Origin of the sequence: Umezawaea beigongshangensis, assembly GCF_016464305.1 — a bacterium.
GTDB classification, from domain to species: Bacteria; Actinomycetota; Actinomycetes; order Mycobacteriales; family Pseudonocardiaceae; genus Umezawaea_A; species Umezawaea_A beigongshangensis.
The window spans coordinates 29073-86451 of sequence record NZ_JAEIOJ010000013.1; the positions used below are offsets into that span (position 1 = coordinate 29073).

General features: G+C 73.2%; 50 protein-coding genes and 1 pseudogene (1 of these 51 running past the window's edge). 27 read left to right on the forward strand and 24 right to left on the reverse strand.

What is annotated here, in order from left to right; all coding sequences use genetic code 11:
- Window positions 1-105: 105 nt before the first annotated feature.
- The 3 genes from IMZ35_RS25515 to IMZ35_RS25525 all read right to left on the reverse strand — a co-directional run bounded on the left by IMZ35_RS25515 (window position 106) and on the right by IMZ35_RS25525 (window position 3241).
- The gene (locus tag IMZ35_RS25515) at window positions 106-891 is read right to left on the reverse strand and encodes an NPP1 family protein (protein WP_199443819.1); all 786 of its coding nucleotides are present in this window, start codon (window positions 889-891) and stop codon (window positions 106-108) included.
- 658 nt (window positions 892-1549) lie between these two features.
- Complete coding sequence (locus IMZ35_RS25520) at window positions 1550-2767, reverse strand: hypothetical protein (RefSeq protein WP_199443737.1); 1218 nt, start codon at window positions 2765-2767, stop codon at window positions 1550-1552.
- Window positions 2768-3025: 258 nt separating this feature from the next.
- The gene (locus IMZ35_RS25525; protein ID WP_199443738.1) at window positions 3026-3241 is read right to left on the reverse strand and encodes a hypothetical protein; all 216 of its coding nucleotides are present in this window, start codon (window positions 3239-3241) and stop codon (window positions 3026-3028) included.
- Between the two features lie 8 nt (window positions 3242-3249).
- Here IMZ35_RS25525 and IMZ35_RS25530 point away from each other — a divergent pair, with 8 nt between their 5' ends.
- The 4 genes from IMZ35_RS25530 (at window position 3250) to IMZ35_RS25545 (ending at window position 7137) form a co-directional block, all read left to right on the forward strand.
- Window positions 3250-3498 carry an MBL fold metallo-hydrolase gene (locus tag IMZ35_RS25530; protein WP_199443739.1) on the forward strand — a complete coding sequence of 83 codons (249 nt, stop codon included), beginning with the start codon at window positions 3250-3252 and terminating at the stop codon, window positions 3496-3498.
- 372 nt (window positions 3499-3870) lie between these two features.
- Window positions 3871-4773 carry an AurF N-oxygenase family protein gene (locus tag IMZ35_RS25535; RefSeq protein WP_199443740.1) on the forward strand — a complete coding sequence of 301 codons (903 nt, stop codon included), beginning with the start codon at window positions 3871-3873 and terminating at the stop codon, window positions 4771-4773.
- A 3-nt stretch (window positions 4774-4776) separates the two neighbouring features.
- Window positions 4777-6297 carry an FAD-dependent oxidoreductase gene (locus IMZ35_RS25540; protein ID WP_199443741.1) on the forward strand — a complete coding sequence of 507 codons (1521 nt, stop codon included), beginning with the start codon at window positions 4777-4779 and terminating at the stop codon, window positions 6295-6297.
- Window positions 6298-6345: 48 nt separating this feature from the next.
- Window positions 6346-7137, forward strand: coding sequence for an alpha/beta fold hydrolase (locus IMZ35_RS25545; RefSeq protein WP_307868770.1), 792 nt, complete (start codon window positions 6346-6348; stop codon window positions 7135-7137).
- A gap of 1 nt (window position 7138) precedes the next feature.
- Here IMZ35_RS25545 and IMZ35_RS25550 read toward each other — a convergent pair whose 3' ends face one another.
- Window positions 7139-7558 (reverse strand): MarR family winged helix-turn-helix transcriptional regulator, encoded by a 420-nt coding sequence (locus IMZ35_RS25550; RefSeq protein ID WP_199443742.1) that lies wholly within the window; start codon window positions 7556-7558, stop codon window positions 7139-7141.
- A gap of 81 nt (window positions 7559-7639) precedes the next feature.
- On the opposite strand from IMZ35_RS25550, the gene IMZ35_RS25555 reads away from it, so the two are divergent.
- Together IMZ35_RS25555 and IMZ35_RS25560 are read left to right on the forward strand one after the other, a co-directional pair.
- The gene (locus IMZ35_RS25555; protein WP_199443743.1) at window positions 7640-8458 is read left to right on the forward strand and encodes an SDR family NAD(P)-dependent oxidoreductase; all 819 of its coding nucleotides are present in this window, start codon (window positions 7640-7642) and stop codon (window positions 8456-8458) included.
- Window positions 8459-8566: 108 nt separating this feature from the next.
- Window positions 8567-9571: an esterase/lipase family protein gene (locus IMZ35_RS25560; protein ID WP_199443744.1), complete on the forward strand. Its 1005-nt coding sequence runs from the start codon at window positions 8567-8569 to the stop codon at window positions 9569-9571.
- A gap of 95 nt (window positions 9572-9666) precedes the next feature.
- Here IMZ35_RS25560 and IMZ35_RS25565 read toward each other — a convergent pair whose 3' ends face one another.
- From IMZ35_RS25565 to IMZ35_RS31065, 6 genes are all read right to left on the reverse strand, one after another.
- Window positions 9667-10812, reverse strand: coding sequence for an AI-2E family transporter (locus IMZ35_RS25565; RefSeq protein WP_199443745.1), 1146 nt, complete (start codon window positions 10810-10812; stop codon window positions 9667-9669).
- A gap of 522 nt (window positions 10813-11334) precedes the next feature.
- The gene (locus IMZ35_RS25570; RefSeq protein ID WP_199443746.1) at window positions 11335-13257 is read right to left on the reverse strand and encodes a family 43 glycosylhydrolase; all 1923 of its coding nucleotides are present in this window, start codon (window positions 13255-13257) and stop codon (window positions 11335-11337) included.
- Between the two features lie 356 nt (window positions 13258-13613).
- Window positions 13614-14381, reverse strand: coding sequence for an SDR family NAD(P)-dependent oxidoreductase (locus tag IMZ35_RS25575; protein ID WP_307868772.1), 768 nt, complete (start codon window positions 14379-14381; stop codon window positions 13614-13616).
- Complete coding sequence (locus IMZ35_RS25580; protein ID WP_307868773.1) at window positions 14378-15586, reverse strand: kynureninase; 1209 nt, start codon at window positions 15584-15586, stop codon at window positions 14378-14380. Before IMZ35_RS25580 ends, IMZ35_RS25575 begins: the two co-directional genes overlap by 4 nt.
- Complete coding sequence (locus tag IMZ35_RS25585) at window positions 15583-16467, reverse strand: tryptophan 2,3-dioxygenase (RefSeq protein ID WP_307868776.1); 885 nt, start codon at window positions 16465-16467, stop codon at window positions 15583-15585. Before IMZ35_RS25585 ends, IMZ35_RS25580 begins: the two co-directional genes overlap by 4 nt.
- Window positions 16464-17078: a DUF6875 domain-containing protein gene (locus IMZ35_RS31065; RefSeq protein WP_368857027.1), complete on the reverse strand. Its 615-nt coding sequence runs from the start codon at window positions 17076-17078 to the stop codon at window positions 16464-16466. Before IMZ35_RS31065 ends, IMZ35_RS25585 begins: the two co-directional genes overlap by 4 nt.
- Before the next feature lie 200 nt (window positions 17079-17278).
- On the opposite strand from IMZ35_RS31065, the gene IMZ35_RS25590 reads away from it, so the two are divergent.
- Window positions 17279-18187 (forward strand): NAD(P)H-binding protein, encoded by a 909-nt coding sequence (locus tag IMZ35_RS25590; protein ID WP_199443749.1) that lies wholly within the window; start codon window positions 17279-17281, stop codon window positions 18185-18187.
- 5 nt (window positions 18188-18192) lie between these two features.
- Here IMZ35_RS25590 and IMZ35_RS25595 read toward each other — a convergent pair whose 3' ends face one another.
- A complete protein-coding gene (locus tag IMZ35_RS25595) occupies window positions 18193-19050 on the reverse strand; it encodes a DUF4253 domain-containing protein (protein WP_199443750.1) in 858 nt (285 codons plus the stop codon).
- A 170-nt stretch (window positions 19051-19220) separates the two neighbouring features.
- Here IMZ35_RS25595 and IMZ35_RS25600 point away from each other — a divergent pair, with 170 nt between their 5' ends.
- The gene (locus tag IMZ35_RS25600; RefSeq protein WP_199443751.1) at window positions 19221-19451 is read left to right on the forward strand and encodes a hypothetical protein; all 231 of its coding nucleotides are present in this window, start codon (window positions 19221-19223) and stop codon (window positions 19449-19451) included.
- Window positions 19452-19505: 54 nt separating this feature from the next.
- Here IMZ35_RS25600 and IMZ35_RS25605 read toward each other — a convergent pair whose 3' ends face one another.
- Window positions 19506-21131: a glucuronyl esterase domain-containing protein gene (locus tag IMZ35_RS25605; protein ID WP_307868778.1), complete on the reverse strand. Its 1626-nt coding sequence runs from the start codon at window positions 21129-21131 to the stop codon at window positions 19506-19508.
- A gap of 161 nt (window positions 21132-21292) precedes the next feature.
- Window positions 21293-22162, reverse strand: coding sequence for a GDSL-type esterase/lipase family protein (locus tag IMZ35_RS25610; protein WP_199443752.1), 870 nt, complete (start codon window positions 22160-22162; stop codon window positions 21293-21295).
- Between the two features lie 273 nt (window positions 22163-22435).
- On the opposite strand from IMZ35_RS25610, the gene IMZ35_RS25615 reads away from it, so the two are divergent.
- The 6 genes from IMZ35_RS25615 (at window position 22436) to IMZ35_RS25640 (ending at window position 27748) form a co-directional block, all read left to right on the forward strand.
- A complete protein-coding gene (locus IMZ35_RS25615; RefSeq protein WP_199443753.1) occupies window positions 22436-23251 on the forward strand; it encodes an ABC transporter permease in 816 nt (271 codons plus the stop codon).
- Window positions 23252-23274: 23 nt separating this feature from the next.
- Window positions 23275-24294: a taurine ABC transporter substrate-binding protein gene (locus IMZ35_RS25620; protein ID WP_199443754.1), complete on the forward strand. Its 1020-nt coding sequence runs from the start codon at window positions 23275-23277 to the stop codon at window positions 24292-24294.
- A complete protein-coding gene (locus tag IMZ35_RS25625; protein ID WP_199443755.1) occupies window positions 24287-25054 on the forward strand; it encodes an ABC transporter ATP-binding protein in 768 nt (255 codons plus the stop codon). Before IMZ35_RS25620 ends, IMZ35_RS25625 begins: the two co-directional genes overlap by 8 nt.
- A gap of 16 nt (window positions 25055-25070) precedes the next feature.
- Window positions 25071-25910, forward strand: coding sequence for a TauD/TfdA dioxygenase family protein (locus IMZ35_RS25630; protein ID WP_199443756.1), 840 nt, complete (start codon window positions 25071-25073; stop codon window positions 25908-25910).
- Window positions 25911-25979: 69 nt separating this feature from the next.
- A complete protein-coding gene (locus tag IMZ35_RS25635; RefSeq protein ID WP_199443757.1) occupies window positions 25980-26810 on the forward strand; it encodes a DUF1963 domain-containing protein in 831 nt (276 codons plus the stop codon).
- A gap of 83 nt (window positions 26811-26893) precedes the next feature.
- On the forward strand, window positions 26894-27748 hold the full coding sequence (locus tag IMZ35_RS25640) for a DUF1963 domain-containing protein (protein ID WP_199443758.1): 855 nt from the start codon (window positions 26894-26896) through the stop codon (window positions 27746-27748).
- A gap of 51 nt (window positions 27749-27799) precedes the next feature.
- Here the strand turns inward: IMZ35_RS25640 and IMZ35_RS25645 are convergent, their stop codons facing one another.
- Window positions 27800-28918 carry an endo-1,4-beta-xylanase gene (locus IMZ35_RS25645; protein WP_199443759.1) on the reverse strand — a complete coding sequence of 373 codons (1119 nt, stop codon included), beginning with the start codon at window positions 28916-28918 and terminating at the stop codon, window positions 27800-27802.
- A gap of 787 nt (window positions 28919-29705) precedes the next feature.
- Between IMZ35_RS25645 and IMZ35_RS25650 the strand changes: the two genes are divergently transcribed.
- The gene (locus IMZ35_RS25650; RefSeq protein ID WP_199443760.1) at window positions 29706-32930 is read left to right on the forward strand and encodes a LamG-like jellyroll fold domain-containing protein; all 3225 of its coding nucleotides are present in this window, start codon (window positions 29706-29708) and stop codon (window positions 32928-32930) included.
- Between the two features lie 42 nt (window positions 32931-32972).
- Here IMZ35_RS25650 and IMZ35_RS25655 read toward each other — a convergent pair whose 3' ends face one another.
- Window positions 32973-33851, reverse strand: coding sequence for an NAD(P)-dependent oxidoreductase (locus IMZ35_RS25655; protein WP_199443761.1), 879 nt, complete (start codon window positions 33849-33851; stop codon window positions 32973-32975).
- Between the two features lie 114 nt (window positions 33852-33965).
- Here IMZ35_RS25655 and IMZ35_RS25660 point away from each other — a divergent pair, with 114 nt between their 5' ends.
- The gene (locus IMZ35_RS25660) at window positions 33966-34328 is read left to right on the forward strand and encodes a winged helix-turn-helix transcriptional regulator (RefSeq protein WP_199443762.1); all 363 of its coding nucleotides are present in this window, start codon (window positions 33966-33968) and stop codon (window positions 34326-34328) included.
- Window positions 34329-34374: 46 nt separating this feature from the next.
- Here the strand turns inward: IMZ35_RS25660 and IMZ35_RS25665 are convergent, their stop codons facing one another.
- A complete protein-coding gene (locus tag IMZ35_RS25665) occupies window positions 34375-35046 on the reverse strand; it encodes an AIM24 family protein (RefSeq protein ID WP_199443763.1) in 672 nt (223 codons plus the stop codon).
- 128 nt (window positions 35047-35174) lie between these two features.
- Here IMZ35_RS25665 and IMZ35_RS25670 point away from each other — a divergent pair, with 128 nt between their 5' ends.
- From IMZ35_RS25670 to IMZ35_RS25680, 3 genes are read left to right on the forward strand one after another with little or no spacing between them, the layout of a single operon-like run.
- The gene (locus IMZ35_RS25670) at window positions 35175-35621 is read left to right on the forward strand and encodes a hypothetical protein (protein ID WP_199443764.1); all 447 of its coding nucleotides are present in this window, start codon (window positions 35175-35177) and stop codon (window positions 35619-35621) included.
- A 32-nt stretch (window positions 35622-35653) separates the two neighbouring features.
- Window positions 35654-36841, forward strand: a complete 1188-nt coding sequence (locus IMZ35_RS25675; RefSeq protein WP_199443765.1) for a sensor histidine kinase — start codon at window positions 35654-35656, stop codon at window positions 36839-36841.
- A complete protein-coding gene (locus tag IMZ35_RS25680; RefSeq protein WP_199443766.1) occupies window positions 36841-37485 on the forward strand; it encodes a response regulator in 645 nt (214 codons plus the stop codon). The genes IMZ35_RS25675 and IMZ35_RS25680 overlap by 1 nt, the downstream gene beginning before the upstream one ends.
- Here IMZ35_RS25680 and IMZ35_RS25685 read toward each other — a convergent pair.
- Genes IMZ35_RS25685 through IMZ35_RS25700 form a run of 4 tightly spaced genes read right to left on the reverse strand, consistent with a single transcriptional unit; the run spans window position 37478 to window position 41334 of the window.
- Window positions 37478-37936, reverse strand: coding sequence for an RDD family protein (locus IMZ35_RS25685; protein WP_199443767.1), 459 nt, complete (start codon window positions 37934-37936; stop codon window positions 37478-37480). The genes IMZ35_RS25680 and IMZ35_RS25685 overlap by 8 nt on opposite strands.
- 58 nt (window positions 37937-37994) lie before the next feature.
- Window positions 37995-38759: an O-methyltransferase gene (locus tag IMZ35_RS25690; protein ID WP_229373226.1), complete on the reverse strand. Its 765-nt coding sequence runs from the start codon at window positions 38757-38759 to the stop codon at window positions 37995-37997.
- A complete protein-coding gene (locus IMZ35_RS25695; RefSeq protein ID WP_199443768.1) occupies window positions 38759-40033 on the reverse strand; it encodes a 3-dehydroquinate synthase family protein in 1275 nt (424 codons plus the stop codon). The genes IMZ35_RS25690 and IMZ35_RS25695 overlap by 1 nt, the downstream gene beginning before the upstream one ends.
- A 17-nt stretch (window positions 40034-40050) precedes the next feature.
- Window positions 40051-41334, reverse strand: a complete 1284-nt coding sequence (locus IMZ35_RS25700; protein ID WP_199443769.1) for an ATP-grasp domain-containing protein — start codon at window positions 41332-41334, stop codon at window positions 40051-40053.
- A 377-nt stretch (window positions 41335-41711) separates the two neighbouring features.
- On the opposite strand from IMZ35_RS25700, the gene IMZ35_RS25705 reads away from it, so the two are divergent.
- The 4 genes from IMZ35_RS25705 (at window position 41712) to IMZ35_RS25720 (ending at window position 49776) form a co-directional block, all read left to right on the forward strand.
- Window positions 41712-42581, forward strand: a complete 870-nt coding sequence (locus IMZ35_RS25705) for an AraC family transcriptional regulator (RefSeq protein ID WP_199443770.1) — start codon at window positions 41712-41714, stop codon at window positions 42579-42581.
- A gap of 937 nt (window positions 42582-43518) precedes the next feature.
- Entirely contained in the window at window positions 43519-44559 is a 1041-nt protein-coding gene (locus IMZ35_RS25710; protein WP_199443771.1) for a zinc-dependent alcohol dehydrogenase family protein, read from the forward strand.
- A gap of 401 nt (window positions 44560-44960) precedes the next feature.
- Window positions 44961-48545, forward strand: a complete 3585-nt coding sequence (locus tag IMZ35_RS25715) for a S8 family serine peptidase (RefSeq protein WP_199443772.1) — start codon at window positions 44961-44963, stop codon at window positions 48543-48545.
- Window positions 48546-48693: 148 nt separating this feature from the next.
- Window positions 48694-49776 (forward strand): alkene reductase, encoded by a 1083-nt coding sequence (locus IMZ35_RS25720; RefSeq protein ID WP_199443773.1) that lies wholly within the window; start codon window positions 48694-48696, stop codon window positions 49774-49776.
- 79 nt (window positions 49777-49855) lie between these two features.
- On the opposite strand, the gene IMZ35_RS25725 is transcribed toward IMZ35_RS25720, so the two are convergent.
- Complete coding sequence (locus tag IMZ35_RS25725) at window positions 49856-50587, reverse strand: SDR family oxidoreductase (RefSeq protein WP_199443774.1); 732 nt, start codon at window positions 50585-50587, stop codon at window positions 49856-49858.
- A 93-nt stretch (window positions 50588-50680) separates the two neighbouring features.
- Here IMZ35_RS25725 and IMZ35_RS25730 point away from each other — a divergent pair, with 93 nt between their 5' ends.
- Complete coding sequence (locus IMZ35_RS25730; protein ID WP_199443775.1) at window positions 50681-51529, forward strand: LysR family transcriptional regulator; 849 nt, start codon at window positions 50681-50683, stop codon at window positions 51527-51529.
- Window positions 51530-51673: 144 nt separating this feature from the next.
- Here the strand turns inward: IMZ35_RS25730 and IMZ35_RS25735 are convergent, their stop codons facing one another.
- Window positions 51674-52690, reverse strand: coding sequence for an NAD(P)-dependent alcohol dehydrogenase (locus IMZ35_RS25735; RefSeq protein ID WP_199443776.1), 1017 nt, complete (start codon window positions 52688-52690; stop codon window positions 51674-51676).
- Window positions 52691-52844: 154 nt separating this feature from the next.
- Here IMZ35_RS25735 and IMZ35_RS25740 point away from each other — a divergent pair, with 154 nt between their 5' ends.
- The 3 genes from IMZ35_RS25740 to IMZ35_RS25750 all read left to right on the forward strand — a co-directional run bounded on the left by IMZ35_RS25740 (window position 52845) and on the right by IMZ35_RS25750 (window position 55762).
- Window positions 52845-53420: a TetR/AcrR family transcriptional regulator gene (locus IMZ35_RS25740; RefSeq protein WP_199443777.1), complete on the forward strand. Its 576-nt coding sequence runs from the start codon at window positions 52845-52847 to the stop codon at window positions 53418-53420.
- A gap of 212 nt (window positions 53421-53632) precedes the next feature.
- Window positions 53633-54028 carry a bacteriophage spanin2 family protein gene (locus IMZ35_RS25745; protein ID WP_199443778.1) on the forward strand — a complete coding sequence of 132 codons (396 nt, stop codon included), beginning with the start codon at window positions 53633-53635 and terminating at the stop codon, window positions 54026-54028.
- A 69-nt stretch (window positions 54029-54097) separates the two neighbouring features.
- Window positions 54098-55762, forward strand: coding sequence for an ArnT family glycosyltransferase (locus IMZ35_RS25750; RefSeq protein ID WP_307868781.1), 1665 nt, complete (start codon window positions 54098-54100; stop codon window positions 55760-55762).
- Here the strand turns inward: IMZ35_RS25750 and bla are convergent.
- Window positions 55755-56675 (reverse strand): class A beta-lactamase, encoded by a 921-nt coding sequence (bla, locus tag IMZ35_RS32325; protein WP_199443825.1) that lies wholly within the window; start codon window positions 56673-56675, stop codon window positions 55755-55757. The genes IMZ35_RS25750 and bla overlap by 8 nt on opposite strands.
- 189 nt (window positions 56676-56864) lie before the next feature.
- Window positions 56865-57379 (reverse strand): annotated as a pseudogene (locus tag IMZ35_RS32330) (mannitol dehydrogenase family protein); its annotated part runs 184 nt beyond the window's last position; the annotation flags it as partial.

The window sequence follows — 57379 nt, forward strand, 5'->3', positions numbered from 1 at the left end:
CCCCCCCGGCGCCCCCCCGGGCCCAGCCCGGGGGCCCCCCCCGCGGCCCCCGGGCGGGCCCCCCCGGGGGGCCCCCCCCCGGGGGGGGGGGGGGCCACCGCCGGGTCAGGCGAACGGGTCGAACGGGATGCCGCTCGGCTTGGCCTTGGCGAGGTTGCTCGCGAAGGCCGAGTCCTTGACGGCCAGGCTCGCGCTGCCGAAGTTCGCGTTCACCAGGACGTCGCGGACACCGGGCGGGAAGTTGTTCCAGCTGACCAGGTCCGGGTACTGCCACGTGCCGTAGTGGTTCTCCGGTTGCTCGGTCGCCCCGGCGAGGCGGAAGCAGTGCGTGCTCGCGCCGTCCTTGTGGTAGACGATCTTCGGGTGCGTGCCCTCCCAGGCGACCCGGGAGCGCGGGTGCGTCGAGTAGCTGCCGTGCGCCGACGTCGACACGTACTGCGCCTGGTCGCCGCTCACCCACACCACGACGTGCTCGATGTCGTGCCGGTGCCCGCAGCAGTCGATGCCGGGCACGGCCTGGTCCTTCTCGAAGTACAGGTCGTACAGGTGGGCGCACCAGTTGTTGTTGCACTTGGAGCGCGCGTAGGAGTTGGTGTTGTCCAGGTCGGAGCGGTCGCGGCAGCTGCCGTTCAACGCGCCGGAGTTCTTGAGCCCGGTGGCCACCACGCCCGTCGGGGAGATCGCGGGCGTCGGGTAGCAGCCGTCGCCGTCGTAGTCGAACGCGGGCTGCCACTTGTCGTCGGGGGCGGTGACGCTGGACGGCAGCGCGGCGGGCGGGTCGGCCCACGCCGCTCCGGGCACGAGAACGGCGAGCAGAACGGCGCCGAGCACTGCGTGCCACAGCCTTCTCGCGGTGCCGGAACTCCGTCGTTTCCGGTGTGTTTTCTCCATGCTCACGAGAACGATCCCCTTCGTTCCAGGAGGTGCTTGCAGGGCTGGTGACGAACGGTGATGCAGGGGTGAAACCCGTGGTGAGGGTGTCGGATGCGAGGTTTCAGCACCTGTCCGGGCATCGTCAACCCGCCGATGGTCGTAATTCCGACCGGTGGTCACGAGGTGCACGCGGGGATTTCTCGTAATTCATGTCCCGGTGTCGGCAGAAAGAACTCCTGGCGATTTCCGGGTGGCGTTTCCGTCCCGCGCTCGCGGCGAAGACCGTGCTCCTCCGGCCCGATCCCCTCCTAGACCGGATCGCCAGCGGGCCCCAGACCGGCGGCGCGCACTCGCCGAACCGGGACGACCTCCGACCTCGTGGTCGCCTCGGACGTCCTGGAGTCGGGCTCCGAGGGCGAGAGGCTCGTCGGCGGGGCCGCTGCTGGATCGCGCGCACGTGCAGTTCGTGGACAGGCGGCCGTGCCCCGCGATCGTGCGTGCGGTGGCGCGTCGGTGGACTCCAGGGCGGACGCGCGCGACGGGGCGATCGTCGCGCTCCAGCGCCCGCACGTCGTCGGCGTGCGGCGCGGGCAGGACGACGCTCACCCCCGTGACGCGGAGCGAACTCGCTGAAAGCGCCAGGACGCGTCACGTAACCACGATGTACGTAGTGGTTTCAGTGTGTACCGAAAGAAACCCTTCCCCGGTACACGTTGACGCGGTGCCACGCGAAGTACGCCGCAGACGACGATCGATGAGCGCTGCACGGCCGCCCGTGCAGGCGCTTCAGGTGGTCGAGCAGCCGCTCGTGCAGCACGTCCTCGGTCGACGAGAGGACGTGTCCGCTGTCGTCCACCGCGACGTGGCCGGTCTCGAACAGGCTGTCGCAACCGAACTTGCACGCCAGCATCGCAACGTTGGCCAGGTCGTTGCGCTCCTCGTCGGTGCAGATCGCCCGCCGCTTGACGTGAGCGGCGACCAGGAACTCGCCGGGGTACTCGTCCCCGCACAGGTCGCAGGGCGCCGAGGCCCGGCCGTTCAGCAGCGACCTCCGCAGTTCGGCCTGCTCCTTGCGGATCTTCACGTGTGCGCTGCCGTCGAGCACGGGGAACTGCCGGACGGATGGCGGAGACTCCGGGGCGTGCAACGTCACGGTGGCGGGGTTCTCGGAGAGGGTCGTGCCGGGAAGGGTGGCGAGAACGGCTCCGACGAACGCGGACCGGTGCCCCAGTTCGGCGACGTTCACCTGCACGGACCCGCGGCCGTACAGCTTCGCCAGACCGTTCTCGACGAACGCGATGTCGACGTGCTGTCCGCGTGGTGACCTCTTCGTCGCCACGAGCGCCCGCTTCTCGTCGACTGCGAGGACGACGTTCTCCTGGCCGCTCACGGTCGAGAGCGGGTCGCCGATCAGTGAGCGGATCAGCGGAAGCGCCTCGGGCACGCGGTCGTGGTTCGCCGGTTCGGCCAGGTCCGCGGCCAAGCGACGGGCGTCGGCCGCGGAGCAGCCCGGCACGCTCAGTCGGAGCCGGATCCGCTTGGTCGCGTTGCCGTCCGGGCTCTCGCCCACCCCGCCCTGTGCGCGTCCGAGCTTCAACCTGAACGCCGGGATGTCGTGCACCTCTGCCAGGACCACCGGTGACGTGAGGATCGTGCGCTGCTCCTCGGACAGCAGCCTGGCCGGCCTGGAGTCGACGACACCGCTCTCCAGCACCGCGCCGCGCTCCCGGAGCCGGATCAGGAGCAGTTCGAGGGCGTCGTTGTACTGGTGGTTGCGGCCGTACCGACTTCCCCCGACCCTGCCGCCCGCGCTCTGCAGGAGCAGGGCGAGGTGATCACCGTCCGCCTCGATCTCGAACTCGGCGTTGAGCTCCGTGCCGTCATCGGTCTTCACGCGCATGTCCTGATCATCGGAGCGCCGTTGACGGTGGTTACGGAGACAGCTCGTTCGGCGAGCCGGCGGGTTCGGCCGGGTAGTGGAGGTGTCCTCGTGGACACGGCCGCCGCCGTGGTCGCGCTCGCACGAGTGCGGTTTCGCCGTCCACGGAGGACTGGTCCGCTCGGGAAGCTGGCGCTGTTTCCGTTCGTCCGGCGTCCGCGAGTGGAGAAGCGCTGGTCCGGTGCGGTGGGGTCGGTCCGCTGCGTCTGGAGGTCATCCCGGCCGGTGCAGTTCGAGCGCGGTGATCACGAGGTCGAGTCCGAACTCGAACTCGTCGCGGTGGTCGCGGACGGCGAGGTGCGGGGCGGCTTCGGCCACGTGCGCGAGCCCGGAGGACTCCGGTTCGGTGCGGCGGTGCTCGACACCGGCCGGGTCGTCCCCGCTGAACGCCGGGCTCGCGGAGACCTCGCGGAGCAGGGTGCCGACCACGTACGCCAGTGCGGCCCGCAGGGCGTCACGCCGGTGACGCGTTCTACGACCGCGGCGTCCTCGACGGCCGGGGGCGGCAGCCGCTCGTCCTCACCCTCCAGGAGGCGCTGGTCGCCGCCGACCGCGAGCGCGTGCGGGACAACCACGCCCGGCTCGCCGAGCTGCGCCGGCGGGGCGATCCAGACCCGGTGATCGTCAACTCCCACGACCCCTCGCTGCTGGAGGACGCGCGACGGAGGAGTCGGCCGCGGACGTGAGGGGGAGTCACCCGTGGAGCAGGCCGAGGACGTCGCGGGCGGACGAGGTCGGTGCTGCCCGACACCGGATCACGACCGCCGCCGCACGCCGTCCCCGCGCGCCGCGCGGGCCTCGCCGGGCCGCCACCGACCTGTTCCACGGCGGGGACCGGGAGTGCGCCCGGCGGCTGCTCGCGGTGCGCTCCGGCCTCGCCCGCGACCACGTGGCCGCAGCGAGGGTGTGGCTGCGCCAGGTCCTGGTGGGGGAGCCGGACCGCTCTCGACCCCGCCGTCCGGCCCGGTCGCCGTCGTGGGGTCCACTTCGGCACAGTTCGTGTTACCTTTGGTAACAGTAACGACCGGTAACAGGCACATCGTCATCAGGGAGCCCTCATGACCAGCGTCGACACCGATGACCAGTCCGCCCGCAGGGCGGTCGCGCGCAGGTTGCTGGACTCGTCGCGGGCGCTGTCCTACGACCCCGTGCGGGAGGTCGACTGGGAGACGCCGCTGGACACCGCCTACCACGGCGCGAGCCCGGAGTGGAGCACGCTGTACGGGACGTCCTACTGGGACGAGATGACCCCCGAGCAGCAGCGCGAGCTGACCCGCCAGGAGGCGGCGTCCGTGGCCAGCACCGGGATCTGGTTCGAGATGATCCTCCAGCAGATGGTGCTCCGCGACTTCTACGCGAAGGACCCGACCGACCCGGCCTTCCAGTGGGCGCTGACCGAGATCGCCGACGAGTGCCGCCACTCGATCATGTTCGCCCGCGGCGCCGCGAAGCTGGGCGCTCCCGCGTACCGGCCGCGCCGGCTGGTGATCGAGCTCGGCCGCGCGTTCAAGACCATCGCCGTGGGCGAGGCCGCCTACGCGGCGATCCTCGTCGCCGAGGAGGTCCTCGACGTCATGCAGCGCGACTGGATGCGCGACGAGCGGGTGGTGCCCTTCGTCCGCACCATCAACAACATCCACGTGGTCGAGGAGTCGCGGCACATGCAGTTCGCCCGCGAGGAGACCAGGGACCGGCTGAGGGGAGCGGGTCCGGTGCGCAGGCAGTTCAACGCCCTGGTCGTGGCCATCGCCTCGTACTGCATCGTCACCAGCATGGTGAGCGGGGAGGTGTACGCCAACGCCGGGCTCGACACCGAGCGGGCGCTGCGCGAGGCCCGGTCGAACGAGCACCACAGGTCGATGCTGCGGTCGAGCTGCTCCGGGCTGATGGAGTTCCTCAGCTCGGCCGGGCTGCTCACCAGGGCGGCGACCTGGTTCTACAAGCGTGCGAACCTGATCTGAACCATGGCCTTCGCGATCACCCAGACCTGCTGCGGCGACGCGTCCTGCGTCGCCGTCTGCCCGGTCAACTGCATCCACCCCACGCCGGACGAGCCGGACTTCGGCACGACCGAGATGCTCTACGTCGACCCGCGCGCCTGCATCGACTGCGGCGCGTGCGCGGACGCGTGTCCCGTGGACGCGATCTTCCCGGTCGAGGGGCTGACCCGCTCGCTCGCGCCGTACGCGCAGATCAACGCCGACCACTACGCCGATCGCGACCCGGTGGAGGAGAGGCCCGATCCGGCGCCGAACTTCCACGCGTGGGGCCCGCCGGTGTTCGTCCACGACATCCCGGCCGACTTCCCGCCGCTGGACGTCGCGGTGGTGGGCACCGGACCGGCCGGCATGTACACCGTCGAGGACCTCCTGCTGCACACCAGCGCCCGCGTCACCCTGATCGACCGGCTGCCCGTCGCCGGTGGCCTGATCCGCTACGGCGTCGCGCCCGACCACCCGTCCACGAAGAAGATCGGCGAGGTGTTCGCGCGCTACCACGACCACCCCCGGCTCCGGCTGCGCCTCGGGGTCGAGGTGGGCCGGGACGTCAGCGCGGACGAGCTGTCGGCGCGGCACGACGCGGTGGTCTACGCCGTCGGCGCGTCGTCGGCCCGCCGGCTCGGCGTGCCCGGCGAGGACCTCAGCGGCAGTCTCGCCGCCACGACCGTCGTGGCCTGGTACAACGGCCACCCGGACGTCGCGGTGGACGCGGTGGACCTGTCGGCCGAGCGCGTGGTCGTGGTGGGCAACGGCAACGTCGCGCTGGACGTGGCGCGCGTCCTGACCGCCGACCCGAGCACGCTGGAGGGCACGTCCATCTCACCGGGCGCGCTGGAGCGGCTGAGGTCGAGCAGGGTCCGCGAGGTCGTGCTGCTCGGGCGGCGCGGGCCGGACGTCGCCGCGTACACCAGGTCGGAACTGCTCGCCCTCACCGTGCTGGACGACGTCGACGTCGTGCTCGACGCCTCCGACGAGCGCACGACGCGGACCGTCGACGCGGCCGCCCCGGCCAGCCGCGCCGGGCTGCTGCGCGATGTGGCGCGGGAGACCGTCGACTGGTCCGCGCCACCCCCGTCCGGTCGGCGGCGCGTCGTGCTGCGGTTCCACTCGGCGCCCGTGGCCGTCGTCGGCGACGCGAGCGTGCGCGGGCTGCGCGTCACCGGTCCCGCCGGGGACGTGGAGATCCCGGCGGATCTGGTGGTCCGGGCGGTCGGCTACCGCGGCACGCCGCTGCCCGGCCTCCCCTTCGACGAGGAGACCGGGACCGTTCCGCACGCCGGGGGACGCGTGGAGGCGCTGCCGGGGACCTACGTCGTCGGCTGGATCAAACGCGGGCCCTCCGGCGGCATCGGCGCCAACCGGACGTGTGCGCGGGAGACCGTGGGCGCGCTCGTCGCCGACGCGGTCGCGGGCAGGCTGCCGGTGCGCGACCGGCGTCCGACGGGCGTCGCCGCGCTGACCTCCCGCCTCCTCCGGAGGTCGTAGAGCCCGCCCCGCTCCGCCGGGTCGGGTCGCGCCGGGGAGAATGGCCGGGTGAGCGGTGGTGCGAGGACGCCCGACGGCGCGGCGGTGGCCCACGACGTGCGCGGGGACGGGGAACCGCTCGTGCTGCTGGCCGGACAGGCCAACTCGCGGCGCTGGTGGGACCCGGTCCGCGACGACTTCGCGGGCGCCTTCCGGACGATCGCGATCGACGCGCCTGGCACGGGGGACAGCGACCCGCCCGCCGACGGCCGGTACGCCACGCGGAGCCTCGCCACCGCCGTGATCGCGGTGCTGGACGCGCTCGACGTGCCGCGCGCGCACGTCTACGGCACGTCCATGGGCGGACGCATCGCCCAGTGGGTCGCCGTCGACCACCCCGACCGGGTCGGCGCCCTGGTGCTGGGCTGCACCTCGCCGGGCGGGGAGCACGGGCTCGTCGCGCACCCCGACGTGCTCCGGTCCCTCCTGGGCGACTCGGACCAGCGGGTGCTGCGCGACCTCATGTTCACCCCGCGCCACCTGCTGTCCCACCCGGACCCGCACCACGTCCTGGGTGATCCGTCGATGACCTCCGCCGCGCGCCGCGGGCACCGCAGGGCCAGCGCCCAGCACGACGCGTGGGAGGAGCTGCCCCGGATCACCGCGCCGACGCTGGTGCTGCACGGCTCGGACGACGCGTTCTGCCCGCCGGGCAACGCCGACCTGCTCGCCGAGCGCGTCCCGGACGCCGAGGTGGTGGTCCTGCAGGGCGCGCGGCACGCCTACTTCGAGGAGTTCCGCGAACGGGCGAGCGCCGAGGTGATCGGCTTCCTGAACCGGCACCCCCTGCACCGGGCGTAGTTCAGTCGGAGCGCGCGACGCGGTTCAGCAGGGCCGCGAGCTGCCGCAGTTCGTCGGCGTTCAGCGCCGCCAGCGGGGTCCTCTCCAGCGCCGTCGCGACCAGCTCGGCGCGAACCCGGCGGCCCTTGGCGGTCAGGACCAGGACGCGGGAGCGGCGGTCGGCCGGGTCCACGGCGCGCTCCACCAGACCCCGGTCGGCGAGCTGGTTGGTGATGAAGGTCAGGTTCGGGGCGTTGCAGTACAGGCGCTCGGCCACCACCTTCATCGAGGGCGGCGGCTCGTCCGGGTCGACGGCCCACAGCGCGTGGAACGTCGCCGGTGTCAGCTGGTGCCCGGCCAGCGCTTGCCCGATCGAGTCGGTGGTCCGCATCCAGATGTCGTGGGTCGCGGCGACCACCGCGGTGAGATCGGGCGTGGTCATGCCCCCATCCTATCGACGTTTCGAGTCTTGAAGCATCGTGCTAGCGTCAATGCTTCAAGACTCGAAACAACGGAGGATTCTGTGGGAGACGACTACCGCGGTGTCAGCGCGCTCGTCACGGGCGCGTCCAAGGGGCTGGGGAGGGCGTACGCGCTGGAGCTGGCCCGCCGGGGAGCGCGGGTGATCCTGCTGGCCCGCTCGGAGGGCGACCTGCGGCAGGTCGCCGCGCAGATCCGGGAACGGCACGACGGGCCGGACCCCGCGGTGGTCGTCGGCGACCTCACCGCCCCGGACGGCCCGGAACGGATCGTGCGGGAGCTGCGCGACCGGGGCCTGACCGTGGACCTGCTGCTCAACAACGCCGGGGCGGGCAGCGCGGGCCCGTTCCTCGGCCGCCCGGTCGAACCGCAACTGCGCACCGTCGACCTCAACGTCCGGGGCCTGCTCGCGCTGACCCACGCGATCGGCGCCGAACTGGTCGCCCGCGGCTCCGGCGGCATCATCACCGTCTCGTCCACCGCCGCGTTCCAGCCCATGCCCTACCAGGCCAGCTACGCCGCGACCAAGGCGTTCGTGCTCTCGTTCACCGAGGCGCTCGCCGAGGAGCTGCGCGGCACCGGCGTCCACGTCATGGCGGCGCACCCCGGCGCGGTCGCGACCGGCTTCTTCGACGGAACCTCGGCCACGATCGACCCCCGGTTCGCCGACGCGCCGGACGCGGTCGCGGCCCGCACGCTGGACGACTACGCCCGGCGGCGCGCGGTGTCCTACCCCGGCCGTGCCGTGACCCGTGCCATGACCTGGCCCGCGCGCCTGCTGCCGCGCGCCGCGGTCCCGCGGCTGGCCGGCTGGGTCAACCGCCGACTGCGCCTGCACGAGGTCGTCGACCTGGCCGGGTAGGGCCGTGCCGGGCGTCGACGACCGGGGCCGGGTGACCGGTGTGACTCGCCCCACACCGCCGGTGCCGAGCTTGATGCTGACACCGGCGTCACCTCGTAGCGTCGGCTCATGAAACGTCTGCTGGTGCTCGTCGCCACCGCTCTGCTCGCGTCACCCCTGTCGCCGGTGGCGTCCGCGTCCGGCGGATCGACCGGGCCGTACGCCCCGATCGATCGCCCCGGTCCCCGTCTGTCCGTCCCCGTCGCCGACCTGCAGGCGTCGGTGACGTGCACCCCGTCGGCGTACGGCTCCCACCGCGAGGTCGTCCTCCTCGTGCCGGGAACCGGCGCCTCGCCCGCCGACGCCTACTCCTGGAACTGGTTCGCCGCTCTCGACGAGGCGGGCCACCCGTACTGCGCGGTCACCCCGCCGGGCAACGCGGTCGGCGACGTGCAGGTCTCCGCCGAGTACGTGGTGCACGCCATCCGGCACACCCGCGCGATCAGCCGCGGCAAGATCGCCGTGCTCGGCCACAGCCAGGGCGGCGTCAGCTCCCGGTTCGCGCTGCGCTTCTGGCCGGACACCAGGGCGATGGTCGCCGACCACGTCGGTTTCGCCGCCGTCAACCACGGCAGCGTCCAGAACGACATCGCCTACCCCGACGGCAACGGTCCGGCCTTCAACCTTCAGCTCAAGACGACAGCCGCGTTCGTCGACGCGACGAACTCCGGGCGGGAGACCTTCCCCGGCATCTCCTACACCTCCCTGTCCACCACCCACGACCAGTTCGTCACGCCCGCTGGCACGACGGACCTGAGCGGCCCGGCCGGTCGGGTCGCCAACATCTCGCTCCAGGACGTCTGTCCCGCCAACACGAGCGATCACCTCGGCATCGGCACCAGCGACGCCCTCGCGCACGCCCTCGCCATGAACGCCATCACGCGCCCCGGTCCGGCGAACCCGGCGGAGGTCCCCGCCTCGGTCTGCGCGCAGGAACTGATGCCGGGGGTCGACCCGCACACCCACGCCGCCGACCTGGCTGCCTTCACCAGGACCATCACCGACAACATCGCTCGCGCCGAGGTCGTGGCCACCGAGCCCGCGCTCAAGCCCCACGTGTTCGCGCGGCGCTGATCCTCCGGGCGGGAGCCGGTCGGGGACGCGGGGTCCGCGGGAGCCGTCACCGCGACCCGCGACGGGTCGACGAGCCAGCACACCGGCCAGCGCCGTCAGGGCTTCTCCGCCTGCGGGGCCGGGACCGGTGGCCGGTCCTGATCGACGGGGGCTGCCGAGGCGCTGCCCCCGTCGATCACCTCGCCGAGGTAGCGCAGCACGACCGCGGCCGTCGCGGCGACCGGGACCGCCAGGAACGCGCCCGCGATGCCGTACAGGCTGCTGCCCGCCGTCACGGCGAGCAGGACGACCGCGGCGTGCAGGCGCAGGCTGCGCGACTGGAGGATCGGTTGCAGCACGTTGCCCTCCAGCTGCTGCACCCCCACCACGATCACCAGCATGATCACGGCCGTCGTGAAGCCGTTGCTGACCAGGGCGACCAGGACGGCCAGCGCACCCGCGAGGAACGCGCCGACGATCGGCACGAAACCGCCCAGGAACGTGAGCGCGGCCAGCGGGACGGCCAGGGGAACGCCCAGGACCACCAGGCCGAGGCCGATCAGCACCGCGTCGACCAGGCTCACCACGGCCTGGGTGCGGATGAAACCGCCGAGCGTGGCCCACACCCGCTCCAGCACCACCGTCAGGTGTCCGCCCGCGCGCTCGCCGACCACTCCGCGCAGCCACGGCGCGAACCTCGGCCCGTCCTTGACGAAGAAGAACGCGAGCAGCAGCGCCACGACGCCGGTGACGAGACCGGACGTCACGGTGCCGACGCCCGTGAGCAGTCCGGTGGCGATCGAGCCGACGCTGGACTGCAACTGGTCGGTGCCCTGCTGCACCAGCTGGTCGAGCTGACTGGTGGCGAGGTTCAGCGGAGGACCGGAGATCCACTCCCGCGCCTGCCCGAGCGCGCTGGTCGCGCTGCTGGCGATCTCGGGGACGCCGGAGACGATCGAGGTCGTGATCAGCGCGAGGATGCCGCCGAGGACGGCGAGTCCCGCGAGCAGCACGATCGTCGCCGCCAGTGCCGGGGGCACTCCGCGCGCGCGCATCCACCGGGCGGGCGGCCACAGCACCGTGGTGATCAGCAGCCCGAGCAGCACGGGCATGACCACGACCCAGAGCTTGCCGATGATCCACCACACCATGACGAAGCCGATCGCGGCCAGCGCCACGCGTGCGCTCCAGCGCGCCAGCCAGCTCACACCGTGCCCGATCGCCTGGCCGCGATCGTTCCACCGGCGGTTCTGCTCGGTCACGTCTGCCCCCGTCCTGCCCTGCGTCGCCGTGCTCCGGTGCCAGCCTGCCAGAGCGGATCGGCCCGCGCGGATCAGCGTCCCGTCCTCCCCGCGGAGGACCCGGCTCCTGCGCGGTGCGGAACGGGGACCCGGTCGCCGGGCACGACGACGCGCACCGGTGCCGCGAGTCGTTCTCCTCCTCCGGCGGACCTCACCGGGGCACAGCGGGCGAGCGCGATCCACCGGCTCACCGTCGCCGCGCCCGTGCGGGCCGAGCTGGAGGCGGTCGCCGCGCTGACCCCGCGGGAGCGGGAGGTGCTGGTGCTGGTGGCTCGCGGGCTGTCCACGCCGAGACGGCCGACGAGCTCTGCCCGGAAGCGACCGCGGTCACGACGCACGTCGGCCGGGTGCTGATGGAGCTGGGCCCGCGCGCCCGCGTCCAGGTGGCCGTGTGCGCCCACGAGCAGGGCCTCGTCCGGGTGTGCCCGTGAGGCGGGGGAGTCCGCCGCGCGGCATCGTCGCCGCGCGGCGGACCCGCTCGGCTCAGTCGAAGACGCGCAGTTCGTAGATCCGCGTGGCCGTCTCGGTGGTCTGCGTCGGGACGCGGGCCTCCAGGCGGACGTGGCGGCCCGCGACACCGCTGACGGGGTGCAGCGTGGTGGCCGCGGTGCTGTTCGCGAAGTCCACGACGCTCCGCCAGTTCGTCCGGTCGTCCGACACCGAGATGGTGAACGACCGGGTGTTGTACTCGGCCCGCTCGCCGCCCGCCTGGGCGTGCGCGACCTCGAAGCGGCCGATGGTCCGGGACTCGCCGAGGTCGACCTCCAGCAACGCGTTCGGCGTCGAGGAGCAGAACTTGTCGGAGTTGCCGCCGTTGACGGTGCCGTTGACCGCCTTGTCCGGACCCTCCGACGGGCCGCAGGACGGGCTGCCGGTGGCGGGTTTGCCGAGCGCGAGGTTGGTGCCCGGCCCGGTGGCCGGGCGGACGGAGACGTCGTCGAAGTCCGCGGCGGTGTTGAACACCCGCACGCCGTTCGCGCCGCTGGCGAAGACGGCGTCGGTGACGCTGATCTTCGGTGCGGACATGTCGTCCACGTACACCCGGATCGACGGGCCGACCGCGGTGACGCGCAGGTGGTGCGTCGCACCGGCGTCGACCCGCAGCGGAGCGGACCCCAGCGGGGTCCAGGAGCCGTCGGCCCGACCGAGGACGACCCGGCCGGCCGGGCTGATGCCCGCGTAGTAGCCGCTGTAGCTGTCGGCCCCGGTCGCCGGTCGCGTGGTCCGGAAGACGATCCCGGCGTCACCCCGGCGCGAGGTGATCGTGACGTCGGTGTCCTGGGTGAAGTCGGCGAAGTTCGTGTCGAGCAGCGCCTTGCCGCCCGCCGAGTTCCCGGCGCGGTACCGCCCGCCGCCCGCCGACCAGGCGCCGCCGTGGGTCTTCCAGCCCAGCGCGTTGTCGTCGGAGAAGTCGTCCTCGACCCTCATGGTGATGCGCTGGATCGTGCCGTCCGGGTTGAAGCGCATCGGGTCCAGGGCGAGCTGGCGGTGGTTGCCGTCGGTCTCGCTCAGCGGCCTGCGGTGGTAGAGGACGTACCAGTCGTCCGTGCCGGGGACGTTGAGCACCGAGTTGTGCCCGGAGCCGCGCGCGACCGCCGGGTCCTGCGCGAGCACCTTGTCGAGCTTGGTGAACGGGCCGGTCGGCGAGTCGGAGATGGCGTAGGACACCGAGTAGTCCGGGCCGGTCCAGCCGCCCTCGGACCACATCAGGTAGTACCGGCCGCCGCGCTTGAACATCTGCGGACCCTCGACGTAGCCCGACGGCGTGATCTCCCGGTAGACGGTGCCGTCGGCGAAGCTGCCGAGGCTGGTCATGTCCTCGTTGAGCTTCACGACGTTCGCGTGGCCCCAGCCGCCGTAGTACATGTACGCCTGACCGTCGTCGTCGACGAAGACGTCCTGGTCGATGGGCTGCGCGCCGTTGTGGAACCGCGAGATCAGCGGTCGGCCGATGGCGTCGGCGTAGGGCCCCTCGGGACGGTCGGCGACGGCGACGCCGATGCCGCCGAGCTCGCTGTCGCTCTGGATGTCGTTGGCGGCGAAGTACAGGTAGTACTTGCCGTTGCGCGCGATCGGCGCCGGTGCCCACACCGCGCGGGTGGCCCACGAGACGTTCTCGGTCGTCAGCACGTCGTCGTGCTTGGTCCAGTGCACCAGGTCCCGCGAGGAGAAGGCGTCGAGGTGGGTCTGCTGGGCGTAGACCGCCGACGTCGTGGGGAACACCCAGTAGGTGTCGTCGTACACGGCGACGTCCGGATCGGCGTACCAGCCGTCGGTGAACGGGTTGCCCGCGGCCGGTCGTTCCGGTGCCGGGGCGGCCGTCGCGGCCGGGAGCGTCGTGACCGCGGCGCCGACGAGCAGCGCGGCGAGGACGCCGGTGGTGAGCCTGGTCGGGAGAGCGGTCATCGTCGGCTGCTCCAGGGGTCGTGCACCGGCGGTGGGGTACCCGCGAACGGCACCGGCACCCGGCACAGGCGTTCAACAAAGACCAACATTCCTGCTGACAGTGCCCGCCGCTCTCGGGCGCGTCAAGCGTTCTGTCCTGTTGTCGGGCCGCGCGGACCAGGGTGTACCGGGTGTTCGTGAGCGCTTTCGTTCGAAGTTGTCCTGTTCTGTCACCGCCCCGACCGCCGCGCTCACCACGAGCACGACCGGAGCCGGGACCGCGGACCCGCCGACCGCCGCAGGGGGTCCGGTACCGTGCTCCACCGCGTCCACCCGGACGCGGTGGAGCACCGTCCACCCCGGACTCCCGGTCCGGCTCAGCGGAGGTGGGACGCGCCGTTGAGGTCGAGCACGGTGCCGCTGGCCCACCTGGCCTCCGGCGAGGTGAGCCAGGCGACGGCCGCCCCGATCTCGGCGGAGTCGGCCACGCGGCCGAACGGGTGCTGCGCCAGGATCGCGTCCCGCTCGGGCCCGTCGAGCAGCTCCACGGTCAGATCGGTGACGGTGAAGCCGGGCGCCACCGCGGCGACGCCGATCCCGTGCGGTGCCAGCGCGACCGCCATGGACTGGGCGAACGCGTGCATGCCCGCCTTGCTCGCCCCGTACGCGGGCACGGCGGGCTCGCCCCGGTAGGCGCCGCGCGAGCCGACCATGACGATCGACGCGCCCGCCGGTCCCTCCGGCCGGGTGAGCAGGTGGTCGACCACGCACCAGGTGGCGTTGGCGGTGCCGATCAGGTTCACGTCCAGCGTCCGCCGCCACACGGCCTGCCACTCGGCGTAGGACGTGCTCGCCACGGGGTGTTCGACGTGCACGGCGGCGTTGTTCACCAGCACGTCGACACCGCCGAGCGCCGAGACCGCCGAGTCCACCATCGCGGCGACCTGGTCCGGATCGGCGAGGTCGGCGACGACCACCGCGTGCCCGTCGCCGGGCAGACCGGCCACCACGGCCTCGGCCGCCTCGACGTCCGCGCGGGCGTGCACGGCGACCACGTCGCCCCGCGCCGCCACCGCCGCCGCCACCGCCGCACCGATGCCGATGGCGCGCGACGCGCCCGTCACGAGTACCCGTCGACGGCTCACGAGCTGCTTCCCCCCAGTACCTCGCGGATGCGACCGGCCGCCTCGGCCACGTCGGTGAAGCGGGTGGACAGCGGTGCGGGCGTCAGCCGCAACCGGTTCGGCACGGAGTGGTCGACGAAGACGCCGTTGCGGGCCAGCAGCGGGACGAGTTCCGCCGCGCGCGGGTGCTCGTAGGTGACGTGCGCGCCGCGCCGGGCCGGATCGGCCGGGCTCGCCAGCCGCAGCTCGGTGGGTTCCAGCAGTTCCTGGAGGTAGCCGGTCAGCGCGATGCTCTTGGCGCGCAGCGCGGGCAGCCCGGCCTCGGCGATGACGTCCAGGCCCGCGCCCGTCGCCATCAGCGACAGGACGGGCGGGCTGCCGGTCAGGAACCGCCGGATCGTCGGGTCCGGGTCGTAGTCGCCGCGCATCGCCAGTTGCTCGCGGTGGCCGTACCACCCGTGGATCGGCTGGCTCAGCACGGAGTGCAGGTCGCGCCGGACGTAGAGGAACGCCGGTGCGCCGGGGCCGGCGAACAGGTGCTTGTAGGTGGAACCGACCGCCAGGTCGGCCCCGTTCGCGGCGAGGTCCACCGGCACCGCCCCGGCCGCGTGGCTGAGGTCCCACAGCACCAGCGCGCCCGCCGCGTGCGCGATGCGCTGCACCTCCGCCACGTCCAGCAGCGCCCCGGAGCGGCAGGACACCAGGGACAGCGACACCAGCGCCACCGAGTCGTCCAGCGCCTCGCGCAGCAGGTCCAGGTCGAGGCCCTGGTCCGGGTCGGCGTGCAGGCGGCGCAGCGCGCCCCCGCGCTCGGCCGCGACCCCGGCCAGCACGTACTGGTCGGTGGGGAAGTTGTCGTCGTCGGTGATGATCGTGCGGCGCTCCGGCGCCGCGTCCAGCGCCGCGGCGGCCAGCTTGTAGAGGTTCACGCTGGTGCAGTCGCCGACGACGACCTCGCCGGGGCCCGCGCCGAGCGCGACCTCCGCCACCCGGTCGCCCATCCGCTCGCACAGGTCGAACCACAGGGTGCGCGCCTCCGCGAGGCCGTCGCCCCACTGCTCGCGCACCACGTCGTCCACGAGCGCGGCGGTCGCGGCGGGCAGTCTGCCCAGCGAACCGCCGTTGAGGTGGACGGTTCCCCCCGGTGTGGGGTGGAACCGCTCGCGCAGGTGCGCCAGCGGATCGGCGGCGTCCAGGAGCCCGGCGTCGTTCCCGACCACGGTCACAGCAACCCCCTGGCGGTCCACAGCTCCGGGAAGAACCGGTGCTCGGTGATGCGGCGCAGCCAGGACACCCCGGTGGTGCCGCCCGTGCCCGGTTTCGTGCCGATGACCCGTTCCACGACCAGCAGGTGCACCGACCGCCAGCGGCACACGGCCTCCGCGACGTCCATCAGCGCTTCGGCCAGCAGGAACACCTCGTCGGCCGGGCCGCCGTCGCGGTAGACGTCCGCCCAGGCCCGTTCGACGTCCGGGTGCGGCTGGGCCTGCTGCGCGAAGTCGCGGTCCAGCACGTCGCGCGGAACGCGGGCGCCGCGGCGGGCCAGCAGCGCCACGGCCGCGTCGTAGACGCTCGGCTCCCGCAGCGCCCGCTGCACCTGCTCGTGCACGTGCGGCACGTTGCGGTGCGGCCGGGCCAGCGCCTCGACCTTGTTGCCCAGCACGTACTCCACCATGCGGTACGTGTAGGACTGGAAACCCGACGCCCGGCCGAGGTGGTCGCGGAAGGCGTTGAACTCGGTCGGCGCCAGCGTGCCCAGCACGTCCCAGCTGCTCACCAGCAGCTCCACCACGCGCCGGGTCCGGCGCAGCGCCCACACCGAGCCGGGGACGTCGTCGCCGTCGAGCAGGGCGCGCACCCGGACCAGTTCCTCGTACACCAGCTTGAACAGCAGTTCCTTCACCTGGCCGAGGACGTAGAACGTCAGCTCCGACGGATGACCGGAACGCGGGTGCTGCAACGACAGCAGCACGTCGATGCTCTGGTAGTCGATGTAGGGCGTGCTCGTGCCGGGGAAGTCCAGCACCGGGCACCCCTCGGTGGCGGCGGCCAGCTCCTGGCGCTGAGCGTTGCTCCCGAGACCGAGGTCCGGTGGCGTGCGGGTCACTCGTTCTCCCAACGTCGGCTCGCGTCGTCGAACAACGCGGCGAACAGCGGTTCCGGCACCGCGCCCCTGGTGTAGCGCCTGCCGTACCGCTGGGCGTAGTGGGAGAACCACGTCGGATCGGCGTCCAGGAACAGGACGTCGTGAAATGCGATGCGGCGCAGTGCGAGCAGCGGAACCGGTGATTTCGACACCGGAAAGCGCGGATTCCGCGCGGCCGTGTCGGGACATCTCGCGTGGAACTGGCCCAGCATCAGGCCGCGCTGGACGAGGCGGGACTTCGCGGTCCGGTGCGCGTCGTCGAGCACCCGCGCCCGCTCGCCCGCCAGATCCGGCAGCACCACGACGAGCGCGTGCAGCGTGGTGTTCTTCGAGGGGAACTCGATCTCGTAGAAGCGTTGCACCATGCGCTCGACCAGCGCCACGACCTCGTCCACGCCGGCCTGCGCGTCGACCCGCCACTCCTCGGTCCGCAGGCAGTCGGCTCTGCGCGCGGGCTCGACGAAGGGGCACACCGATCCGGTTCTGCCGATGTCCTGGTGCGGTTTGGTGAGATAGTTCTCGTACCAGTTCTGCGCAGCTGCCAGAGCCCACGAAGAAACGTCCCGTGCCATTGTTGTTCCCCCTGACAACGGCGTGTTCCCCCTGCTTCCACCATAGTCGGGGGGCACACTCCCGACAGGCCCGATCAGGTGAAGCTGGGTCCGCCTCGGCTGAGCCCGCTCCGAGCGGCGGCCGACGCTCCACAGACGTCCACTGTGGACATCCGGGAACGACTGTGGCGTTCGCGGCGCCGGACCGGGATGATCGTCCGATGCGTTTCCTGGTGGTGGGTGCGAGCGGTCTGGTCGGACAGCACGTCGTCGAACAGCTCCGGCGGCGAGGGCACGGGGTGACCGCGGTGGCGCGCAGTCCGCGCGCCGGCGTCGACCACGCCCTCGACGTGACCACGGCGTCCGCGGAGCGGCTGCGCGCACTGCTGGCCGGTCACGACGGCGTCGTCTTCGCGGCCGGTGCCGACGACCGGGAGGTGCCGCGCGGTCCCGCGTACCCGGTGTTCCACCGCGGCAACGTCGCGCCGGTGGTGGCGCTGCTGACGGCGGCGCGCGAGGAGGGGCTGACCCGCGCGGTCGTGCTCGGGTCGTACTACACGCACTTCCACCGCCTGCACCCCGAGTGGGACCTCGCCGCCACCCACCCCTACGTGCTCAGCCGGGTGGAGCAGGCCAGGGCGGGCCGGGAGGCCGCCGGGCCCGGCCTGCCGGTCGCCGTGCTGGAACTCCCGTTCGTGTTCGGCAGGGCGGGGGACCGGCTGCCGAACTGGTCCGGCCCCCTGGACTCGTGGGTGCGGTCGCGGTCGCCGCTGTTCGCACCGGTGGGCGGCAGCGCCGCGACCACGGCCCGCCGCGTCGGCGAGGTGGCGGCCGACGCCCTGGAGCAGGCCTCCGGCGCGGACGTCCCGGTCGTGGACGAGAACCTGACGTGGCGGGACATGATCGGCCGCATCGCCTCGGCCGTCGACCGGGCACGTCCGGTGCGCCCGCTGCCGTCACCGGTGGTGCGCGGCGCCCTGCGGCTGACCGGGCTGGTGCAGGGCCTCACCGGCAAGCAGTCCGGTCTCGTCCCGGCGCGCCTGCCCGACCTCCTGCTGCGCGAGCTGTTCGTCGAGACCGACCGGCCCCGGTCGGTGAACGCCGCTCTCGCCGAGACCTTCCGGCCCTGACGTCGTCAGTCCCACCAGAAGACCCACGAGTGGTCGCCGACGATCCGCTCGGCGTGCGCGGCCAGGGTGCGCGGTTCGTCGCCCTGCCAGACGTTGTCCGGGCAGAGGGCGAAGTGCTCGGCGGCGACGGCCAGCGCCTCCTCGTGCGTCGCGGGCGGCGCGGCGACGCTGAGCAGGAGCGTGGAGAACCCGACGCCGACGACCCTCGCGCCGAACCGCTCCTCCCAGTCGCGCAGCACCGCGGACACCTCGGCCGTGTCGTCGGTGTGGTTGGTCGGGCCGGTCCAGCCCGCGACGGTCAGCGCGTCCGCGCCCCGCTCCGCGGCCACCAGGCCCAGCCGCATCGAGCCGTGACCCGCCAGCAGCTGTTCGGCGAGGTCGTCGGCAATGCGGTCGGGGTCGATGCGCGCCGGTCGCGCCGGTGACGTGCCGGGCCACTGCCGGCCGAACGGCGCGGTGGCGGCCAGGCGCTCGGCCGGCGAGAGTCCGTCGTGCTCGTTCTCGCCGGTGTGGGCGGCCCACCAGCGCGCCAGCAGCGCGGCCGGGTCGTGCTCGCCGGGGAACGACATGTCACCGGGCAGCACCTCGCCATTCCCCCACGGCCGGTACTCCTCGTCCTCGTCGTCCAGCGCGTCGAGCAGCAGCGGCCACAGCCCGGACCGGGCGTGCTCGGCGCGCAGCCGGGCCCACAGCCCGGCGGGGGCGGGCTCGTCGCTGAGCCAGAACGCGGCGCGGTCGCCGTCCTCCTCCTCGGGGAACACCACCCGGCCGGGCGGCAGCGGAACCGCCAGGGAGCGACCGGTGACGGCACCTTCGGTGAACAGGTCCCGCAGGTCGGCGGGCAGCGAGGGTTCGAAGATCACGGGCGGATCGTAGGCGGTGGGGCCGACGCGCGCCCGGACACGGCTGGAGCGTGTTCCAGGAGTCCGGTCCGGTGGCGGTCGTGATCGCCGGGAACCGCCCCGGCGAGACTGGAGCCGGACACGGACTCCCGAACCGCGGCCCGTGCCGACCAGAACCGGAAGGAGGGGTCGTGACGGACGAGGAGCTCGTCGTCGAGTTCGCCCTGACCCGGGTGGACCACCCGGACCTCGACCTGGAGGAGATCGCCGCCCTCGTCGTCCGGCGGGTGGGCGCGGACCGGATGCTGGAGTTCGCCTCCCGGACCCTCGCCGTCCGCGGCGAGCTGCGCGGCGCGGTGTTCCCCTCCGCCGTGGAGCACGTGCTGCGGGTGGTGCTGACCGTGCGCGGACCCGCCGACTGAGCGGCCCGGCGCGGAGGCGGTCGCCCTCGCGCCGGGCCGCGCGGAGCGGGAGGACTACCCGGCCGCGCAGGTGGTGGTCGTCCCCGTGCCGGTCCCGGTGCCCTGGTAGCCGAACTCGACCGACCGGCCCGGAGCGATCGAGCCGTTGAAGCCGACGTCGGTGAACTGGACCGTGCCGCTGTCCCCGCTGCGCTCGGCGTTCCAGACGCTCGTGATGCTCGCACCCGACGGCAGCGTCGTGGAGACCGTCCAGCCGGTCACCGGCGACGCTCCGGCGGTGACCCGCACCGTGGCGACGAAACCGCCCGTCCACCGGTCGACCGACGTCGACGCCGAGCAGCCGTCACCGGCCGGTGGAGCCGTGGTCGTGGTGGTCGTGGTGGTGGTGGTCGTGGTCGTCGTGGTGGGGCCGTCGGTGAGTGTCGGGGTCTGCCAGTTCCGCCACCCGGACAGGTTCCCTGCGGCCTTGGCGGAGATCCTCATCGCACCGGGGGCGTTGCCCGTCTTCAGCAGGAACTTCTGGATGTTCTGCTGCAACGGGGTGCGCCACTCGGGCCTGGAGGCGCAGTGGCTGCCGTCCTGGACGTCGGACCAGTAGGTGATGTTGTCGCCCGCGCCGAGCGCCTTGTAGACCTCCGCGCCGCCCAGGGCCGCCACGCTCGCCGACCTCGGGCCCAGGTTGGCGATGTGGGGGTTGTCCATGACGAACAGGCCCCGCGGCGCGACCATGGCCACGATCTCGTGCGTGTCCACCGGAAGCCCGTTCGGGTTGCCGGTGAAGGAGCCGAAGGCGTCGCCCAGCCACGGCTGCTCCCCGTAGGCGCTGCTCAGGCTCTGCGCGCCCTCGCCGGGAATGCCGCGGAAGATCGGCAGACCCGCGCTGCCGGACTCGATCGGCATGGTCAGGGCGATGCGCTGGTCCAGCGCGCCGATCGCGAAGGCGCCCTTCCCGTACCGCGAGCACCCGGTCACGCCCATCGCGTCGGCCTTGAGGACGGTGCCGCCCGACTGCTCGACCACGTCGACGATCCGGCTCACGCCCCACGACCAGGCGGCCAGCAGGCCCGTGCTGCTCGACGAGCCGTAGACGCTGTAGAACGCGCCCTGCTTGTTGTTGCGCGGCGTGCCCTCCCTGCCGACCGCGAGGGGGTCGTAGCTGATCACGGCGGCGCCGGCGGCCTTGATGGCGGCCGTGTCCGCGCCGAACCCGCCCACGACGACGACGGCGGGGAAGGGGCCGGAACCGCTCGGCAGTTCGACCCTCGCCGAGAAGCTGGCGCTCCTGCCGTTGTGCGTCGCGTTCACGGTGATGCTGCTGGTCGAGACCGTTCCGGTGACGCTCGCGGGTTTCGCGGGCTTGTCGCCGTAGACGTACCGCTCCACCAGCTCCCTGATCTCCGCCCGTCGGCAGCGCCAGTCGGACCTGGTGGAGATGCGCGTGCCGTTCAGCCTCGTGAAGGGATCGGGCAACGAGGAGCTGGAGGTCGTCGTGCCGGGCAGGGTCACCGGGCAGTCTGCGCCCTCGTCCTCGACGGGCGCGGCGACCGCGACGCCGCCGACGGCGGCCTCGGCGGTCGTGGTCCTCGCCACCGCCGTCGTCGCTCCGGCGACCGCGAGCGCCGCCACAGCCAGACCGGCGACCGTCGTACGGATTCGGGGGCGACCCGAGCTGATGATCACCAGGGCTCTCCTTCCGCGTGCGTGGCGGCGGCGGACGACGGTGATCGCTGATCCGGCACGTCGGCGACCTAAAGTTTCGTGGAAATTACCGAAAGATGTCAACGTCGTGCACGCCGAACCAGGCTGTCGCGTCGCTGTCGAGACGCCCCGAGCGGGGAGGATCAGCCCGTGGCCGCCAGGACGGCCGAGGCGATCACCTCGTGGCCCTCCGCGGTGGGGTGCACGTCGGTGTACCGGCAGAAGTAGGTCAGCGCGCACACCCTCGCCACCGCGGCCGGGACCGAGCCGTAGGTCGGGTCGGCGGTGACCTCCGTCAACGGCGCGTAACCCCCGGTCGTGGCCGTGACGTCCACGAACTCCGCCCCGACCTTCTCGTACTCCGACTTCAGCGCGGTGTTGAAGAAGTTCTGGAACAGCGGCACCGACAGGCGCGCGAGGCTCTGGCCGTCGGTGAACTCGGGGGACACCCACGCACCGAGGAACACGTCCGGGTAGGTCAGGCCGACGATCGGGGCGTCACCGGCCGCGTCGCGCAGGACGGGCAGGACGGCCGCCAGGTTCGTCCGGACGTCGGCCACGGCCCTGGAGGCGCACCCGAGCGGGTCCGCCGCCCGCGCGCACGGCGCCAGGTCGTTGCCGCCGATCACCAGCGTCACCAGGCCCACCCGTCCCCGGTGCTCGCGCAGCGTCTGCACGGCCGCGTCGAGCTGGGTGCGGCCGGCCGGGTCGGGCGCGTCGAGGGCGCGAGCGGCGGGGGTGCAGCCGGGTTCCTCGCGCAACTGCGCCGAGGTGACACCGCTGCACGCGAGGTTGATCAGCCGCAGGCCCGACCGCTCGGCGACGAGGTCGGCGAAACCGCCCCGCCGGCTGCCCGCCGGAGCGCCGCCGTCGGCCGGTCGGTAGCCGGTCGCGTACGAGTCACCCAGCGACACGTGCACGAGGTCGGCGGGCGGCGGGCTGCTGCTCGGCGCCGTCGGCGCCGTCGGGCCTGCGGCGCACGCCCCGAGCAGTACCGCCAGCGTCGCGCCCACCAGCGCGGATCGTCGAGTTCCCGGCACGTCCACCCCTCTCGTCCGGAACGTCGCCGTCCCGTCCTCCCAGCGTACAGCCCGTCCAAGAAGTCCACAGTGGACCGGCGACCGCACCGGCGCGCGAACCCGGGTCCGCCGCCCGGATGCCACGAAACCTCCCGCCGCGCAAGACCTCCCGGCGAAGGTGTCCACGAAGCGAGAAGATCGATCCACCGCGCCGGGCTTCGCTACGTTCACCGCTGTCCGCTCGTCCCGCTCCTCCCCGGAGACCGCATGACGCAGAACGATCCGACGGGTGCCACTCTGTCGGCCGCGCACTCGGTCCTGGTGCGCGCGGCCGCCGTGGTCGCGCTGATCGGGCTCTGGCAGATGCTGGTCCTGGCGGAGTTCTGGCCGCCGGTGGTCCTGCCGGGGCCGGGACGGGTGTGGGACCAGCTGATCACCGCCTCCGACGCGGGCAACGGCCAGGGCGGGTACGCGGGCTCCACCGTGGCCGAACGGCTGGCCGTGAGCCTGCGCAGGGTCGGCTACGGATCGGCCTACGGCATCGTGATCGGTGTCGGGCTCGGCCTGGTGATGGGTCTGGTCCCGCTGGTCCGCGCGGTGGCCGAGCCGTTCGTGACGTTCCTGCGCGCCCTGCCCCCGCTGGCCTACCTGAGCCTGCTGGTCATCTGGTTCGGCATCGACGAGGAACCCAAGGTGTACCTGCTGGTGGTCGCCGCGTTCCCGCCCGTCGCCGTCGCGACCGCCGCCGCGGTCACCGGGGTGAACCGGCAGTACGTGGAGGCCGCGCACGCGCTCGGGGCGACCCGGCTCGGCGTGGTCGCCACCGTCGTGCTGCCCGCCTCCGCCCCGGAGATCCTGACCGGCGTGCGGCTGGCGGTGGGAGTCGCCTACAGCTCGGTCGTCGCGGCCGAGACCGTCAACGGCGCGGACGGCATCGGGGGCATGGTCCTCAACGCCCAGCGCTACAACCAGACATCGGTGGTCCTGCTCGGACTCGTCGTCATCGGCGTGACCGGCCTGCTCATCGACACCGCCGTCCTCGCGCTGCACCGCGCCGTCTCGCCGTGGCGCGGGCGGGCGTGAGCGCCGAAACCGGGAGCACATCCGTGTCCGTCAGCCGCAGATCGGTCCTGTCCCTGCTCGCCGCCGCGCCGGCGCTGGCCGCGTGCGGGGTCGGCGGTTCGTCCTCCTCCGGGTCGGGTGAGCGCCCCGAGGTCCGCATCGCCTACCAGAACTTCGCCGACAGCACGCTGCTGGTGAAGGACCGGGGCGCCCTGGAGGCGGCGCTGCCCGGCCACCGGGTCACCTGGACGTCGTTCGACTCCGGCGCGAGCATCAACACCGCGTTCCTCGGCGGTGCGATCGACCTCGCGGTCATCGGCAGCAGCCCGGCCGCGGCCGGGCTGTGCCCGCCGTTGAACATCCCCTACCAGGTGATCGAGCTGCTGAACGTGATCGGGAACAGCGAGGCGCTGGTGGTGCGCGGGGCGAGCGGTGTCACCGACGTCGCGGGACTGACCGGCCGCAAGGTCGCCGTGCCGTTCGGCTCGACCGCGCACTACAGCCTCCTGGCCGCGTTCCAGCGGGCGGGCGTGGACCCGGCGTCGGTGACGCTGGTGGACCTGGAGCCGCAGAACGTCCAGGCGGCCTGGCAGCGCGGCGACGTCGACGGCGCGTACGTGTGGACGCCCGTGCTCGGCGTGCTCCAGCAGGACGGCGTGACGCTCGTCGACAGCGCCGAACTGGCCGCCGCGGGCAAGCCGACGCTGACGTTCACGGTGGCGCGCACCGAGTTCGCCGAGCAGCACGGCGACGTGGTGGACGCGTGGCTCACCGCCACCGACGACGCGCTCAAGAAGGTCAAGACCGAGCCGCGGGTGGTCGCGGAGGCCGTGGCGCGGCAGATCGGCGCGGGTGTGGACGACGCGCTGTCCCAGCTCCAGCAGAACATCTACCTCGACCACGCCGAGCAGCGCGCGCCCGAGTACTTCGGCACGCCCGACGCGCCCGGCCAGCTCGCCGACCAGTTGCGGGCCGCCGCGGAGTTCCTGCACGGGCAGAAGAAGGTGGACTCGGTGCCGGACCCGAGCGTGTTCCGCGCGGCCCTGCGGATGCCCCGTGGCTGAGCCGCTGGTCGAGTTGACCGGCGTCGAGCACCGGTACCGGGCGAAGCGGACCGAGGTGCCCGTCCTCGGACCACTGGACCTGCGGGTCGACCGCGGCGAGTTCCTGGTCGTCGTCGGGCCCTCGGGGTCGGGCAAGAGCACCCTGCTGCGGCTGATCAGCGGGTTCGAGCGGCCGTCGACCGGCGAGGTGCTCGTGCTCGGTCGGGCGCCCGCGCCGGGGCGGGACGTCGGCACGGTGTTCCAGCAACCCCGGCTGTTCCCCTGGCAGACCGCGGGCGGCAACGTCGGCACCGCGCTGCGCTGGGCGGGCGTACCGCGCGCCGATCGTCCACAGCGGACCCGCGAGCTGCTCGGACAGGTCGGGCTGGCCGAGCTGGGAGCCCGCCGCACGTGGGAGATCTCCGGCGGGCAGCAGCAGCGGGTGGCCATCGCCCGAGCACTGGCCGCCCGGCCCACGCTGCTGCTGATGGACGAGCCGTTCGCCGCGCTGGACGCGCTGACCCGCGAGCGGCTCCAGGAGGACGTCCGCTCGCTGACCGACGGCGACCGCGGTGTGGTGTTCGTGACGCACAGCGTGGACGAGGCCGTGTTCCTGGCCGATCGCGTCGTCGTGCTGTCCGACCGGCCGGGTCGGGTGGCGCTGGACCTGCCCGTTCCGCTGCCGCGCTCCGGCGTGCCGGCCGACCAGCTGCGCGGTTCGGCGGAGTTCGCCGCGCTGCGCGGTGAGGTCGCCGGTGCCGTCCGCGCGGTCGCGGTCTGATCCGCGAGGAGAGACCATGACGCACTTCGAGCCCCTCACCCCGACCCTCGGCGCACGGGTGACCGGTGTCGACCTCAACGACGTGACCTCCGCCGAGGCCGGTGCGGCGCTGCGCGCGGCCCTGATCGAGCGCAAGGTGCTGGTGTTCCCGAACCAGTCGCTCACGCCGGCGTCGCACCGCGCGTTCGCCGCCGCCCTGGGCGAGCTGACACCCGCGCACCCCGTGGTGCCGGGCCTGGACGCCGACCACCCCGAGATCTACGTGCTGGACGCGGGCGACGGCGGCAAGGCGCCCGTGTGGCACACCGACGTCACCTTCATGACCCGCCCGCCGCTCGGATCGGTGCTGCGGGCGGTGGAGCTGCCGCCCACGGGCGGCGACACGTGCTGGACCGACCTGGAGGCGGCCTACCTCTTCCTGTCCGAGCCGCTGCGCGGGCTGGCGGACGAGCTGACCGCCCTGCACGACGGTCGCGAGGACTTCGAGGAGTACCTGCACGAACGGCTGGGCGGCGAGGGCAACACGTGGGAGGGGCGGCGGATCCGTTCGCTGGAACCCGTCGAGCACCCCGTCGTGCGGGTGCACCCCGAGTCGGGCAGGCGGAGCCTGTTCGTGAACCCCGGCTTCACCACGCGACTGCTGGGCCTGTCGGAGGTGGAGAGCCGCGCGCTGCTGGACGTCTTCTTCGCCGCGGTCGGCCGTCCGGAGTTCACCGTGCGGCACCGGTGGAGCGAGGGCGACGTCGTGGTGTGGGACAACCGGAGCACCGCGCACTACGCGGTGGACGACTACGGCGACCAGCGGCGCGTCATGCACCGCATCACCCTGCGCGGTGACGTGCCGGTCGGGGTGTGAGGGCACCGTGCGCGGCGGACGACCCGCCGCGCACGGATTTCGTCAGACCCTCCCCCTACGGTGTGCCGCATGACTTCTGAGCCGTTGGACCGGCTGACGTCCTTCCGCGCCGAGGCGATCGAGCGGGGAGTTCCTGCCGAGGACGTGGACCGGTGGATCACCCTCGCCCGCCCCTGCGCCACGATGACCGTGGAGGGTGACGGACCGGTCGTGGGCCGCTTCGGCGGTCCGCTCCTGCTTCCCGCCGACGTGCCCGACCAGCCCCACCCCCTCGTCGCCTCCGTCGACCTCGCGGCCCTGCCCGCCGACGTCACCGACCTGCCACTGCCCGCGGACGGCCACCTGCTGCTGTTCGCCCTCCCCGAGGCCGACAACTGGTACGGCGACGTGGGCAGCGCGGTGCACGTCCCCGCCGGCACCGCCGTGGTCGAGCGGGACGGCAACGCCGGGAACGACCCGGAGGAGTACCAGTACCCGCAGGGTCCGCTGCGGCTGACGGTCGACGTGTCGCTGCCGTACCACCACGCGGTCACGCTTCCCGGCGGGTCGAACACCGAGACGCTGCCGGGGCACCCCCGCGCCGAGGAACTGGCCGAGATCTGGGACGGCACGGCCACCGTCGAGTTCTGGGGGTCGCTCCAGCTCGGCGGGTACTCCACGGAGGAGGCCGTCTACACCGACCCGGTCGAGGACGTCGTGTCCAACGCGCTGAGGGCGTTGGAAGCGGGCAAGGTGGACGGTCCGGTGTCGAGCGACGTCGCGGACTGGGTGCTCCTGGCCGACTGGCACACCGACATCGAGGGCTGGGAGGGTGCCAGCGTCCACTGGGCGGTCCAGCGCGATGACCTGGCGGCGCGGCGCTTCGACCGCGTGTTCGTCACGCGCTACTGGAACCCCTGATGCGTCGACCCTCCCGTCCCCGGCTGCGGTGCGGACCTCCCGCGCCGCAGCCGGGGACGGACTCGGCCTCTACGGTGTCCCGCATGACTTCTGAGCCGTCGGACCGGCTGACGTCCTTCCGCGCCGAGGCGATCGAGCGGGGAGTTCCCGCCGAGGACGTGGACCGGTGGACCACCCTCGCCCGTCCCTGCGCCACGATGACGCTGAGGGGGGACGGACCGGTCGTGGGCCGCTTCGGCGGTCCGCTCCTGCTTCCCGCCGACGTGCCCGACCAGCCCCACCCCCTCGTCGCCTCCGTCGACCTCGCGGCCCTGCCCGCGGACGTGACGGACCTGCCTCTGCCTCCCGACGGTCTTCTGCTGCTGTTCGCCTGGCCCGAGGACGAGACCTGCTACGGCGACGCGGGCAGCGTCGTGCACGTCCCCGCCGGCACGCCCGTGGTGGAGCGCGACGGGAACGCGTGGAACGGCTCCGGCTTCGAGGAGTACGAGGAGATGTTCGGGAGGTTCCCGGAGGGGCCGCTGCGGCTGACGGCCGACGTCTCGCTGCCGCACCACCACCTGGTGGAGCTTGCCGAAGCGCCGTGGGTCGAGTCGCTGCCGGGACACCCGCACGCCGAGAAGCTCACCAGCGCCTGGGACCGCACCCCGTCGTCCTCCGACTTCCGGGGGTCGCTCCAGCTCGGCGGGTACTCCGCGGAGGAGGTCGTCGACGTCGATCCGGTCACCGGTGTCGTGTCCGACGCGCTGAGGGCGTCGGATGCGGGCAAGGTGGACGGTCCGGTGTCGAGCGACGTCGCGGACTGGGTGCTCCTGGCCGACTGGCACACCGACATCGAGGGCTGGGAGGGTGCCAGCGTCCACTGGGCGGTCCAGCGCGATGACCTGGCGGCGCGGCGCTTCGACCGCGTGTTCGTCACGTGCTGTTGGAACCCCTGATCCGCGAGCAGCCCGTCTCCGGACCCCGGCCGGGGTCCGGAGACGGGGCGTTCAGCGGCGCCGGGCCTCGTGCAGCGTGCGCCGCAGGGCGTGGTAGGCGGGTTTGCGCGAGAAGTCCTCCCGCATCACCGTCGCCGAGCCCTCGCCCTCGAAGAACACCGGCACCCAGGAGTACTTGTCGGTGAAGCCCCAGATGGTGAACGACCGGCAGCCCTCGACGTCCAGGCACGCCTGGAGCGTCCGCCGGTAGTAGTCGGCCTGCTGCGCCAGCTGCTCGGCGGTCGGCACGCCGCTCTCGGGCAGGTCCATCCGCACGTCCAGCTCCGTGACGGCGGTGGCCAGCCCGAGGTCGTCGAAGCGCTGGAGGTTGTCGCGCAGGTCGGCGGGGAAGCCGTAGCGCGTGCTCAGGTGCGCCTGCACGGAGAAGCCGTGCACCGGAACGCGCTGCGCGCGCAGGTCGGTGATCAGCGCGAAGTAGGCGTCGCTCTTGGCGTTGACGCTCTCCACGTTGTAGTCGTTGAAGAACAGCTGCGCCCGCGGGTCGGCCCGGTGCGCCCAGCGGAAGACGTCGGCGACGATCCCCGGTCCGAGCTCGCGCAGCCAGATGTTCTCCTGCGTGCGCAGGGCGCCCGTGTCGTCGAAGATCTCGTTGGCCACGTCCCACTGCTGGACGCGCCCCCGGTAGCGGCCCACGACCGTCGTGACGTGCTCGCGCAGGATGCTCCGCAGCTCCTCGGCGGAGAAGTCGCCCTCCTCCAGCCAGGCGGGGTTCTGGCTGTGCCACAACAGGGTGTGCCCGCGGACGACCTGCCGGCGCTCGGCGGCGAACGCCACGATCGCGTCGGCCGCGCCGAACTCGTAGCGGTCCCGCTCCGGGTGGACGAAGTCCCACTTCATCTGGTTCTCCGGCGACACGGAGCTGAACTCGCTCCCCAGCAGCCGGCGGTACTCGCGGTCGGAGGTGAAGGGGTCGGGGTAGGGCTGGTCGAGGTGGTGCCCGCCGCCCGCCGCGGCGGAGCCGATCACGAGACCTCGCGGCGCCGCGGCGCGCAGGGTGCCCCGCTCGGCGTGCTGGCCGCCGTCCTGCGGCGTCGCCAGGCCCGGCCAGGCCAGCGGCACCGACAGCGCCGCCGCGACGAGCGAGGCGGTGACGATCCGGATCGCCCTCATCTGGGTCTCCCACTTCGTCGTGTGGAGCAGAGATCGTGCCCAAATTCCGGAAACTTTCGGAAACAACGTCGTCGGACACTAGGGGCAGGTCGGGCGAGCGTCAAGACCTCGACGGTCGCGATCCGACCGGGTGGGCCGCTGTCCGGCAGTGCGCGCGGCGAATCGGGCGTGCGTCGTTCTCGCGACCGGCGCGCGGCACCCTCCCGGACGAGCGTTGGATTCGCAATGGCCCGTTCGACCGAATTTTCGCCCTCTCCTCTCGTTCGCGCGATCCGCTGGCGGACGTGCCGTCGTGGCGGAGTTCCGACCCGGATCACCGCTCCGCCCGTGCTTCGCGACCTGGCCGGACGTGGTGGGGACGTGCGGACACCGTCCACGGTGGACTGAACTCTCGTTCACTCCCGGTTCACCGGAATTTGTCCTCCGTATTGTGCCGAAGAGGCTGAACGGGCGATGTGGCCGAGTCTCGACCGCATTTACGGTGAATGCGGATTCCACGTCCAGCAGAAAACGGGACGTGATTTCTTCGCCGGATTCCCGGCGGCGGACTTCGACGACGTGGGGGCATCGTGCGCGGGCGCGGGGCTGGGCTCGCCGGGTCGTCGTGGTCGCCGGGAGGCGCGCTGCTCGGGGTCGTCGCGGGCAGCCTCGCCGTCCCGCCCCACCGCGCCGGAAATCTCGACGACGTACCTCCGACCCCCTTCCGCCAGTAGTCCCGAACGACGCCCGAGGGTGGTCCGGCACGTCCTGACCACCCCTCGGGCACGAACAGCGAGGTGTTCCTCCCGTGTGGTACGACGTCCGAAGACTCGGCCCGCTGCTTCTCGTCCTCCTGCTCGCCCTGCCGAGCCCGGCCACCGCCAGCGGTGTCTCGCCGTCGCAGGCGCTGGTGGGCGTCCAGCAGGTGCTCTTCCGCGGTGGCACGGCCGGTTACGGCTGCTTCCGCATCCCCGTGCTGTCCCGCACGGTCGACGGAACCCTGCTGGCGTTCGCGGAGGCCAGGAAGTCCCCGTCGTGCGCGGACCGCGGTGACATCGACCTGGTGGTGCGGCGCTCCACGAACGACGGCCGGACGTGGGGCCCGATCCGGGTGGTGACCTCCGGTTCGCCGACCGACCCCCACGCGCCGTACACACGGGGCAACGCGGTGCCGATCGCCGACCGCGAGACCGGCCGCGTCCACCTGATCACCACGTCCAACGAGGCGACGCGCTCGGGCCAGCGGCTGCCGTGGATCCAGCACAGCGACGACGACGGGCTGACCTGGACCGCACCCCGAGCGCTCGGCGCGAGCTTCGACGGAACGAACGACGGCTGGTTCGCCACCGGCCCCTCGCACGGGATCCAGCTCCGGCACGGCGCGCACGCCGGTCGGCTCGTCGTGGGGGCGCACCAGAAGCCCGACGGGAACACCGTGCTGGCCGGAGTGCTCTACAGCGACGACGGCGGCGAGACGTGGCGGGCGAGCCGGGTGCCGAACTCCTACGTCAAGGACCAGCTCAGCCCCGGTGAGATCGCGGTGGCCGAGCTGCCCGACGGCGCGCTGTACGCGGCGGCGCGCAACGAGATCACCAGCGGCAACCACCGGGCCAAGGCGATCAGCCTGGACGGCGGCACCACGATGCCGACGTTCACCACCGTCCCGTCGCTGGTCACGCCGAACGTCCAGGGCGCGGTCCTGCCGCTCGAACGGACCTACCGGTCGACGCCGGGCGACGTCCTGGTGTTCTCCGGCCCGTCCGACCCGAGCGACCGCAAGCAGTTGAAGATCCGCTACTCCACCGATCGCGGCAACACCTGGTCGAGTCCGGCCAGCGGCCTGATCACGGCCGACCGCGCCGGGTACTCGGACCTCGCGGAGCTGACCGGGGGCGAGATCGGCCTGCTGCACGAGGGCGGCGCGACCTTCTCCGCCGACGAGATCCGCTTCACCAGGTTCACGCCCGCGCAGCTCGGCCTGCCCGGCACGACCACCGGCACCCCGTCCGCCCAGCCGTCCACCCCCGCCGGTCCGACCTCTCCGGACGCCTCGCCCGAGGCCAACGACGCCCACCTGGCGGGCGACGCCGCTCTGGACGACGGACTGCTGCTCGACGGCACCGGTGACCACGCCGACGTCCCGTACTCCCGGACGATCGACCCCGGCGGCGGAGACTTCACCCTGCGCACCCGGTTCCGGTACTCGGCCACGGCGGCGAGCCCCGCCCAGGCGCTGCTCTGGGCGTACGGCGTCGGCGCGGACGTCCCGCAGGTGTGGGTGCGCGCGCAGCCCGGCACCGACCGGATCACCGCGTGGGTGCAGGGCCGCGACGGCGGTGCCACCGCGGCCGTCGTCGACCCCGCGGCGCGGGTCGCGTTCGGCGACGGCGCGTGGCACCAGCTGACCCTGACCCGGACCGGCAGCCGGATCGACCTGACCGTGGACGGCGCGACGGCCACCGCGACCGGCGTGCTGGGAGCCGTGTCGAGCGGCGTGAGCGGCATCCGCCTCGGCGCCAAGCAGGACGCGACCGCGAGCGACGGCTTCACCGGACGCCTGCGGGACTTCCAGCTCGTCCGCGACGGCAGGACCACGCTGTCCCTGGCCCTGCGGACGATCGACGGAGCGGTCGTCCCCGCCAGGACGGTCACCCCCGTCACCGACGACGTGTCGGGGAACTGCTCCACCGGCACGCTGCTCGGCGGCCACCGGACGGCGGCCGCCGGCCGGACCTCGAACTCGGACGCCCTGCACGTGGACTCCACGCACCCCGGCGTCGAGACGCCGTTCACGCCCGCGCTGGACCTGGGCGCGGGCGACTTCACCTTCGCGGCGTGGTTCCGGTACTCGGCGACCGCGAGCAGCCCCAACCAGGCGCTGGTCTGGGCGTACGGCACGACGGCGGGCAAGCGCTCGCTCTGGGTGCGCGCCCAGCCCGGCCAGGACCGGCTGTACGCGTGGGTGCAGACCGACACCGCTCAGGTGGCGGTGCCGCTGGCGGACACCACCGCGGGCACCGCGTTCGGCGACGGGGCGTGGCACCTGCTCGCCCTGACCCGCCAGGGGCAGCGGGTCGCGCTGAGCGTGGACGGCGGCACGCCCGCCACGGCGACGGGCCTGACGGGGTCGGTCAGCGCCGACACCGCCGACGCCGTCGAGGGACTGCGCCTGGGGTCCAAGATGGACGGCACCGACGTCCTGGACGGGACGCTGGAGGACTTCCGGCTCTACGACCGGGCCCTGTCGTCCGCTGAACTGGGCGCGGCGGCCACCGGCCGGTTCCCCGGCGACGCGCCCGCGCTGTGGTGGACGTTCGACCAGCAGAACACCCAGGCCCACGAGATCGTCCAGCCGGTGACCGGGCCGCGGACCCCCGACTCGTCCGCGCACTGCGTGCACACCGCGGTCAGCGGGGGACCGGCGGTGGTCCCCGGACGGTTCGGCAACGCGCTGCGGTTCGACGGCGCCGACGACGCCGCGCTCGTCCCGTACCGGCCGAGCACCGCGCTGGGCTCCGGCGACTTCACGATCTCGACGTGGGTGAAGTACCCGGCGACGGCGAGCACGGCGGACCAGGTGCTCCTGTGGGCGTACGGGTCCGGCTCCTCCGAGCGCGGGCTGTGGTTGCGCGCCCAGCCCGGCAGGGACCGGCTCTACGCCTACCTCCAGACCGACACCGGGACCTTCGAGGTCGCCGCGCCGGACGCCTCCCCGGCCGCCGCGTTCGGCGACGACACCTGGCACCACGTGACGCTGCGGCGCTCCGGGAACGTGCTGGCGCTGCTGGTGGACGGCGTCGGGCTCGGCAGCACCACCGTCAGCGGCTCGGTCACCCACGGCGACGCGTTCGCCGTGGACGGCCTTCAGCTGGGGGTGAAACCGGACGGCACCGACCGGTTCGCGGGAGTGCTCGACGAGTTCCAGGTCCACCGCACGGCGCTCGGCGACGCCGCACTGGCAGATCTCCGCGCGAACAACACCGATCTCGGTCCCGTGACCGCGGTCCGGCTGTCCTTCACCAACGCCTCCTGAGCGGACGGCGGCGGGCCGGGAGACCCCCGGCCCGCCGCCGCGTCATCCCACCGGGTGCTTGATGCTCTCGACGATGCGGGCGAACCCCTCGCGCCCGTGCCCGGCGTCGACCTGGCGCTGGATCAGGTTCTGCACCACGGCCACCACCTCGGTGCTGATGCCGCGCGCCGAACTGGCCGCCAGGATGTGGCCGAGGTCGGAGAACTCCAGACTCTGCTGGCGGCCGACGGTGTAGTCGCCGCCGTCGACGATCGAGCCGAGTCCCTCGAAGGCGAAGGTCGTCGCGGAGAGCCAGGGCGCGGCCCGGCCCGCGAATTCCTTCGCCGACACCCCCGCACCGGCCACCATGGCCGCGCCGTGCAGGAATCCGGCGAACATCACGTACATGCCCGCGAGGAGGGCGAGGTCGTACAGGGAGGCGAGACCGGGGTCGTCGCCGAAGTAGGTGCTCTCGCCCCACAGGTCCAGCAGCGGCCGGTACTCCGCGAACGCGGACGCCGACCCGCTGCAGAGGACGGTCGCCCCCTGGTGACCGATCATCGCCGGGACGGCCATGATGCCGCCGTCCAGGTGTGCCGCACCGTGAGCGGCGGCCCAGGCGCCGATCTCCGCGGCCTGCTCCGGTGACGTGGTCGTGACGTTGACCAGCGTCCGGCCGGCCAACTGGTCGGCCACCGGGTCGAGGACCTCGTGGACCGAGGCCGCGTCGAACAGGCAGACGACCACCAGGTCGGCGGCGAGCACCGCCTCGCGCACCGTGGTGGCGGCGGTCGCGCCCCGCTGGACGAGAGGCGGAACCCTGTCCGCCGACCTGTTCCAGACCGTCGTGCGGTGGCCCGCGTCGACCAGTGCCGTCGCGAGAGCGCTGCCCATCTCGCCCAGGCCGAGAACGCCGACCCGGACGGTGTCGTGAGTGGTCACGTGCTGGTTCCTCCGTGTTCGTGGTGTGCTCAGATCATCTGAGCCACCGCAGGAGCTGACCAGTACGCACTACTTTGTTCGCTACGAACCCTCGGGTGAGCGACGGGAGACGACATGACGAAGACGGCACGTCGCGGTCCCTACGTCTGCGGCATCGACGCCGCGATGGACGTGATCTCCGGCAAGTGGAAGTCGCTGATCCTCTGGGAGCTGAACCACCACGGCACCAGGCGGTTCGGCGAACTCCGCCGCGGTCTGCCGGGGGTGAGCGAGAAGATGCTCACCCAGCACCTGAGGGAGATGGAGGAGGACGACCTGGTGCACCGCGAGGTCCACCCGGAGGTGCCGCCCAGGGTGGAGTACTCGCTGAGCGAACACGGCGCCTCCCTCAACAGCGCACTGGCCTCGCTGGGTGCTTGGGGCAGCGAACGAGCGCGGCGCGTCGGGGCGGAGAAGGTGTCGCTCGACGAGGGCTGAGCGTGCTGGCCGCGGAATCCGCGGCCAGCACGGCGGATCGACCTCGTCACTGCGCGGTCGGCACCGGGTGTCCCTCCGAGGCCTGCACGACGACGAGCCCCTGCCCGGACAGCGCGAGCTGGTACGCCTCGCCCGAGCCGCGCCCGACGGCCGCGGCGAGCTTCGCGGTCTTGCGCATCGAGGACTGCAACGACGTGGACCACAGGACCGCGGACTGCATGTCGACGTACGTCGGCACGTCCACGTTCAGCACGACCGGCGTCCCGAACGTCGTGATGGCCAGCGCGCCGGTGCCCGTGAACGTCGTGTTGAACAGGCCGCCGCTGAACATCGACGCGCCCTCGACGCGGTTGATGTCCCACGCGAGCGTGCTCTCGAACGCCAGCACGTTGGCGCCGTTGACGGTCACGCCCTCGTCCTCCAGGTTGAGGACGAACACCTGGTCGGCGTCCTGGGCGAGGAAGACGTCACCGCTGCCCGACACCTTCATCAGGGACATGCCCTCGCCGGTGAAGGCCTTCTTGAAGAGCTTGCCGATGCCGCCGCTGCCCTCGTAGGCGAAGTCGACGTCGCCCTGGTAGGCGACCATCGATCCCTGCTTGGCGTAGAAGAACCCACCGGTGCCGGTGAGGTCCACCTTGAGCATGTGGTTGTTCTGGAGCTGGAAGCTGCCGGGTTCGACGGACCGCTCTGCGTGGTCGAGGAGTGAGCTGCGCATGCGGTGAGAGTAGTGCGGGCGTCTCTCAGCGCGTTCACCTCGGACGCGTTCTCGCCGTCTCGGCCGAAAGTACTAGAGGACTTCCTCTTGCACTGCAACGGTTTCCGCGCGGCCCTACGCTTCCGATCATGACCACTTCACAGGACAGGATCGCGCCGCCGAGCACCGTCGTCGGCGCGTTCTCCGGATTTCTCTTCTCCAGCGTTTCCGCGGTGGGGGCGCTCGCGATGCTGGTCGGATCGCACCAGCAGGTCGTCGACGCCCTGAGGGCGTCCGGGACGACGCTGACCGAGGAACAGCTCCAGACCGCCGCCACCACCACGCTGGCCGTGGCGGCGGGGATCGCGCTGGTGATCGCACTGGTGGAGATGTGGCTGGCGTTCAAGCTCAGGGCGGGGCGCAACTGGGCCCGGATCGCGCTGACGGTGCTCACGCTGATCCAGGTGGCGTCCCTGGTGACCGGTGAGGCCACCCTCGCCGGGTACGCCGGCGCGGCGGTGGCCGTGCTGGCCGTGGTGTTCAGCTACCTGCCTCCCTCCAACGCCTACTTCGCCTCGGTCAAGAGGGCCGGGTAACGGCTTCCGCAGGTGGAACGGAGAATGGCCGCATGACCGCGGGAGGATCGCCGGCACGGCGGAGCGTGTTCGTGGCCGAGGTCGTCGCGCTGCTGGCGACGACGGTCGTGGACTCGGTGCTGGCGGTCCGCTCGCCCGCTCCGCGGGGAGCGCTCGGGCCCCTCCTCGAACTGGTCGTGCCGTACGTGGGCTCGGCGGTGGCCGTCCTGGCGGTGCTGCGCCGCCGGTTCCCCCGGCGGATCGAGCTGCTCGGCGTCGCGGTCGTCGGCTTCTCCCTGTTCAGCACGGTGGGCGGCGCGCTGACCGACCGGCTGCCCCCCCGCCCGGTGGTGACCGAGGTGCTGGCCGTGCTGCTGCTGGCCGCCGCCGGGTGCCGCCGGTCGTCCCCGGTGCGGGCGGCGGTGCTCGCGGTCGTCGCCGGTGCCGCCGTCGTGCTCGCCCCGGCCGTGCGCTACGGCCTGGACTACCCGGCGGCGCTGTTCCCCCTGGCCGCCGCGCTGGCGTGGGGCGCGGCGCTGGCGCTGGGCCTGATCCTGCGCGACGCCGACGACCGCCACCGCCGCGAGCTGGAGCGGGCACGCACCGAGGACCGGTTGCAGCTGGCGCGCGACCTGCACGACCTGGTGGCGCACCACGTCACCGGGATCGTCGTGCGGACCCGCGCGGCGCAGGCGCTGGCCGGCAACCCGGCGGTGCCGGAACAGGACCACCTGGAGTTCTACGACGAGGTCGAGCGGGCGGCGGCGGAGGCGTTGACCGCGACGCGCGGCCTGGTCGGCCTGCTGCGCAGCGACGACCCGATGCCCGCGCCGAGCGCCGTGCTGGGCGACGTGGTGCGCACCGCGGTGAACAGCGCGGCGTCGGTGCGCGTGTCCGACGACGTCGAACGTCTCCTGCTGCCGCCGCAGGTGGCCACCGCCCTGCACCGCGTGCTGATGGAGGCGCTGACCAACGTCCGCCGGCACGCGCGCGCCACCGACGTGCGGGTCGTCGCCGGGATCGAGGACGGGAAGCTGGTGCTGGTGGTGGACAACGACGGCGTGCCGGACGACGGCGGTGACGGTCACGGGTACGGCATCACGGGCATGGCCGAGCGCGTGACCGCGCTGGGCGGCGAGCTGACGGCGGGCCCGCGCGACGGGGGTCTGTGGCGGGTCACCGCGAGCGTGCCGCTGGGACCGGACGACGATCCGTTCGACCGCTTGCCGAGAGGGATCTGATGACCGTGCGCGTGCTCGTCGCCGACGACCAGACGCTGGTGCGCACCGGCTTCCGGTTGATCCTCGACGCCGAGCCCGGCATCGAGGTCATCAGCGAGGCCGCCGACGGCGAGGCCGCGGTGCGGCTCGCTCGGCAGCTGCGGCCCGACGTCACGCTGATGGACGTCAGGATGCCCAAACTGGACGGACTGCGCGCCACCGAGCTGCTGGCGGGACCCGGTGTCGAGGACCCGCTGCGAGTGGTGGTCGTGACCACCTACGACGTGGACGAGAACGTCTACGCCGCCCTGCTCGCCGGGGCCTGCGGTTTCCTGCTCAAGGACGCGCGACCGCGGCTGCTGGTGGAGGCGGTGCACGCCGCCGCCAGGGGAGAGGCGATGGTCTCGCCCGCGGTGACGGTGCGGCTGCTCGCGCACTTCACGGCCGGGACGGGGCGGGTGGATCCGGACGTGCCGCTGACCGCGCGCGAGCTGGACGTCGTGCTGGCGGTGGCGCGCGGCAGGACGAACGCGGAGATCGCGGACCGGTTGCGCATCTCGCTGTCGACGGTGAAGTCGCACCTGGCCAACGTGCAGGGCAAGCTCGGAGCGCGCAACCGCACCGAGATCGCGATCTGGGCGTGGCGAAACAGCCTCGTCAGGTGACCGGGCGCCGCACCACGACCGTGCCCGCGACCACGTCGCCCAGCCGTTGGTGCCGGGGCGTCACCGCGATCAGCACCGCGCCGACCAGGCCCAGCAGCAGGCCGTCCACCGCCATCAGCAACCAGCGCACGAGGTAGTCGCGCCGGGACGGCGCACCGCCGCGAACCGTGACGATCCGCAGCCCCAGCCACCGCATCGCCGGTGTCGAGCCCTCGTGCCGGTACGGGTACCACACCTCCACCCACATGCCGCCGAGCAGCGCCACGACCGCCACGAACACCATCGGCAGCACGGTGAACAGCTCCCGAGGCGCACCGAGCAGGACGACCGCGATCCCCACCAGCACCCCCGGCACGAGGCTCAGCACGGCGACGAGCACCAGCAGCAGGAGTTCGATCAGGTGCTGCCAGTAGCGGCGCAGGACGATCGAACGGGCGTCGGCGTCGGTCACGGCTCCCCATCATGCCGGTACCGGCTCGCGGACGGCGTCGGGGTCCGCCTCGCGCGCATCAGGGCAGGACGCGGATCAGCGTCACCCCGTCGCGCAGTGGCAGCAGCACCTGTTCGAACGCCGGGTGCGCGGCCACCCGCGCGTTGAACTCGGCGACGGCCGCGCCCCGCGGCGACCGGTGCACCGCGTCGAGGTAGACCTCGCCCTGGTACAGGGTGTTGTCCACCACCACGACGGCTCCCGGCGCGAACAGGCCGCGGCGGTGGGCGACGTCGAGGTAGTCCCAGTACTGGGTCTTGTCCGCGTCGACGAAGGCGAAGTCGAACACCTCGCCCGCACCGGCGAGCCGCTCCAGCGTCGCCAGCGCGGGCCCCTCCTCCAGGACGATCCGGTCGCACCCGGCGAACGCGTCGCGGGCGACCTCCGCGGCGCGCGGATCGGCCTCGCAGGTGATCACGCGACCGTCGGCGGGCAGCGCCTCGGCCATCGCCAGCGCCGAGTAGCCGGTGAACGTGCCGATCTCCAGCACTCTGCGGGCCCCGGTCACGGCGACCAGGAACCTCAGCAGCTGTCCCTCCACGTGACCGGAGAGCATCTCCGGCTCCAGCGTCGCCACAGCGCTCTCGGAACGGGTCCACACGTGCTCGGAGGTCCGCCGGCTCAGCGCCGCGAGCCGCTCGGACTCCGGCGTGGTCGTCGCCGACAGGTAGTCGTCCAGCCCCGAGGCCAGCGCGCGGGCGTGGTCCAGGCGCGGGGAGGGCTGCTCCCGGTCGAGCAGCTCCAGCTGGTGGGCCAGGACGGACAGCGGCGTCACCGGCCGCATCACGACCACCGCGCGTCGCGCAGGTACATGCCCGATCCGCCTCCGCCGTCGAGGAACGCGCCGCAGCGCGCCCGGTGCCGGCTCACCGCCTCGGCCAGCAGCGCGTCGTCGACCTCGGCCAGGTAGTCGCAGCTGCCCAGGTCGCCGCGCGGGACCACCGCCCACAGCGCGGTGCCGCCGCGCTTGCGCCGCACCGTCTCCTGCGCGACCTTCATCAGCTCCAGGTCCTCGATCACCGGGTGGTGCACGGCCAGGCCCAGATCGCGGCACACCGCCAGCAGCGCGTCGCGGCCGTCGGTGTCCAGCCAGCCCACGAGGGTGGCCAGCGTCGCGGTGAACGCCATCTCCACCGCCACCGCGTGACCGTGCAGCAGCCCGGCGACCGGCTCGAACTTCGTGCTCCAGGTGTGGCCGTAGGCGTGCGGGCGGTCCTGCCGCGTCTCGAACATGTTGGTGCCCTCGTGCCGCATGTACGCGCGCAGCGAGCGGAACAGCACCTCGTCGGCGACCGCCGCGAGGTCCGGGTCGCCGCCGGTGGTGGCGAACCGGGTGGCGAGCAGCGCGCGGCCGTGCCGCTGGAGCAGCGTGAACAGCACCGCGTCGTCCACGGCGGCCATCTTCACGATCTCCGCCACGCCGTGCCGCAGGTGCTCGGGCGCCAGGGTGCGGAACAGCGTCCGGTCGACCAGGGTGAGCACCGGCGGGTGGTAGGCGCCCAGGGCGTTCTTCATCAGGGTGCCGTTGACGCACGTGCGCGGTGACGGCCCCGCGTCGACCGCCGAGACGATGCTGGTGCCGATCATGACGTACGGGGTGCGCCGGTTGAGCAGGGCGCACGCCAGACCCGCCGTGTCGGTGAGCACGCCGCCGCCGACGACGAGCACCGGTTCGGCGCGGGCGACGTCGCACCCGTCGCTGCCCAGGAACGCCGTCATGCGGCACACCGTGTCGAGCGTCTTGTCCTCCTCCAGCGCGCGGCACACCATCGTCGTCAGCGGGATGCCGTGCGCGGCGAAGTACGACCGCAGCGCGCCGCCGTGCAGGCGGTCGACGGTGGCGTCCACGATCGCCACGCACCGCCCCGCGGGCAGGTACACCTCGGCCAGGTCGGGCGTCGCGGGGTCGAACACGCGGTTCACCAGCCGCACCTCGCTGCGCAGCTCGAAGGTCGCGTCGATGGTCAGCGACCGCCGGTCGGTGTCGCACCGGATGCGCCCCGACCCCGTGTAGTGGGCGGAGGTGGCGTACTTGTCGACGTGCTGCGAGATGGTCATCGCGTGCCCTTTCGGTGTCAGACGAGCTTCCCGGTGGCCCAGTTGACGCGCTCCCACCGCTTGTGCGCGGTCAGCGCGCGCAGCACGAGCACGGGAAGCTGCACGTGGTGCATCACCAGGAACGGCAGGGGATCCCGCCAGTCGAACACGGCGTCCTCACCGTGCAGGAGGTCGCGCAACCACGCCCGCGACCGCCGTCGCCGCAGTGCTCGCGGCAGCGCGCCCAGTTCCGCTCCGAGCCAGTGCACCGGCCGCGAGCCGGGCAGCGGCCGGGAGACGCCGTCGAACGCGGGGTCGAGGTAGGCCGCGGCCAGGTCGGGGCTGTCGTGGAAGGCCACCAGCGCCGAGTGGGGCCGCGGGTTGCACTCGATGGCGTAGGGCACTCCGTCCTCGCCGAGGATGAAGTCGAACGACACCTGGCCGTCGAGCCGGTGCGCGGCCACGAAGTCGTGCGACCACCACCAGATCGCGGGCACGTCGACGTGCCGGTAGTTCAGCTGCAGCGCCGAGGACTCCGAGCACGTGTACGCGGTGATCCGGCCCGCGCGGCACGTCGTGTGCACGCAGTACTCGCGCCCGGTGGCACGCCGTTGCAGCACCCACGGCCGGTCGGGGCGGATCAGCAGGTCGGCGGGCGCGTCCGCCGGACCGGCCACCACGACCGCGCGGTGATCGGCGACCATCGACGTCCACTCGGGAGGTTTGAGCACGTACTCGCGCCCCGCGAAGTCGGCGTCGCGCAGCTGCCGCACGTCGGTGATCCGGCGCGTCTCCAGGTGCGGGAGCCCGGCGGCCCGCACCAGCTCGGCGAAGCTCGCCTTGTCGTTGAGCAGGTGGTGCGTCGCCGGGTCGTTGGCCACCACCGCGCAGTGCTCGGCCAGCACCGGCACGGCGTCGGAGGTGGGTTGGGCGAGACCCGGTTCGTCGACGACCGGCACGACCGTGTCCACGCGCTCGGCCCGGATCACCGCGACGAGGTCCCGGACGTATCCGGCCGGGTCGGTGGCGGGATCGGCGACCTGGTGGAACGCGCACGCGGCCCGGGAGAACCGCAGCGGACCCCAACGGTGTCGCGGGATCGACACGGCCACGACGCGGTGACCCGCCTCGTGGAACTTCCTGGCCAGGAACAGGCTCTTGGTCATGTGCGTGGTCGTGACCAGCACGGTCGAGCGGTTCTGACACGGTCTGCGCGGTGCGAGCAGGTGCGCCGCTCCGCACACCAGCGCCGTCACCGGAGCTGTGACGACCAGCAGGGCCAGCAGTGCGACACCACGCGCACGAGTCGAGGACGACGTCATCGGATCACCTCCCGGACATGCCGCTCAGGGCTGCCCGAGAGGAGTCATCGCAACCGTCGTGGCGACCGATTCACCTGGACGTGTCGTGGAAACCGATGGAGTGGTCACGCACGGGTAGAAAAATCCGGTGACGTGGCCCCAACGGAGATCGGCGGGCCTGCCGGGGCGGGTCCGGCGACCGGTCGAGCCCGAGTCGGGACAGAACGTCCCCGAACGGTCTGATGTGGACGGTGGCGGCGAGCGGTGGCCGCGCTCGGGACGCGTCGACCACCCCGGTGCGAGGCGACGTCGGCCCCGGGCGCACGATCGCATCGGACCGCGGCGATCGGGCGCGTCCGAGGGGCGTTGCGCCAGAGTCGACGTCGAAGGGAGGCCTTGTGATCTCAGCGCTCAACCAGCTCGTCGATCTCGTCGAGGAGCACCTCGCGGAGGAGTTCGACGTCGGCGGACTGGCCAGGAGAACCGGTACGACCGAGTACCACCTGCGCCGGATGTTCTCGTCGTTGGCGGGCATGCCGCTGTCGGAGTACGTGCGCCGACGCCGCATGACCGTCGCCGCCGCCGCCGTCGTCCGGGGCGAGGACGACCTGCTGAGCATCGCCGTCCGGCACGGGTACGGCTCGACCGAGGCGTTCGGACGCGCGTTCCGAGCGGTCCACGGCGCCCGGCCCGGTGATGTCCGCCGCGACGGAGGCCCCCTTCGCACACAACCGCAGCTCAGGTTCCGCCTGACAGTTGAAGGGAGCACTCCCGTGGACACCCGCATCGTCGACCGTCCCGCGTTCCGGCTCGTCGGACACGCGGCCAGGGTTCCGCTCGTCCACCAGGGCGTCAACCCGCACGTCCAGCAGCACGTCGCCGGGCTGCCGCAGGAGGAGCACCTGCGGCTGAAGGCCCTCGGCGACACCGAACCCCGGGGTCTGCTGCAGGTCAGCGACGGCCTCGACGCCGACAGCGTCGAGGGCAGTGAACTGACCTACCTGCACGGGGTCGCCCTCTCCCACGACACGTCGGTTCCCGACGACCTCGACGCCATCGAGGTGCCGGCCGGCACGTGGGCGGTCTTCCGCACCTCCGGGGCCCATCCGCAGGCGTTGCAGAAGACCTGGGCCGCGACCGCGACCGACTGGTTCCCCTCGAACCCGTGGCGGCTGCGACCGGGCCCGTCGATCGTGGCGGTCCTCGAACGAGCGGAGGACTTCAGCACCGCGACCTGCGAACTGTGGATGCCCGTCGAGCCGGGCTGACGGGCTTGCGCGACGACCCGGAGCGGTGCCCGCGCACCGGTCGGTGAGACGCGGCACCACTGTGGACCGCCTCGACCAGCTACCGGAGCGTGCTGTCGCGACCCGGCGGGCGCCGCCGCGCCCGCCGGGCACGAGCACCGCTGCCACCCCACCCGGTGAATCCCGACCGGCCGGGGTGGGGGGGGACTGCGCCACACCGGCGCCGTCACCGGAGCTGTGACGACCAGCAGGGCCAGCAGTGCGACACCACGCGCACGAGTCGAGGACGACGTCATCGGATCACCTCCCGGACGTGCCGCTCAGGGCTGCCCGAGAGGAGTCGCCGCAACCGTCGTGGTGACCGATTCACCTGAACGTGTCGCAGAAATCGGTGCGTTGGTCACACAGAGGAGGGGAGACGGTCGTTGCGGTCGTGATCCGGCCGGATTTCCCCGGCGGAACGGCGTTCGAGCACGCCCCGCTCCGAACCGGACGTCCCGCAGGGCCGGCCGCGACCACGGCCCTCCGCCCCGCTGCGGAGAACGAGAGCACGTCAGAGCCCTCCCGACACTCCGGAGCAGCCGCAAGGGGTGGGCCACCGCGCTGCGCGCCGTTCCCAGCGCGGTGACGATCTCCTGCTGCGACGGGGGGCTCGCAAGGCGGTCGTGGTGGCGGAGCCGGACGTCGACACGATCTCCAGCACCGGTCGAGCGAGCTTCCCCTGGTCCTCTGTGGACGTTTGGCGCGAGCGGTGGTCGTGTGCGGGTCGAAGAGGACGGCCGGGTCGCCACGAGCGAGTTCGTGGCGACCCGGCAGACGGTCGCCGGCCGGACCCGAGCCCTCCGGGGGTCTGTGCCACCCGCAGCGCCAGACCTCGCCCGCCGCGCGGTTTCACCGCAGGTGCCCGGGGTATGCGAGACGGCGGCCCGAACGAGGAACCCGTGCTGTGGAGGAACTCATGCGAGCTACGTTCATGTACGGGGCCGGTGACGTGCGCGTGGAAGACGCGCCCGACCCCGTCCTGCGGGAACCCACCGACGCGGTCGTGCGGATCGTGCGCTCGTGCGTCTGCGGCAGTGACCTGCACCCCTACCGCTCGATGCCCTTCTCCGGGCGGGGCACGCCGATGGGTCACGAGTTCCTGGGCGTGGTGGAGGACCTGGGTTCGGAGGTGTCCGGGCTGAAGCGCGGTGACCTGGTGGTGTCCCCCTTCGCCTACTCGGACAACACCTGCGAGTTCTGCTGCGAGGGCCTGCACACCTCGTGCCGGCACGGCGGGTTCTGGGGTGCGCCCGAGGTCGGTGGCGCGCAGGCCGAGGCGATCCGCGTTCCGCAGGCGGCGGGCACGCTGGTCGCGGTGCCCGGTGTCGGGGAGGACTCGGCGCTGCTGCCCTCGCTGCTGACGCTGGCCGACGTCTACGGCACCGGCTACCACGCCGCCAAGAAGGCGCGCGTGAACGAGCGCACCACGGTGACGGTGATCGGCGACGGCGCGGTCGGCCTGCTCGCCGTGCTGTCGGCCCGGCAGTTGGGAGCGGAGCGGATCGTCCTCATGGGGCGGCACGCCGACCGCACCGACCTGGGGCGCGAGTTCGGGGCCACCGACGTCGTGGCCGAGCGCGGCGAGGAGGGCGTCGCGAAGGTCCGCGAGCTGACCGGCGGCGACGGCACCCACACCGTGCTGGAGGCGGTCGGGCACACGAGCGCCTACGAGATGGCCGTCGGCGTGGCCCGGCCCGGCGGCGTCATCAGCCGCGTGGGCGTGCCGCAGTACGAGGAGGCGCCGATCGGCTTCGACAGCCTGTTCGGCCACAACATCACCCTCACCGGCGGTCCCGCCCCGGTGCGCGCCTACGTCGAGGAGCTGCTGCCCGCCGTGCTGGACGGCACGGTCGACCCCGGCAGGGTCTTCGACCTCACCGTCGACCTGGAGCAGACCCCCGACGGCTACCGCGCCATGGACCAGCGCGACGCGCTCAAGACCCTGATCCGGTTCTGACCGCCGGCGGTGCTGCGCGAGCCGGTCGGGAACCTCCACGACGAGCCGCGGAGAACGTCTCTGTCCCCGGTGGAGGCGGAGGCGGGCAGCACGCGGACGTCCCGCTGGCCGACGCCCTCCGCCTCGACCAGTCGTCGCTGACCCGGCTCGTCGCGCGGCTCGAAGCGCGGCCTCGCGGAGCGGTGCGTCTGCGCCGGGAGGTGCTCCGGTGCCGCGGCCGCGTCCAGCACGGCGTCCACCTCGCCGCGCCTGCTCCGCGGTGAGCGCGGCGCGGGACGGTGCGAGCCGACCGCACACCACTGTGAAGGTGTGAACGGCCCACCCGTGCAACGCCAGCACCTCCGCGCGCATTAACAGGGTGGGCCGACCAGTCGGAACGGCCACGACGAAGGGTGTGGACCTTGCGCCGACTTCTAGGCACGGCGGCGGTCGCCGTGCTCGTCGCGACCGCCGCCGCGGCACCCGCCGCGGCGCGGGTGGCACCGGAGACACCGGTGCCGGTGGGGGAGACGAGAACGGTCACGCTGATCACCGGTGACCGCGTGATCACGCAGGGCGGGCGGGTCGCCGGGGTGCGGATGGCGGAGGGACGCGAGCACCTCCGCGCCTGGCAGTACCGCGTCGAGGGCCGCGAGCACGTGGTCCCGCTGGACGCGTGGCCGATGCTGGCGCAGGACCGGCTCGACCCGCGCCTGTTCGACGTCACCGGGCTGCTCGACCAGGACTACGACGACGCGCGCGAGCCCGTGGTCCCCACCCTGGTCACCGCCGAGGGCTTCAGCGCGCAGGCCGGGCCGCTCGGCCTCACCCCGCACGACATCCCGAAGACCGAGGCCGCCGACGCCTGGCGCGACCTCGCCGCGCCCGGCGCGCGGCGCGCGTCGACCGGCAAGGTGTGGCTCAACGGCCGCGTCCGCCCGACGCTCGACCGCAGCGTGCCGCAGATCGGCGCGCCGCAGGCCTGGCGGGCCGGACTGCGCGGCGACGGCGTGAAGGTCGCCGTCCTGGACACCGGGTACGACGCCGGTCACCCGGCGCTGGCCGGCAAGGTGGTGGCGGAGGCGGACTTCACCGGTGAGAGCGCGGCCGGGGTCGACACCAGCGGCCACGGCACGCACGTCGCGAGCACCATCGCGGGCTCGGACGACCGGCACGCCGGTGTCGCGCCCGGCGCGAGGCTGATGGTGGGCAAGGTCCTGGGCGTCGACGGCGGCCGGGAGGACCAGGTGCTCGCCGGTATGCGGTGGGCCGTCGACAACGGGGCCAGGGTCGTCAACATGAGCCTCGGCGGCGACGGTCCCGGCAACGGCTGGGACCTGCTGTCGATGGCGGTGAACGACCTCTCCGAGAGCACCGGAGCCCTGTTCGTCGTCTCGGCGGGCAACGCGGGCGGTGCGAGCACCGTCAGCAGCCCCGGCGCCGCCGACCGCGCGCTCACCGTCGGCAGCGTCACGAAGGACGACCAGCTCAGCACGTTCTCCAGCCGGGGACCGCGGATCGGCGACCTCGCTCTGAAGCCGGAGATCGTGGCTCCCGGCAGCGACGTCGTCGCCGCGCGCGCCGCGGGCACGCTCGCCCCGTTCGCGGTCGACGAGCGGCACGCGCGCCTGTCCGGCACGTCGATGGCCGCGCCGCACGTCGCGGGCGCGGCGGCGCTGCTGGCGCAGCAGCACCCGGACTGGACCGGCGAGCAGATCAAGGGCGCGCTCGTCGGCAGCGCGCACCGGCTGGCCGGCGTGTCCACCCACGGGCAGGGCGCCGGGCGTCTCGACGTCGCCAGGGCCACCGCCCAGCGGGTGCGCGTCGAGGGCGTGGCCGGGTTCGGTCAGATCTGGGGCGACCAGCGGGTGGACCGCGTGCTCACCTACGTCAACGACGGTGAGCGGGACGTCACCCTGGAGCTGACCGCCGAGGTGAACCAGCCGGACGTGGTGGTGCTCGACCGGAACGTCACCGTCCCCGCGCGGGGACGGGCCGAGGTCGTCGTCGGGGTGGACGGCGCGCCGCACACGCGCGGGGAGGTGACCGGCGCGGTCGTGGCCAGGGGAGGGGACACCGTCCTGACCGCACCCCTGACCGCGAGCCTGCTCGGCGAGCCCGGTTCCCTGGAGGTCGAGGTCACCGGCAGGGAGGGCGCGGCGCAGCGCACGCTGGTGGTCGTCACCGACGAGCGCACCGGCCGGTCCCGGAACCAGGTGCTCTGGGACGGCGTGCCGGCCTACTTCGTCCTGCCCGCCGGGGACTACCGGTTCACCGGCATGAGCCTGGACGTCAAGGGGAACATGACGATGTTCGCGCGCCGGGTCGCCGTGAACGGCTCGGCGCGCGAGGTCGTCGACGCGACGCTCGGCGAACGGGTGATCGCCTCGATCGACGACCCGGACGCCCGCGCCGGCTCCGGCGGCATCACCGCGCTGCGGTCCGACCCGGACGAGGGCGGCCCGATCGAGGCGACGCTGATCGGGGTGACCGGCACCGCGCACGAGGGCGCTCGCGTCCACACCGTCGGCAGCGAACCGGTGCGGGGCCTGGACCTGCTCCAGTTCGGCTACTTCACGGCGCCGCACCTGCTGGTGACCGCGACCGGCGACGGCGGCTTCGAACTCCGCAACGCGCACCCGGTGGGGACCACGCGCCCCGACGCCAGGACCACCGGCCGGATCGTGGACATCGGCACGGGCGAGCCGGAGACGATCGAGGAGGCCGGCGACCTGACCGGCGCGCTCGTGCTCCTCGCACCGCGCGACTGGGAGAACCAGCCGCCGGTGGACGGCGACCAGGTCGCGCGGGCCGTCGAGCTGGTGAGGGCCAAGGGGGCCAGGGCCGTCCTGTCCCACGTCCGCGCGAACGGCGAACCGGCGCTGCCCACCGCGGTCCTGATCGACCAGAGGGAGATCCGGGCCCTCCAGGCGCTGATGGCCCGCCGCACCGTCGAGGTCGAGCTGGTGACGCGGTCGGCGAGCCCGGACGCGTACTTCGTGGCCGACCGGGTCTCCGGACGGCTGCCCGCCGGGCACGAGTTCCGCCACGCCCGCGCCGGGCTGGGCCGGATCGACCGGCAGCTGGTGGACACCACGACGCCGGGGCAGTACCGCTACCACCACGGGTACTGGACCTTCGACGGCCTCACGGCGGGGGCCGAGGTGGAGACCACCTGGCCGCAGCGGCGCTCCGACCACGCCTCGCCGGGCACGGCCATCAGCACGGACGCGGCGGCGGGCTTCACCGAGTTCGCCGAATTCGGGTGGGAGACCACGATCCCGGTCGAGCCGAAGCCCGGCGAACGGCTGACCTCGCGGGTCTTCGGCGCGCCGTTCGGGCCGGAGCTGACCACCCCGCCGGTGAGCGCGCAGGACGGGCAGCCCCTGCCGTCGGCCTACCGCCAGCACGACGTCGTCACGTTCGCGGTGCCGATGTTCGCCGACAGCGACCCCGGCAACCGCGCGCGGTTCGACACGACGAACCTGGGCACCACGACCCTGTACCGGGGTGACCGGGTGGTGGCGCGCAGCGACGTGCCGGGCACCGGCACGTTCGTCGCCTCGCCCGGCACCCACCGGCTCGTGGTGGAGGCCACCCGCCCGGCTTCGGGGACCTCGGTCCCGGCACTGTCCACCCGCACCGGCGCGGAGTGGACCTTCCAGGTCGGCCGGGGCGACGACACCCGCCGTGCGCTGCCGCTGCTGGACGTCCGCTTCGCCCTGCCGCTCGACGACCGCAACCGCGCCGAGGCGGGGAAGGCGCTCACCGGCTCGGTGACCGCGGCGCACCAGCCGGGGGCGAAGACCTCGCGCGCGACGGTGCGCGCGGTCGAGGTGTCCTTCGACGACGGCCGCACGTGGCAGCGCGCCGCCGTCTCCGGTGACCGGGTGACGGTCCCGGCCGGGGGCGTCGCGGGCGGGTTCGCCTCGCTCCGCGCCACCGCGACCGACACGGCGGGCAACGCGGTGACCGAGACGGTGGTCAGGGCGTACGCCTTGAGGTGACGGTCACGTCCAGTCACGTCCGGCGAAGCCCGCTGACCCCGGTCAGCGGGCTTCGCCGCGTCGCGGGGGAGACGGCGGTGGACGTGACGAACGCCGCACGTGGGCCGACACCGGAATGGTTGCCTTCGCTAAAGGACTTGGAAGGGGCATGGATCTGTTCTCCCCCGTGACACTCGGTGACCTGCACCTCGCCAACCGCGTCGTGATGGCCCCGCTGACGCGCATGCGCGCCGGTGCCTCCGGCATCCCGAACGACCTGCTCGTCGAGCACTACGCACAGCGCGCGAGCCTCGGCCTCATCATCACCGAGGGCACCTACCCCCGTTACGAGTCGCAGGCCTTCGTCGGCCAGCCCGGCATCGTCACCGACGAGCAGGTGGCCGGTTGGCGACGGGTCGCCGAGGCGGTGCACGCCCGCGGCGGGAAGATCGTCGTGCAGGTCATGCACGGCGGCAGGGTCACCCACCCCGACGTCAACGGCGGCCGTCGCGTCGAGGCGCCCAGCGCCATCGCGATCGAGGGCGAGGGCCACACGGAGCAGGGCAAGCAGGCCTACCCCGTGCCGCACGCGCTGACCGTCGAGGAGGCCCGCGAGGTCCGGGACGACTTCGTCGCCGCCGCCCGCCGCGCCGTCGAGGCCGGTCTGGACGGCGTGGAGCTGCACGGCGCCAACGGCTACCTGCTGCACGAGTTCCTCTCCCCGGCCTCCAACCAGCGCGACGACGTCTACGGCGGTACCCCGGAGAACCGGGCTCGCTTCGTGGTCGAGGTGGTCACCGCGGTCGTCGAGGCGATCGGCGCGGGCCGGGTCGGCCTGCGCATCTCCCCCGAGCACAACATCCAGGACGCCCTGGAGACCGACCGCGACGACGTCCTGGCCACCTACGGCTCGCTGCTCGACCAGTTGCGCCCGCTGGGCCTGGCCTACCTGTCGGTGCTGCACGCCGACCCCGCCGGTGACCTGGTGCAGGAGCTGCGCCGCCGCTTCGGCGGTCCGCTGATGGCCAACAGCGGCTTCGGCTCGGTGACCACCAGGGACGAGGCGGTGCGCCTCGTCGAGGCCGCGCACGCCGAGGCCGTCGTCGTCGGCCGGGCCGTGATCGCCAACCCCGACCTGGTCGAGCGCTGGCAGGGCGAGCACCCGGAGAACGAGCCGAACGGCGCGCTGTTCTACGCCTCCGGCCCCGAGGGCTACACCGACTACCCGTTCCTCCAGCTCAGCCGCGGCTGACCCGCTGCCGGCGGAACCCGGCGACCCCCTCGGGCCGCCGGGTTCCGTCGCGCCGGGACCGCGCCACGGCCCCCGCGCGTCACCAGGGCACCGGCCCGGCGTCCTCGAAGAACCCGCCGGTCGGGCCGTCGTCGGGCAGCGTCGCGAGCGTCAGGGCGATCGCCGCGCCCTGCTCGGGGGTGCGCACCCCGCGGAAGCCGTTGAGGTCGGTCGCGACGAAACCGGGGCAGCCGGCGTTGATCAGGACGTTCGTGTCGCGCAGTTCCCTGGCGTACTGCACGGTGACGGCGTTCAGGAACGTCTTCGACGGCGCGTAGGCGACGGCGACCGGACCGGTGGTGAGCGCGTTGGCGGCTCCGGACTGCCGGGTGAGGGAGCCCGTGCTGCTGGACATGTTCACGATCCGCGGCGAGGCGGAGCGGCGCAGCAGCGGCAGCATCGCGTTGGTGACGCGGACGACGCCGATCACGTTGGTCTCCACGACCGTCCGGATGATCGCCGGGTCGACCGCGGTGGGCTCCTGCGGTCCGCCACCGGTGACACCGGCGTTGTTGACCAGCACGTCGAGCCGACCGGCCCGCTCCTCGACCAGCCGCGCGGCGGCGGTCGTGCTCGCGTCGTCCGTCACGTCCAGCGGCACGCCGAACGCGTCCACCCCGGCCGCGCGCAGCTTCTCCACCGCCGTCTCCCGGCGCCGGTCGTCGCGGGCGCCGACGCCGACGCTGAAACCGAGAGCCCCCAGGCCCGCCGCGATCTCGTAGCCGATTCCCTTGTTCGCCCCGGTGACCAGGGCGATCCTTCGTCCGCTCATGGGACTCACACTGCCCCGGACCCCGGTGAGGGAGCCAACACCGATCAGGTGGGCGTCGATACCGCACGGGTATGGATCGCGTACCGTGCACGTGTGGAGACCAGGGAACTGCGGTACTTCGTCGCCGTCGCGGAGGAGCTGCACTTCGGACGCGCCGCGCAGCGCCTCGGGATCGCGCAGCCGCCCCTGTCGCGGGCGATCCAGCAGCTCGAACGCAGGCTCGGAGCGACCCTGCTGGACCGCACGAGCCGGGCCGTCGCGCTGACCGAGGCCGGTTCGGTGCTGCTGACCGAGGGCCGGGCGGCTCTCGACGCGGTCGACGCCGCCGACCGCAGGACCCGCCGCGCCGCCCTCGCCGCGACCGGGCGTCCCGGCCTGGTCCTGGCCACCAAGGCCGGAGCCACCAGCGAACTGCTGGCGAAGCTGCTCGACGCCTACGCCGCCGAACCCGGCGCCACCCCGGTGGACGTCGTCCTGTGCGGCCCGGCCGAGCAGGAGGGGCTCCTGCGCGACGGCAGGGCCGACGTGGCGCTGCTGCACCGGCCCTTCGACTCCACGGTCGGGTTCGACGTGGAGGAGCTCAGCACGGAGGGCCAGGTGGTGATCCTGCCCGCCGGTCACCCGCTCACCGTCCGCCCCCACCTGCACCTGGCCGACGTCACCGCGCTGCCCGGCCTGCCCCTGCCGCGCTGGCCCCACCTCGACGGCACCTACCCGCCCGGCCCCGGTCCGGAGGTCCGCGACCACACGCAGCTGTTGCAGCTGGTCGCCCTCGGCCGTGCTTGCACGATCGTGCCGGAGTCGTCCCGCTCCCAGCTGACGGGCGACCTCGTCGCCGTGCCGGTGCTGGACGCGCCGCCGGTCACCACCGTGATCGCCTGGCCTCCGCACAGCCGGTCCAGGGCCGTCGCCGACCTCGTCCGGGTCGCGGCCCGTCTCTGAGCACCCCGCGGGACGCGCCGACGGCTGGCCGGTCCCGCCCCGCCCGACCACGGCCGTCGCCACCGTTCCGCGCGGGGAGGACATCGGGGGCGCGGTGTCGGTGACCGGGCCGCGTGCGGCGCCCCGCTCCGCACCGGGGCGGGGTCAGAGGGTGACGACCGCCCGGTAGCGCGCTCGGCCGTCGCGCACGACGTCGACCGCGGCGTTGATCTCCGACACCGGGAAGGTCTCCACCAGGGGGCCGATGCCGTGGCGAGCGGCGAAGTCGAGCATCAGCCGGGTCTCGCTCGGGGACGCGGGCACTCCGCCGGAGATCTTCTTCTCGGCGGGCAGCAGGTGCATCGGGTCCACGGAGATCGCCTCCGGGGGCAGCCCGACGACGCTGAGCGTGCCCTGCGGGACCAGCAGGTCGAGGTAGTCGTTCCACGGCAGGCCGGCCGAGACGGTGGACAGGACGACGTCGAAGGACCCCGCCGCGGCTGCGAGGGCGCCCTCCTCGCGCGCGGCGACGAACGAGGTGGCGCCGAAGCGGCGCGCGTCGTCCTCCTTGGCCCGCGAGGTGGAGATCGCGGTGACGTCGCAACCCCACTTCGCGAGGAACTGAAGCGCCAGGTGCCCGAGCCCGCCGATGCCGACGACGGCCACCCGGTCGACGGGGCGGACGCCGTGCCTGATCAGCGGGGCGAACACGGTGACCCCGGCGCACATCATCGGCGCGGCCTGCTCGGAGGGGATCGCGTCCGGGATCGGGTAGGCCGTGCGCCAGTCCGAGGCGCGCAGCAGTTCGGTGAAGGCGCCCCCGTCGCCGCGCATCACGGTGTCGTCGCGCGCGGGGCAGAGGTTGTGGCGCCCGCTGAGGCACAGGGAGCAGCGGAAGCAGGCCCCGGCGATGGCGCCGACGCCCACCCTGGTGCCGATCGGCAGGAGGTCGGTGTCCACGGCGGCGCCGACGGCTTCGACCAGACCGACGGCCTCGTGCCCGGCGACGCGGGGGAAGCCGCCGATGCGGTACTCGTCGTCGATCATCCCGACGTCGCTGTGGCAGACCCCGACGTGCGTCACGCGGACGTCGACCTCCAGCGGGCCGAGGGGGCCGGTCTCGCGGTCGTACGGCTCCAGGCGGGAGCTGGCGGAGCGAGCGGCGTAGGAGGTGGTGAGCACGGTGTCCCCTTCGGTCGAGGGTGTGGCGTCGCGGTGGTCGAGCTCAGCGTAGTGTACGAAACGGTTCCGTACTGTTTGAAGTTCTGAACTGCGGAAATCGTGTCTGAAAAGGATCAACGAGGTGCGGGTGGGGTGCGAACCCTATGCTCGTGCGATGAGTGCCCGCCGCCCGCTGGACCCGACTCGCGACGCCCGGATCCTCGACGCGGTGCTGGAACTCGTCGCCGAGGCGGGGTACGTGTCGATGACGATCGACGCCGTGGCCGCCAGGGCCGGGACCTCGAAGGCCACCATCTACCGGCGGTGGCGCAACAAGCGCGAGATCGCGCTCGCCGCCATGGGGCGCTACCGGGGGACGTGGACCTCGTGGTCCGTCGACACCGGGACGCTGCGGAGCGACCTGCTCGCTCACGCCCACCGCTTCGCCGAGATCCTCGACGGGTTCGACGGCAGGCTCGCGGTCGGCCTGGTGCAGGCCCGCGCCTCGGACCCGGAGCTGATCGACGAACTGGAGACGCGGTTCTCCAGCGGCGCGCGGCTCCCGGCCGAGGTGGTCGAACGGGCCGTGCGGCGCGGTGAGCTGACGGGCCCCGCCGACCACCGCCTCTTCGAGGAGGTCGTCGCGTCGGTGATGTTCATGCGCTGGCTGTGGCGGCTGCCGCTGGACGACGCCTTCCTGGAGCACGTGGTCGACCGCCTGGCCCTGCCCGTCCTGCGCTCCACGTCCTAACCGGGACGGGAGGCCCGTCCGCGCACGTCCCGTCCGGGGTGACCGGGGTCACTTTGACCGCGGATCGGATCGTCGGGATGCTGGGAGCAGAGGGGAGTACCCGCTCCGCTCGTGATCGTCACTACGGCCGCTCCGCGGCGGCCCGGTCACGACGCCACCGCTGTCGGTGGTCGGGGAGACCTCTGGTTCGCACGAGAGCCGGAGGAACCGCCATGCGCGCCACCACCCGTCTGACCGCCGCCGTCGCCGCGATCGTCGCCGTCACCGCCCTGAGCGCCTGCGGGACGTTGCAGGAGGCCTCCGACACGGCCGCCGCCGTCGCCGACACGGCCTCCACCGTCCAGGTGTGCACCACCGCCCTGTCGCAGGCCGTCTCCTCGGTCGACACGTCCAGCCCCGAGCAGGCGGTCGACCAGGCGCACACCGCCGCGAGCGGCCTGAGCGACCTGGCCGCCACCGCCGCGAACAGCACCGTCGACGAGGCCCTCACCGCCCTGGCGACGACCCTGCGCGAGGTCACCGTGGACGACCTCGTCCTGCGCCCGGCCGCGTGGCTGGAGGACAGGGCCGCCCGCGTCGCCGACCTGACCGCCGCCTGCGCGTCCTGACCGCGGCGACGTCCGCTCCGACCGTGGCACAGTGGGAACCCGTTCTCCGCTGCACGGAAGGAACTCCGGGTGTCGTCCTCCGCGATCGGTTCGCCGGACCGGACGCGGCGGTGGGCGTACGCGCTCGTCGTGGCCGCCCTCCTCACCGGGATGGCGGTCGCGATGGTCACGGCGGCCGTGGAGCAGACCCCGACCGTCGACGAGCCGGTCTACGTGGGCGCGGCGGTGGTCCACCTGGAGCAGCGCAGCCTGCGGTACAACCCGGAGCACCCCCCGCTGGGCAAGCTGATCGTCGCGACCGGGCTGGTCTTCGCCGACGTGCGACTCGATCCCGCCTTCGTCGGCGACCAGACGCAGCTCGGCCGGCACGTGCTCTACGAGTCGGGCAACGATCCGGGACGGCTGCTGCTGCTGGCCCGACTGCCGATGATCGTGCTCACGCTGCTCTTCGGGCTGGTCGTCCTCGCGTTCGCCCGTGATCTGGCCGGTCCGGCCGGAGGGGTGCTCGCGCTCGCCCTGTACGCGTTCTCCCCCGACGTCGTCGCGCACGGGTCGCTGGCCACGCTCGACGTGCCGGCGGCCGGTTTCCTGCTGACCTCGGTCTGGCTGCTGTGGCGGGCCAGGCGCAGCCCCGCCCGCCACCTCCCGCTCGCGGGACTCGCCCTCGGCGCGGCCCTGGCCACGAAGACGAGCACCCTGGCCGCGGTTCCGGTGCTGCTGCTCCTGGTCGTGCTGTCCGTCCGGCACGCCCGCCGCACGCGCGGCCCCGGCCCGGACGGGACGGCCCGGTTCGCCGGACCCGCCGCGGCGGTGCTCGCCGTGGCGCTGATCGCGGTCGCCGCGGTGTGGGCCTCCTACCTCGTCGTGGACCCGCGGCTGCGCTGGGAGACGCCACCGGGCCTGCCGACCGCGGGGGGACCGCGCGCGCTCGTCGCCGCGTTGCCGTTCCCCGAGCCGTACCGGGACGGGATGCGCGTCCAGTTCGGCTTCGAGGACCGGGTGTGGGGCGGCTTCCTGTTCGGCCGCCAGTACCGCGGTTCGCTCTGGTACTACCTGCCGGCCGCGCTGCTGGTGAAGACACCGCTGGGCGCTCTGGCGCTCTGGCTGGCCGGTGCCGTCGCGGTGGTGGCGGTTCCCCGGCTGCGCCCGGCTGCGGCCTACGCGCTCGTCCTCCCGGTCGTGCTGCTGGTCGTGGCCACGACCAGCGCCCGCGATCTCGGTGTCCGGTACGCGATCTTCGTGCCGGTGTTCCTGGCGGTCGTGGCGGCCGCCGTGGTCGTCGTGCGCAGACGGTGGGCGCACGTCGCCGCGGCGCTCCTGGTCGCCTTCGCCGCGATCAGTTCGCTGCGGACGTTCCCGTACTACCTGCCCTACTCCAACGAGGCGTTCGGCGGACCGGCGCGGACCCGGCTGCACCTGCACGACTCGAACGTCGACTGGGGGCAGGACCTGGGGCGGCTGGCGGACCACCTGCGCCGGCACCACCCGGGAGAGCGGGTCTGGCTCGTCTACAAGGGCAGCGGCCTGCCGTCGCACCACGGCATCGACGCCGCCGACCCGCGCACCGCGCCCCCGGACCGGGTGCGCGGGCTGCTGGTCGTGTCGAACTCCTCCGCCGCCGGGGCCGACGACCGGCTCGGGGCGCTGATCGCGAGCAGCACGCCGATCGGCCAGGTCGGTCACTCCATCACGATCTACCGCCGGTCGCAGCCGGAACCCGCGCCCGTCAGGTGAGGGCGTCCACGACGTGCGCTGCGGTCTCGGAGACGAGGGCCTCGTCGTACGCGGCGTCGGCGGCGGAGCGGCTGGACATGATCGAGACGAGCAGCGGTGCGGAGTCCGGTGGCCACACGACGCCGATGTCGTTGAGCGTGGCGTGGTCCCCGGTGCCGGTCTTGTTGGCCACGCGCCACCCCGCGGGCACGCCCGCCCGCGTGCGCCGAGCCCCGGCGACACCGCGCTCCAGCAGATCGCGGAGGAAGTCGCGGTCGTCGGCGGGCAGGGCGTCCTCCAGCACGATCCGCCGGTAGTCGGTGCCGATGGCCCGCGGTGTGGTCGTGTCGCGCGGGTCGCCGGGCGCGGCCTCCACGATGTGCGGCTCGAACCGGTCCATCCGGGTGACGTCGTCGCCGAGGTCCCGCAGGTACGCCGTCAGCTCGGCCGGGCCGCCGAGGTCGCGCAGCAGCAGGTTGCCCGCCGTGCCGTCGCTGAAGCGGACCGCCGCGTCGCACAGGTCGCGGATCGTCATGCCCGTGGCCACGTGCTGCCGGGTGATGGCGGAGCTCGCCATCAGGTCGGCCTCGGTGTAGGTGACGACGGTGTCCAGGTGCGCGGCGGGGTTGCGGTGCAGGACGGCGGCCGCCGCGAGACCCTTGAACGCCGAGCAGAACGCGAACCGCTCGTCCGCGCGGTGGGCGATGGTCGCGCCGGTGCCGGTCGCGACGGCGTACACGCCCAGGCGCGCGTCGAACTTCCGCTCCAGGTCGAGCAGGCGCTCGTGTCGCTCGGGCGGTGCGCTGGAGGTGGTCGCCGGAGCCGGTGCGGTGGGCTGCGGTGCGGTGGACTGCGGGGTGGAGCACCCCGCCAACGGCAGCAGGGCGAACGTCCTGAGCAGGGTGCGGCGGGTAGCGGGTCGTGCGGTGGTCATCATCGCCTCCGGTGTCGCTCGCGGGTGGGACGAGCTTCGCAAGCGACACCGGCCGCGGTCCTGCGGGGCGTCGATCGGGTTCTGCGGCGCGGGACGCGCGGCCAGGTCCTCCAGCACGCCTCGCGCGCCTCGGGTGTGCAGCGTCGTCAGCGTCGCGGTGTACGCCGCGACGAACCACGCGTCGCCGAACAGCTCCCGCTGGCGCAAGAACGCCAGCGGGTCCTCGCGCCAGCGGCGCGCGGCGGCCACGAGGGGCTCGCGCAGCCGGTCGACCACCTCGAAGGGCCTGCCCCGCTCGTCCACGCCCTCGGCGTAGCGGGCCCAGCTCGCCACGACGGCGGCGAGGTTCTCCCGCACGACCGGCAGCGGGAACACGGGAATCCGATCGGACGTGTCGGCGCACAGCCGGGCGAGGCTGTCGCTCACCTCCGCGTTGGAGAAGCGCTCCAGCAGCGGGTCCGCGTAGCGGTCGAGGTCCACGCCGGGAACCGGCGGCAGGGTCGGGACGGCTTCGCGGACCGCGTACCACCGCAGGAAGGACGCGAACAGCGGATCGCGGCACACCTCGTGGGTCAACCGGTACCCCGCCAGGTGACCGAGGTAGCCGAGCGCCTGGTGGCTCGCGTTGAGCAGGCGCAGCTTCATCGGCTCGCGGGTGGAGTCGGGGTGCTTGACCACCACGGTGTACAGGTGGTCCTGCGCTT

Bases quoted from the DNA above. Each gene is read 5' to 3' on its own strand.
- IMZ35_RS25515 (WP_199443819.1), bottom strand. From the start codon at position 891: ATGGAGAAAACACACCGGAAACGACGGAGTTCCGGCACCGCGAGAAGG.
- IMZ35_RS25535 (WP_199443740.1), top strand. From the start codon at position 3,871: ATGACCAGCGTCGACACCGATGACCAGTCCGCCCGCAGGGCGGTCGCG.
- IMZ35_RS25540 (WP_199443741.1), top strand. From the start codon at position 4,777: ATGGCCTTCGCGATCACCCAGACCTGCTGCGGCGACGCGTCCTGCGTC.
- IMZ35_RS25550 (WP_199443742.1), bottom strand. From the start codon at position 7,558: ATGACCACGCCCGATCTCACCGCGGTGGTCGCCGCGACCCACGACATC.
- IMZ35_RS25560 (WP_199443744.1), top strand. From the start codon at position 8,567: ATGAAACGTCTGCTGGTGCTCGTCGCCACCGCTCTGCTCGCGTCACCC.
- IMZ35_RS25570 (WP_199443746.1), bottom strand. From the start codon at position 13,257: ATGACCGCTCTCCCGACCAGGCTCACCACCGGCGTCCTCGCCGCGCTG.
- IMZ35_RS31065 (WP_368857027.1), bottom strand. From the start codon at position 17,078: ATGGCACGGGACGTTTCTTCGTGGGCTCTGGCAGCTGCGCAGAACTGG.
- IMZ35_RS25590 (WP_199443749.1), top strand. From the start codon at position 17,279: ATGCGTTTCCTGGTGGTGGGTGCGAGCGGTCTGGTCGGACAGCACGTC.
- IMZ35_RS25615 (WP_199443753.1), top strand. From the start codon at position 22,436: ATGACGCAGAACGATCCGACGGGTGCCACTCTGTCGGCCGCGCACTCG.
- IMZ35_RS25630 (WP_199443756.1), top strand. From the start codon at position 25,071: ATGACGCACTTCGAGCCCCTCACCCCGACCCTCGGCGCACGGGTGACC.
- IMZ35_RS25635 (WP_199443757.1), top strand. From the start codon at position 25,980: ATGACTTCTGAGCCGTTGGACCGGCTGACGTCCTTCCGCGCCGAGGCG.
- IMZ35_RS25640 (WP_199443758.1), top strand. From the start codon at position 26,894: ATGACTTCTGAGCCGTCGGACCGGCTGACGTCCTTCCGCGCCGAGGCG.
- IMZ35_RS25645 (WP_199443759.1), bottom strand. From the start codon at position 28,918: ATGAGGGCGATCCGGATCGTCACCGCCTCGCTCGTCGCGGCGGCGCTG.
- IMZ35_RS25660 (WP_199443762.1), top strand. From the start codon at position 33,966: ATGACGAAGACGGCACGTCGCGGTCCCTACGTCTGCGGCATCGACGCC.
- IMZ35_RS25665 (WP_199443763.1), bottom strand. From the start codon at position 35,046: ATGCGCAGCTCACTCCTCGACCACGCAGAGCGGTCCGTCGAACCCGGC.
- IMZ35_RS25670 (WP_199443764.1), top strand. From the start codon at position 35,175: ATGACCACTTCACAGGACAGGATCGCGCCGCCGAGCACCGTCGTCGGC.
- IMZ35_RS25675 (WP_199443765.1), top strand. From the start codon at position 35,654: ATGACCGCGGGAGGATCGCCGGCACGGCGGAGCGTGTTCGTGGCCGAG.
- IMZ35_RS25680 (WP_199443766.1), top strand. From the start codon at position 36,841: ATGACCGTGCGCGTGCTCGTCGCCGACGACCAGACGCTGGTGCGCACC.
- IMZ35_RS25690 (WP_229373226.1), bottom strand. From the start codon at position 38,759: ATGCGGCCGGTGACGCCGCTGTCCGTCCTGGCCCACCAGCTGGAGCTG.
- IMZ35_RS25695 (WP_199443768.1), bottom strand. From the start codon at position 40,033: ATGACCATCTCGCAGCACGTCGACAAGTACGCCACCTCCGCCCACTAC.
- IMZ35_RS25700 (WP_199443769.1), bottom strand. From the start codon at position 41,334: ATGACGTCGTCCTCGACTCGTGCGCGTGGTGTCGCACTGCTGGCCCTG.
- IMZ35_RS25710 (WP_199443771.1), top strand. From the start codon at position 43,519: ATGCGAGCTACGTTCATGTACGGGGCCGGTGACGTGCGCGTGGAAGAC.
- IMZ35_RS25720 (WP_199443773.1), top strand. From the start codon at position 48,694: ATGGATCTGTTCTCCCCCGTGACACTCGGTGACCTGCACCTCGCCAAC.
- IMZ35_RS25725 (WP_199443774.1), bottom strand. From the start codon at position 50,587: ATGAGCGGACGAAGGATCGCCCTGGTCACCGGGGCGAACAAGGGAATC.
- IMZ35_RS25740 (WP_199443777.1), top strand. From the start codon at position 52,845: ATGAGTGCCCGCCGCCCGCTGGACCCGACTCGCGACGCCCGGATCCTC.
- IMZ35_RS25745 (WP_199443778.1), top strand. From the start codon at position 53,633: ATGCGCGCCACCACCCGTCTGACCGCCGCCGTCGCCGCGATCGTCGCC.
- bla (WP_199443825.1), bottom strand. From the start codon at position 56,675: ATGACCACCGCACGACCCGCTACCCGCCGCACCCTGCTCAGGACGTTC.